This is a genomic window from Compostibacillus humi, from assembly GCF_014637175.1.
In the GTDB taxonomy this organism is placed as follows: Bacteria; Bacillota; Bacilli; order Bacillales; family Amphibacillaceae; genus Oceanobacillus; species Oceanobacillus humi.
On the sequence record NZ_BMEV01000016.1, the window covers coordinates 1 to 53,095 of the forward strand.

At 41.5% G+C, this 53,095-nt stretch carries 47 protein-coding genes, 3 pseudogenes and 1 riboswitch; of the genes and pseudogenes, 41 read left to right on the forward strand and 9 right to left on the reverse strand.

The features are described from left to right. Positions 1-109 precede the first annotated feature (109 nt). The 31 genes from IEV18_RS05795 to IEV18_RS05945 all read left to right on the forward strand — a co-directional run bounded on the left by IEV18_RS05795 (position 110) and on the right by IEV18_RS05945 (position 33,573). Positions 110-619: a DUF2179 domain-containing protein gene (locus IEV18_RS05795; protein ID WP_268235412.1), complete on the forward strand. Its 510-nt coding sequence runs from the start codon at positions 110-112 to the stop codon at positions 617-619. Between the two features lie 132 nt (positions 620-751). Continuing rightward, positions 752-997 (forward strand): hypothetical protein, encoded by a 246-nt coding sequence (locus tag IEV18_RS05800; protein WP_188391441.1) that lies wholly within the window; start codon positions 752-754, stop codon positions 995-997. Positions 998-1,044: 47 nt separating this feature from the next. After that, positions 1,045-2,235, forward strand: a complete 1,191-nt coding sequence (locus tag IEV18_RS05805; protein ID WP_188391442.1) for a winged helix-turn-helix domain-containing protein — start codon at positions 1,045-1,047, stop codon at positions 2,233-2,235. Then, on the forward strand, positions 2,219-2,587 hold the full coding sequence (locus IEV18_RS05810; protein WP_308421546.1) for a class I adenylate-forming enzyme family protein: 369 nt from the start codon (positions 2,219-2,221) through the stop codon (positions 2,585-2,587). The genes IEV18_RS05805 and IEV18_RS05810 overlap by 17 nt, the downstream gene beginning before the upstream one ends. A gap of 95 nt (positions 2,588-2,682) precedes the next feature. Continuing rightward, positions 2,683-2,780, forward strand: a riboswitch (purine riboswitch). 157 nt (positions 2,781-2,937) lie between these two features. After that, positions 2,938-3,429 (forward strand): 5-(carboxyamino)imidazole ribonucleotide mutase, encoded by a 492-nt coding sequence (purE, locus tag IEV18_RS05815; RefSeq protein WP_188391443.1) that lies wholly within the window; start codon positions 2,938-2,940, stop codon positions 3,427-3,429. Beyond that, positions 3,416-4,549 carry a 5-(carboxyamino)imidazole ribonucleotide synthase gene (gene purK / locus IEV18_RS05820; protein WP_188391444.1) on the forward strand — a complete coding sequence of 378 codons (1,134 nt, stop codon included), beginning with the start codon at positions 3,416-3,418 and terminating at the stop codon, positions 4,547-4,549. The genes purE and purK overlap by 14 nt, the downstream gene beginning before the upstream one ends. Then, a complete protein-coding gene (gene purB, locus IEV18_RS05825) occupies positions 4,542-5,846 on the forward strand; it encodes an adenylosuccinate lyase (protein ID WP_188391445.1) in 1,305 nt (434 codons plus the stop codon). The genes purK and purB overlap by 8 nt, the downstream gene beginning before the upstream one ends. Before the next feature lies 1 nt (position 5,847). Further along, positions 5,848-6,558 carry a phosphoribosylaminoimidazolesuccinocarboxamide synthase gene (gene purC, locus IEV18_RS05830; protein WP_188391446.1) on the forward strand — a complete coding sequence of 237 codons (711 nt, stop codon included), beginning with the start codon at positions 5,848-5,850 and terminating at the stop codon, positions 6,556-6,558. Then, positions 6,555-6,809: a phosphoribosylformylglycinamidine synthase subunit PurS gene (gene purS, locus IEV18_RS05835; RefSeq protein ID WP_188391447.1), complete on the forward strand. Its 255-nt coding sequence runs from the start codon at positions 6,555-6,557 to the stop codon at positions 6,807-6,809. The genes purC and purS overlap by 4 nt, the downstream gene beginning before the upstream one ends. Beyond that, on the forward strand, positions 6,806-7,489 hold the full coding sequence (gene purQ, locus IEV18_RS05840; RefSeq protein ID WP_188391448.1) for a phosphoribosylformylglycinamidine synthase subunit PurQ: 684 nt from the start codon (positions 6,806-6,808) through the stop codon (positions 7,487-7,489). Before purS ends, purQ begins: the two co-directional genes overlap by 4 nt. Beyond that, complete coding sequence (gene purL, locus IEV18_RS05845; protein WP_188391449.1) at positions 7,476-9,701, forward strand: phosphoribosylformylglycinamidine synthase subunit PurL; 2,226 nt, start codon at positions 7,476-7,478, stop codon at positions 9,699-9,701. The genes purQ and purL overlap by 14 nt, the downstream gene beginning before the upstream one ends. Then, the gene (gene purF, locus IEV18_RS05850) at positions 9,677-11,119 is read left to right on the forward strand and encodes an amidophosphoribosyltransferase (RefSeq protein WP_188391450.1); all 1,443 of its coding nucleotides are present in this window, start codon (positions 9,677-9,679) and stop codon (positions 11,117-11,119) included. The genes purL and purF overlap by 25 nt, the downstream gene beginning before the upstream one ends. Beyond that, positions 11,112-12,128 carry a phosphoribosylformylglycinamidine cyclo-ligase gene (purM, locus tag IEV18_RS05855; protein WP_188391484.1) on the forward strand — a complete coding sequence of 339 codons (1,017 nt, stop codon included), beginning with the start codon at positions 11,112-11,114 and terminating at the stop codon, positions 12,126-12,128. Before purF ends, purM begins: the two co-directional genes overlap by 8 nt. Further along, positions 12,128-12,703: a phosphoribosylglycinamide formyltransferase gene (gene purN, locus IEV18_RS05860; protein WP_188391451.1), complete on the forward strand. Its 576-nt coding sequence runs from the start codon at positions 12,128-12,130 to the stop codon at positions 12,701-12,703. The genes purM and purN overlap by 1 nt, the downstream gene beginning before the upstream one ends. Before the next feature lie 2 nt (positions 12,704-12,705). After that, complete coding sequence (gene purH / locus IEV18_RS05865; protein WP_188391452.1) at positions 12,706-14,238, forward strand: bifunctional phosphoribosylaminoimidazolecarboxamide formyltransferase/IMP cyclohydrolase; 1,533 nt, start codon at positions 12,706-12,708, stop codon at positions 14,236-14,238. 37 nt (positions 14,239-14,275) lie between these two features. Beyond that, positions 14,276-15,523 carry a phosphoribosylamine--glycine ligase gene (gene purD / locus IEV18_RS05870; RefSeq protein ID WP_188391453.1) on the forward strand — a complete coding sequence of 416 codons (1,248 nt, stop codon included), beginning with the start codon at positions 14,276-14,278 and terminating at the stop codon, positions 15,521-15,523. Positions 15,524-15,758: 235 nt separating this feature from the next. Further along, positions 15,759-17,501 carry an adenine deaminase C-terminal domain-containing protein gene (locus IEV18_RS05875; protein WP_188391454.1) on the forward strand — a complete coding sequence of 581 codons (1,743 nt, stop codon included), beginning with the start codon at positions 15,759-15,761 and terminating at the stop codon, positions 17,499-17,501. Positions 17,502-17,577: 76 nt separating this feature from the next. Next, positions 17,578-18,630, forward strand: coding sequence for a DUF3048 domain-containing protein (locus tag IEV18_RS05880; RefSeq protein ID WP_188391455.1), 1,053 nt, complete (start codon positions 17,578-17,580; stop codon positions 18,628-18,630). 25 nt (positions 18,631-18,655) lie between these two features. Further along, positions 18,656-18,952, forward strand: a complete 297-nt coding sequence (locus IEV18_RS05885) for a YerC/YecD family TrpR-related protein (protein ID WP_188391456.1) — start codon at positions 18,656-18,658, stop codon at positions 18,950-18,952. 167 nt (positions 18,953-19,119) lie between these two features. Then, positions 19,120-19,497, forward strand: coding sequence for a DUF2512 family protein (locus IEV18_RS05890; protein WP_188391457.1), 378 nt, complete (start codon positions 19,120-19,122; stop codon positions 19,495-19,497). Between the two features lie 122 nt (positions 19,498-19,619). Then, positions 19,620-20,267, forward strand: a complete 648-nt coding sequence (locus IEV18_RS05895; RefSeq protein WP_188391485.1) for a M15 family metallopeptidase — start codon at positions 19,620-19,622, stop codon at positions 20,265-20,267. Between the two features lie 57 nt (positions 20,268-20,324). After that, the gene (locus IEV18_RS05900; protein WP_188391458.1) at positions 20,325-21,662 is read left to right on the forward strand and encodes a helix-turn-helix domain-containing protein; all 1,338 of its coding nucleotides are present in this window, start codon (positions 20,325-20,327) and stop codon (positions 21,660-21,662) included. A gap of 40 nt (positions 21,663-21,702) precedes the next feature. Beyond that, a complete protein-coding gene (locus tag IEV18_RS05905) occupies positions 21,703-22,920 on the forward strand; it encodes a DUF819 family protein (protein WP_188391459.1) in 1,218 nt (405 codons plus the stop codon). A gap of 167 nt (positions 22,921-23,087) precedes the next feature. Then, on the forward strand, positions 23,088-23,780 hold the full coding sequence (gene pcrB, locus IEV18_RS05910) for a heptaprenylglyceryl phosphate synthase (protein ID WP_188391486.1): 693 nt from the start codon (positions 23,088-23,090) through the stop codon (positions 23,778-23,780). A gap of 2 nt (positions 23,781-23,782) precedes the next feature. Further along, positions 23,783-25,999, forward strand: a complete 2,217-nt coding sequence (gene pcrA / locus IEV18_RS05915; protein ID WP_188391460.1) for a DNA helicase PcrA — start codon at positions 23,783-23,785, stop codon at positions 25,997-25,999. Positions 26,000-26,013: 14 nt separating this feature from the next. After that, positions 26,014-28,017 (forward strand): NAD-dependent DNA ligase LigA, encoded by a 2,004-nt coding sequence (ligA, locus tag IEV18_RS05920; protein WP_188391461.1) that lies wholly within the window; start codon positions 26,014-26,016, stop codon positions 28,015-28,017. Positions 28,018-28,030: 13 nt separating this feature from the next. After that, on the forward strand, positions 28,031-29,161 hold the full coding sequence (locus IEV18_RS05925; RefSeq protein ID WP_188391462.1) for a CamS family sex pheromone protein: 1,131 nt from the start codon (positions 28,031-28,033) through the stop codon (positions 29,159-29,161). A gap of 167 nt (positions 29,162-29,328) precedes the next feature. Beyond that, entirely contained in the window at positions 29,329-29,619 is a 291-nt protein-coding gene (gatC, locus tag IEV18_RS05930) for an Asp-tRNA(Asn)/Glu-tRNA(Gln) amidotransferase subunit GatC (protein WP_188391463.1), read from the forward strand. A gap of 12 nt (positions 29,620-29,631) precedes the next feature. Further along, positions 29,632-31,101, forward strand: coding sequence for an Asp-tRNA(Asn)/Glu-tRNA(Gln) amidotransferase subunit GatA (gatA, locus tag IEV18_RS05935; RefSeq protein ID WP_188391464.1), 1,470 nt, complete (start codon positions 29,632-29,634; stop codon positions 31,099-31,101). Further along, complete coding sequence (gene gatB / locus IEV18_RS05940) at positions 31,098-32,531, forward strand: Asp-tRNA(Asn)/Glu-tRNA(Gln) amidotransferase subunit GatB (RefSeq protein WP_188391465.1); 1,434 nt, start codon at positions 31,098-31,100, stop codon at positions 32,529-32,531. Before gatA ends, gatB begins: the two co-directional genes overlap by 4 nt. A 136-nt stretch (positions 32,532-32,667) precedes the next feature. Continuing rightward, positions 32,668-33,573, forward strand: a complete 906-nt coding sequence (locus tag IEV18_RS05945; protein WP_188391466.1) for a diacylglycerol kinase — start codon at positions 32,668-32,670, stop codon at positions 33,571-33,573. Between the two features lie 246 nt (positions 33,574-33,819). On the opposite strand, the gene IEV18_RS05950 is transcribed toward IEV18_RS05945, so the two are convergent. The 7 genes from IEV18_RS05950 to IEV18_RS05980 form a co-directional block, all read right to left on the reverse strand. Continuing rightward, a complete protein-coding gene (locus tag IEV18_RS05950; protein WP_188391467.1) occupies positions 33,820-34,452 on the reverse strand; it encodes a cupin domain-containing protein in 633 nt (210 codons plus the stop codon). 128 nt (positions 34,453-34,580) lie between these two features. Next, complete coding sequence (locus IEV18_RS05955; RefSeq protein WP_188391468.1) at positions 34,581-37,169, reverse strand: ABC transporter permease; 2,589 nt, start codon at positions 37,167-37,169, stop codon at positions 34,581-34,583. After that, positions 37,166-37,849 (reverse strand): ABC transporter ATP-binding protein, encoded by a 684-nt coding sequence (locus IEV18_RS05960; protein WP_188391469.1) that lies wholly within the window; start codon positions 37,847-37,849, stop codon positions 37,166-37,168. Before IEV18_RS05960 ends, IEV18_RS05955 begins: the two co-directional genes overlap by 4 nt. Before the next feature lie 169 nt (positions 37,850-38,018). Beyond that, positions 38,019-39,023, reverse strand: a complete 1,005-nt coding sequence (locus tag IEV18_RS05965; protein WP_188391487.1) for a sensor histidine kinase — start codon at positions 39,021-39,023, stop codon at positions 38,019-38,021. A 1-nt stretch (position 39,024) separates the two neighbouring features. Next, positions 39,025-39,708 (reverse strand): response regulator transcription factor, encoded by a 684-nt coding sequence (locus IEV18_RS05970; protein ID WP_188391470.1) that lies wholly within the window; start codon positions 39,706-39,708, stop codon positions 39,025-39,027. Positions 39,709-39,875: 167 nt separating this feature from the next. After that, complete coding sequence (locus tag IEV18_RS05975; RefSeq protein ID WP_188391471.1) at positions 39,876-40,190, reverse strand: DMT family transporter; 315 nt, start codon at positions 40,188-40,190, stop codon at positions 39,876-39,878. Between the two features lie 4 nt (positions 40,191-40,194). Continuing rightward, a complete protein-coding gene (locus IEV18_RS05980) occupies positions 40,195-40,539 on the reverse strand; it encodes a DMT family transporter (protein WP_188391472.1) in 345 nt (114 codons plus the stop codon). Between the two features lie 219 nt (positions 40,540-40,758). Between IEV18_RS05980 and rlmD the strand changes: the two genes are divergently transcribed. The 7 genes from rlmD to IEV18_RS06015 all read left to right on the forward strand — a co-directional run bounded on the left by rlmD (position 40,759) and on the right by IEV18_RS06015 (position 49,431). Beyond that, positions 40,759-42,144, forward strand: coding sequence for a 23S rRNA (uracil(1939)-C(5))-methyltransferase RlmD (rlmD, locus tag IEV18_RS05985; RefSeq protein WP_188391473.1), 1,386 nt, complete (start codon positions 40,759-40,761; stop codon positions 42,142-42,144). A 330-nt stretch (positions 42,145-42,474) separates the two neighbouring features. Continuing rightward, positions 42,475-43,311, forward strand: a complete 837-nt coding sequence (locus IEV18_RS05990) for a C40 family peptidase (RefSeq protein WP_188391474.1) — start codon at positions 42,475-42,477, stop codon at positions 43,309-43,311. Positions 43,312-43,826: 515 nt separating this feature from the next. After that, the gene (locus IEV18_RS05995) at positions 43,827-44,933 is read left to right on the forward strand and encodes a phosphate/phosphite/phosphonate ABC transporter substrate-binding protein (protein WP_188391475.1); all 1,107 of its coding nucleotides are present in this window, start codon (positions 43,827-43,829) and stop codon (positions 44,931-44,933) included. Positions 44,934-45,014: 81 nt separating this feature from the next. Continuing rightward, on the forward strand, positions 45,015-45,803 hold the full coding sequence (phnC, locus tag IEV18_RS06000; RefSeq protein WP_188391476.1) for a phosphonate ABC transporter ATP-binding protein: 789 nt from the start codon (positions 45,015-45,017) through the stop codon (positions 45,801-45,803). After that, entirely contained in the window at positions 45,778-46,593 is an 816-nt protein-coding gene (gene phnE, locus IEV18_RS06005; RefSeq protein WP_188391477.1) for a phosphonate ABC transporter, permease protein PhnE, read from the forward strand. Before phnC ends, phnE (IEV18_RS06005) begins: the two co-directional genes overlap by 26 nt. An 11-nt stretch (positions 46,594-46,604) precedes the next feature. Beyond that, positions 46,605-47,408, forward strand: coding sequence for a phosphonate ABC transporter, permease protein PhnE (gene phnE / locus IEV18_RS06010; RefSeq protein ID WP_188391478.1), 804 nt, complete (start codon positions 46,605-46,607; stop codon positions 47,406-47,408). A 73-nt stretch (positions 47,409-47,481) separates the two neighbouring features. Continuing rightward, positions 47,482-49,431 carry a motility-associated ABC transporter substrate-binding family protein gene (locus IEV18_RS06015; protein WP_188391479.1) on the forward strand — a complete coding sequence of 650 codons (1,950 nt, stop codon included), beginning with the start codon at positions 47,482-47,484 and terminating at the stop codon, positions 49,429-49,431. A 149-nt stretch (positions 49,432-49,580) separates the two neighbouring features. Here the strand turns inward: IEV18_RS06015 and IEV18_RS06020 are convergent. Then, positions 49,581-49,736 (reverse strand): annotated as a pseudogene (locus tag IEV18_RS06020) (sortase domain-containing protein); the annotation flags it as partial. 1,719 nt (positions 49,737-51,455) lie between these two features. Between IEV18_RS06020 and IEV18_RS06025 the strand changes: the two are divergent. From IEV18_RS06025 to IEV18_RS17660, 3 genes and pseudogenes are all read left to right on the forward strand, one after another. Continuing rightward, the gene (locus IEV18_RS06025) at positions 51,456-52,085 is read left to right on the forward strand and encodes a TetR/AcrR family transcriptional regulator (protein WP_188391480.1); all 630 of its coding nucleotides are present in this window, start codon (positions 51,456-51,458) and stop codon (positions 52,083-52,085) included. Positions 52,086-52,089: 4 nt separating this feature from the next. Further along, positions 52,090-52,632: a GNAT family N-acetyltransferase gene (locus IEV18_RS06030; protein ID WP_188391481.1), complete on the forward strand. Its 543-nt coding sequence runs from the start codon at positions 52,090-52,092 to the stop codon at positions 52,630-52,632. Between the two features lie 4 nt (positions 52,633-52,636). Continuing rightward, positions 52,637-52,774, forward strand: a pseudogene (locus IEV18_RS17660) (MBL fold metallo-hydrolase); the annotation flags it as partial. A gap of 151 nt (positions 52,775-52,925) precedes the next feature. Here IEV18_RS17660 and IEV18_RS17220 read toward each other — a convergent pair. After that, positions 52,926-53,095, reverse strand: a pseudogene (locus IEV18_RS17220) (IS4 family transposase); the annotation flags it as partial.

The following is a 53,095-nucleotide window of genomic DNA, read 5'->3' on the forward strand; positions in this document are numbered from 1 at the left end:
AACAGAAATGGATTCTTTTTTCATTTATTTGATGCATGATCAAGTCAGATGAAACGCTTGATAAATAAGCATTCAAAAGTAATCAAAAGTTTTCTATGAATAATTCAGGATTAATATTGTTTACGTGACGTTATTTACCGTTCGCATGATTCTTACTTTAAAAGGATTGCGTTACGTTGCAGCTTTCGTCAGTATGATTGAAGTAATAATTTATGTCGTCGGATTGGGCCTTGTCTTGGATAATTTAAATGAGATCCAAAACCTTATTGCTTATGCTATAGGATATGGGATCGGGGTAGTAGCCGGGTCCTTGATCGAAGAAAAACTAGCTTTGGGATATATCACTGTTCATGTCGTATCTACAAATCCGGATCTTGCGTTTACAAGAAAAATACGGGAGAAAGGATATGGAGTTACGAGCTGGTCTTCCTATGGAATGGATGGTGACCGGTTATCGATGGAAATACTAACTCCAAGAAAGTACGAATTGCGTCTGTACGAACTGATCCAGGAAATAGACCCGAAAGCATTTATCATTTCCTATGAGCCGAAGCGGATTCATGGCGGCTTTTGGGTGAAACAAGTCCGTAAAGGAAAATTAATGAAAAATAAAGATTGATCATCTGCATACGGTTGGAGACAGCGCTTCAAAACATATCCTTCCTGTCCCTTCATAAAATATAATAAGGTTCAAAACTTTTTAAAAATTATGGTAAAATAAAACTGATTAATTGGAAGGAGGGAGTAATGGATGAAAAGTAGTTTTCCGATTATCCAAAGTCAATTTGCTCCACCGCCAATTAGACAAAAGTTCATTCAGCGAAGCCATGTAAATAAAAAGTTGACAACGGTAACCGAATACCCTTTGACGATCGTTTATGCCGGGGCCGGGTATGGCAAAAGTACGGTCTTATCATTGTTTTTTCAACGTGCAAAGACAGCAGTCTCTTGGTATACAATTGCCAAAAATGATGATGATATTACCCTTTCATCCTGAAATTGATATATGCGCTGAAAACAGCGTATCCATCCTTTGGCGAAGTGTTGCTCGGAAATATAAAAAACGCTTCCCAATATTTCTCTCTTGAGCAAATTTCCCACATAGCAGCATCGTTTATTAACGAAATGATGGATTTTCGTGAGGAAACGATTATTGTTTTAGATGACTACCATCATGTCGCCCACTCCATTGAAATTGAACACTTCCTGTTATTTTTAATCGAACATATGCCAACAAATCTCCATATTGTCCTTTCCACCCGCAGGAAACCAAAATGGGAAAGTTTGTCTAAATTGCGGGTTCAAGGGGACGTTTTGGAAATTTCCCAATACGACTTAGTATTTTCTCCAGATGAAATGACGTACATTTTAGAAGAAATATACCAAATTCCTCCGACGAAACAGGAAATTTCAAAGATATACCAAATAACCGAAGGCTGGGCGATTGCCTTTCACCTGATTGCCCAGCAAATAAAAGCCGGAAATTCCCTCCACGTCGTTTTGAACAACCAAAAAAAATCATTGAAAGATCTATTTGACTATTTGGCAACGGAAGTTTTATCCCGGCAGTCTTTTATCATCCAGCAATTTCTAATTCAGTCGAGCATTTTAGACTATTTGTCTCCTGAATTATGTGATGAAATACTTGAAATTAACGCATCAAATGAAATTATAAAAGGCTTAATTGACCAAAATCTGTTTATCGTTGAAGGAGACAATGAATATTACCGTTATCATGCCCTTTTTAAAAGATTTTTAGTAAATATGTTAAAAAGGGATGAAGCTGAATATGTAAAACTTCATCGGCGAGTTGCTTTTTACTATGAACGGAAGGGAAATACGGAGCAGGCAATTTACCATTTTATGAAAATCGAAGACTTTGGCAAGGCATCGGTCCTGCTTTCAAAATTTGGCAAGGAAATGTTAGAGTCCGGGAGATTGCAGACATTATATGATTTGCTGCAGAACATCCCGATACGATATAAACAGGAATTCCCCATTCTTTTTTACTATCAGGGGGAGGTTGAGCGGTATCGGTCCCGGTATGAAAATGCAAAGGAAAATTACGAAAAAGCATTCGAACGGACGGAGGATTCCTACCTTGCCAGTGTAGCTCTGGAGGGGATAGCAAGAATTTATTTAGATACAATTCAGCCGGATCAACCGGCAGGAAGAAACAGCGGATACGCTGAAGAACGGCTGGGTTTATACGGGAGATTTGGCGAAACAGGATGAGGACGGTTACGTCTATATTGTCGGCAGGAAAAAGGAAATGATCATTACCGGAGGGGAAAACGTCTATCCTCAGGAAATTGAATTTTGGCTATCGGAACATGAGGCAATTGAAGAAGCAGCGGTTATTGGATTGCCGGATGATTTATGGGGTGAAGCGGTGACAGCGTTTATCGTCGCAAAGGGAATATTGGAACAAGACGAATTAAAAGAATATTGCCGGAAGAAGCTCGCTTCCTATAAAATTCCGAAGCATTTTATTTACCTCGAAGAGCTTCCCAAAACAGAAGTTGGAAAAATTAATAAAAAGGAATTGGCAGCCACTGGCATAAAACAATTAAAGATAAAATCGTAATATTTCCGTTAAATCCGAACAATAAATTTGGTAACGAATTAAATGTTCGTTTTTAATTGACATACAACGATGCAATTGTTATGCTAAAATCAACAATAGCATATAGCCTTTTACCTCATATAATTCTGGAATATGGCCAGAAGTTTCTACCTAGCACCGTAAATGCTGGACTATGAGGGAAGATGATTTCCTGTTCTAACCTTCCTAGTGTGTGAGACGGAAGGGTATGTCGATGTTGTTTCGTGTTTTCTATTGTCTATCGAATCTATTCATCTTTCCTCATTTTGGAAAGGGGAATAGATTTTTATTTTGGGAAAAATATAGATAAATCTTATGGAAAGAGGGATTGAATGGCTCAAGTAGGCGTCATTATGGGAAGTATTTCAGATTGGGAAACGATGCAGCATACATGTTCGGTTCTGGAAGAATTAGGCATACCGTATGAAAAAAACGTGATTTCTGCGCATCGCACCCCTGACGACATGTTTCAATATGCAAAAACTGCCCGCGAGCGGGGTTTAAAAGTAATTGTTGCTGGAGCGGGTGGAGCTGCCCACTTGCCGGGAATGGTAGCATCACAAACAACATTGCCCGTCATTGGGGTACCAGTCCAGTCGAAAGCGTTAAACGGGTTAGACTCCCTGCTGTCCATTGTACAAATGCCGGGCGGGGTTCCAACAGCAACTGTAGCGATTGGCGCTGCCGGGGCGAAAAATGCCGGAATTCTCGCGGCACAAATTATCGGGACATTTGATGCTCAAACAGCTGAAAGACTGGAAAACTACCGTGCAGCAATGCGGGAAATGGTGGAAGAAATGAGGGAAGAACTTGGGAAAAAATAAGGCAGTGCTGCCTCCGCAAACGATCGGAATTATCGGCGGAGGTCAATTGGGCAGGATGATGGCATTCGCTGCAAGAGAGATGGGTTATCGCATCGTCGTCTTAGATCCGACTCCAAATTGTCCGACAGCTCAAGTTGCCGATGAACAAATTGTTGCTCCTTATGATGACGAGTACGGCATTCAGCGGCTGACGGAATTAAGCGATGTTGTCACGTATGAATTTGAAAACGTCGATTTAGAAATGGCTTCCTTTATTGAGAAGCAGGGGAAACTTCCGCAAGGCGCTTTTCCGCTGGAAATTACGCAAAACCGGGAAAAAGAGAAACGTCTGTTAGAAGAATTGCAGCTTCCTATTCCAATGTTTGCCATCGTACATAATGGCGAGGAACTGGAAAAGGCACTGGCGGATTTCTCCTATCCTGTCGTCGTTAAAACATGCCGCGGCGGTTACGACGGAAAAGGACAGTTGAAATTAGATTCGGAAGACGATATCCCGGCCGTGAAGCAATTTGTTGATGAAGCGGAACATTGCATTGTTGAGGAATGGATCCCTTTTGAGAAAGAAGTATCTGTTGTTTTTACAAGGTCTCAAGCGGGAGAAATTACGTTTTTTCCATTGGCGGAAAATATTCATAAAGATCATATTTTGTTTCAAACAATTGCCCCCGCGCGGGTTAGTACTGACGTTCAAAAGAAAGCGTATGAGGCAGCCCGGTTAATTGCTGAGAAAATCGGTGTGGTCGGCACTTTTGCAGTGGAGATGTTTGTGAAAGAAGGAGATATTTTTATTAATGAAATGGCTCCTAGACCCCATAATTCCGGACATTACACGATCGAAGCATGCAATGTATCCCAGTTTAAGCAGCATATTCGTGCTATTTGCCAGCTGCCGCTAATGGAAATTGACATGGTTAAGCCGGCGGTGATGCAAAATATTCTCGGGGAAGATATGCCCTTCGTTTTAGAAAAGATGATTCATGAAAAGGATGGAATTGTTCATCTGTACGGCAAAGAAGAAATAAAAGAAAAAAGAAAAATGGGACATATTACTATTGTAGGAACTTCATTGGAAAAGATTATGGAACAGGCAGATTCATGGAGGAGGCAGGATTATGATTGAACGATATACAAGGGAAGAAATGGGGAAAATTTGGACTGAAGAAAATAAATTTAAAGCGTGGCTGGAAGTAGAAATTTTAGCTTGCGAAGCTTGGAGCGAGCTTGGAGTAATTCCGAAAGAAGACGTCCGGACTTTACGGGAGCGGGCATCTTTCCAAATTGATCGGATTTATGAAATCGAAAAAGAAACCCGCCACGATGTCGTTGCATTTACCCGCGCCGTTTCCGAAACGTTAGGAGAGGAAAAGAAATGGGTCCATTACGGCCTGACATCAACGGACGTCGTTGATACTGCCCTTTCCTATTTGCTGAAACAGGCAAATGAAATTATTCGCAAGGACTTGCATCGATTTATTGAGATTTTAAAAAACAAAGCAATTGAACATAAACATACGGTTATGATGGGCCGTACCCATGGGGTTCATGCAGAGCCGACAACGTTTGGTCTGAAACTAGCCCTTTGGTATGAAGAAATGAAAAGAAATTTAGAGCGATTCGAATTAGCAGCAAAATATGTCGAATATGGAAAAATATCTGGAGCGGTAGGAACCTATGCCAATATCGACCCGTTCGTGGAAAAATATGTTTGCGAAAAATTAGGCCTTACTCCTGCTCCTGTTTCTACCCAAACGCTGCAGCGGGACCGTCATGCTGCCTATTTATCAGCGCTAGCACTGATTGCTACTTCTATTGAAAAATTTGCTACTGAAATTCGCGGGCTGCAAAAAACGGAAACCCGGGAAGTGGAAGAGCAGTTTGCAAAGGGACAAAAAGGTTCGTCTGCCATGCCTCATAAGCGGAATCCAATCGGTTCGGAAAACATGACAGGAATGGCCCGGGTCGTCCGCGGCTATATGATGACCGCTTATGAAAATGTTTCCCTTTGGCATGAACGGGATATTTCCCATTCTTCTGCGGAACGAATCATATTGCCAGATGCAACGATTGCCATCAATTATATGTTAAACCGTTTCGGCAATATCGTGAAAAACTTGACTGTTTTCCCGGAAAATATGAAACGGAATATCGATAAAACTCACGGTGTGATATTCTCTCAGCGGGTCTTGCTGAAATTAATTGACAAAGGCTTATCCCGGGAAAAGGCCTATGATATCGTTCAGCCGAAAGCGATGGAAGCCTGGGAAACGGAATCATCGTTTAAACAGTTAGTAGCACAGGATGAAACAATCAGCAAATGGCTATCGAAAGAAGAAATCGAGGATTGTTTTGATTATACGTACCATTTGAAAAATGTGGATTACATTTTTGACCGAATCGGTTTAGCGGAAGGTGAATAATTTGAAATCAACCTTATTGTATGAAGGCAAGGCGAAAAAGGTCTATTTTGTCGAAGGGGATTCAGAAAAGCTGATTTTGTCTTACAAAGATGATGCTACCGCATTTAACGGCAAAAAAAAATCAGTTTTTCCGGGAAAAGGGAAGTTAAATAATGAAATATCAGCAGCAATATTTGAATATTTGCAGGATCAAGGCATTTCCAGCCATTTTGTCCAAAAGCTGAATGAAACAGAACAGCTTGTCTATCAAACTGAAATTATTCCGCTGGAAGTCGTAGTGCGCAATATTGCAGCTGGAAGCATTACGAGACGGCTTCCAATCGAAGAAAAGACCGTTTTTCCTAAGCCGTTAGTAGAATTTTATTATAAAAGTGATATATGGGATGATCCTCTTATTAACGATGACCATGCCTGCATTTTAACAGGACTTTCCCTCCATGAACTGAAAGAGATAAAGGATAATGCTCTAAAGATTAATGATCAGCTGCGCAAGCTTTTTGCGGGAATAAATCTTACACTCGTAGATTTCAAGCTGGAATTTGGGAAACGGAAAAATACGATTATACTTGCAGACGAAATCTCCCCAGATACATGCCGGTTATGGGATAAGGATACGATGGAACCGCTGGATAAAGATGTGTTTCGCAAAGGTACTGGGAATTTATTGGAAGTGTATCAAGAACTATTAAACAGGTTGGAGGCAATTCGATGAAAAAGAAAGTGAAAGTATATGTATCTTTAAAACAAGGTGTGCTGGATCCGCAAGGCAAAACGATTGAGTCTTCTCTTCATTCTTTAGGTTTTAAGGAAGCGGCAAATGTGAGAGTGGGTAAAGTCATTGAATTTGAGATTGCTGAAAGTGCAGATTTGGAGAATCAGATTCATGATATGTGCAAGAAATTGCTGGCAAATCCGGTAATGGAAGACTACCGGTTTGAAGTGGAGGAGGTTGTACGCCCGTGAAGTTTGCTGTCATCGTTTTTCCCGGCTCCAACTGTGACCGGGATATGCACTATGCTGTAAAAGATGTTCTAGGGGCAGAAGCAGAATTTGTCTGGTACGAAGATGAGTGCGATTTAGAGAAATATGACGGGATTCTTATTCCTGGCGGCTTTTCCTATGGAGATTATTTGCGGTCCGGGGCTATCGCAGCAACGGCGGAGATTATGGAGCAAGTAAAGGAACAGGCGGAAAAAGGAAAACCGGTGTTGGGCGTTTGCAACGGATTCCAAATTTTGACCGAGGCGGGACTGCTGCCGGGAGCGCTGATGCGGAATAAAGATTTATCATTTATTTGCCGAAATCAGCGTCTCGTAGTTGAAAATAATGAAACGATGTTTACATCCCAGTACGGAAAAGGACAAATTGTGCAGTTTCCGATTGCTCATGGAGAGGGAAATTACTTCTGTGATGAAGATACATTAGCAGAATTAAAAAGAAATAATCAAATCGTCTTTACTTACGAATCAAATCCGAATGGTTCAGTGGAAAACATCGCTGGGATTGTGAATAAAGAAGGCAATGTTCTCGGCATGATGCCCCATCCGGAACGAGCTGTTGATAAATGGCTTGGCAGCGAGGATGGCATTCGTTTATTTCAATCGATACTGGAAAATTGGAGGAAGACCTATGTTGCAAACTGAGATTAGTCCGGAACAAATTGAAGAGCGGAAAGTGTACCGGGAAATGGGGCTTTCCGATGAGGAATATGAAAATGTGAAGAAAATTTTAGGAAGACGTCCTAATTTTACGGAAACAGGGATTTTCTCGGTTATGTGGTCGGAACATTGCAGCTATAAAACGTCCAAACCGTTATTGAAAAAATTTCCGACAAAAGGTCCCCATGTGCTGCAGGGTCCGGGAGAAGGTGCTGGAGTTGTTGATATTGGCGACAATGAAGCCGTTGTTTTCAAAATCGAGAGTCACAACCATCCGTCGGCAGTAGAGCCATATCAAGGGGCAGCCACCGGCGTTGGAGGGATATTGCGGGATATTTTTTCCATGGGTGCCCGCCCAATCGCTTCATTAAACTCTTTGCGATTTGGCAATTTAAATACAGAAAGAACGAAATATTTATTTTCCGAAGTAGTGAGCGGCATTGCCGGATATGGGAACTGTGTCGGAGTTCCGACGGTAGGCGGCGAAGTTCAGTTTGATGATTGCTACGAAGAAAACCCGCTTGTAAATGCCATGTCCGTTGGTCTGATTCGCCACGACGAAATTCAAAAAGGTCAGGCAAAAGGGGTAGGGAATACGGTAATCTATGCCGGACCGCCTACTGGAAGGGACGGAATCCACGGTGCCACTTTTGCATCCGATGATCTAGCAGAAGATGCAGATAAAGATCGTCCTTCTGTACAAGTCGGGGATCCTTTCATGGGCAAACTGCAAATCGAAGCTTGCTTAGAAGTGATAAAATCTGATGCCCTTGTCGGAATACAAGATATGGGTGCAGCCGGCCTTACTTCTTCCGCCAGTGAAATGGCCAGCAAAGCAGGTACCGGAATTGAGATGAATTTAGATTTAGTCCCTCAACGGGAAGAAAATATGACTGCCTATGAAATGATGCTTTCCGAGTCCCAAGAGCGGATGCTCCTCGTTGTGAAAAAGGGAAGAGAGCAGGAAATTATCGATGTGTTTACGAAATACGGACTAAAGGCAGTTGCAATTGGAGAAGTTATCGAGGAAAAAGTTTTCCGCATTAAACATCATGGAGAAGTGGTGGCAGACATCCCGGTAGATGCGTTAGCAGAAGATGCACCTGTTTATTACTTGCCGTCAGAAGAGCCTGCCTATTTCCGGGAGTTTCAGAAGATGGAAAATGCAATTCCGGAAGTCGAGAATCACGAGAAAATGCTTAGGACTTTGCTTCAGCAGCCGACGATTGCAAGCAAAGAATGGGTTTACGAAAAGTATGATTCGATGGTTCAAACCAATACGGTTGCAGGTCCAGGTTCCGATGCAGCGGTCGTTCGGATAAAAGGCAGAGATAAAGCGATTGCCATTACGACCGACGGGAATTCACGATACATCTATTTAGACCCGGAGACAGGCGGGAAAATTGCCGTAGCAGAAGCAGCCCGGAATATCGTTTGTTCGGGAGCAACCCCGCTCGCAATTACGGACGGACTAAACTTTGGCAATCCGACAAATCCGGAAATTTACTGGCAAATGGAAAAGACGGTTGATGGAATGAGTGCGGCTTGTGAGAAGCTGCAAACTCCGGTCATTGGCGGCAATGTCTCCCTTTATAACCAGTCGAAAGGGAAAGCAATTTTCCCTACGCCTATTGTCGGTATGGTCGGGCTAATTGAATCCCTCGAACATGTCACGCCGAGCTTTTTCCAAGAGGCAGGGGATTTGATTTACGTAATCGGAGATGCAGAAGCAGAATTTGGCGGCAGTGAATTACAGAACGTTGTCAATGGAAAATATGAGGGCAAAGCACCTGCCCTTGATTTAGATAAAGAAGCAAAAAGGCAATCCCAATTATTAAAGGCGATCAGGTCTGGTATCGTTGTGTCTGCCCATGATATTGCAGAAGGCGGTCTGGCTGTTGCACTTGCTGAGAAGCTTTTTTCCGGCAAGAATTTAGGAGCGGAAGTCGAACTTGCCGGAAATCCTACGGTTGAACTGTTTAGTGAAACCCAATCCCGTTTCATTGTATCGGTTAAACCGGAAAATAAAGATGCCTTTGAAGCAATCGTTGATGATGCAAAACAAATTGGTACGGTGACTGCAAGCGGCGAGCTTGTCATTCACGTGGACGGAGAAGAGGTAGTGAACCAATCTGCAGAACAGTTGCAAGCATTGTGGAAGGGAGCCATCCCATGCAGGCTGAAATCAAAGGAATAAATGAAGAATGCGGCATTTTTGGTATTTGGGGTCATGAAAAGGCTGCAGAACTGACATATTACGGATTACACGCCATGCAGCATCGGGGCCAGGAAGGAGCGGGCGTCGTTGTCAATGACGGCAAGCGTCTGAAAGGCCATAAAGGGCTCGGCTTAGTGAACGATGTATTTAAACAGATGGATTTTTGTGATTTTCCTGGGGAAGTCGCTATTGGCCATGTCCGTTATTCCACCCAAGGCGGAAAAGTAATCGAAAATGTCCAGCCGCTGCTTTTTCATTCGCAAAAAGGCGGGATGGCCCTTGCCCAAAACGGAAGCATCATGAATGCCTACCAGCTACGGGGTGAGCTGGAAGAGCAGGGAAGTATTATGCAAACCTCTTCGGATACAGAAGTGTTAGCCCATTTAATTAAAAAGGGCGGAAGAGAAGTGTCTGCGTCGTCCATTGCCGATGCATTAAATAAAATCGAAGGTGCCTACACCTTCCTTATTCTGACGGAGAAGAAAATGTATGCTGCCCTTGACCCGTCAGGGATACATCCGTTATCCATCGGCAGACTGAAGGATGCGTACGTCGTTGCATCGGAAACGTGCGCTTTTGACCAAATCGGCGCCGCTTTTTTAAGGGAAGTACTTCCTGGAGAATTAGTGACGATCAGCGATGAAGGAATTCAAACAGAAAGATTTGCCTTCCGTAAGCAGCGGAAACTGTGTGCCATGGAATATGTATATTTATCGCGGCCGGACAGTAATTTGAATCACGTTAATGTTCATACTTCCCGCAAAGAAATGGGAAAAGAATTGGCTAGAGAAGCTCCTGCCGACGCCGACATAGTCATTGGCGTGCCAGACTCGAGCATATCCGCTGCCATCGGGTATGCAGAAGAGATTGGACTTCCCTATGAAATGGGAATAATTAAAAACCGATACGTCGGGAGAACTTTTATTAAACCATCGCAGCAGCTGCGGGAACAAGGGGTAAAAATGAAATTATCCCCGGTCCGCGGAATTATTGAAGGGAAACGGGTTGTAATGATCGATGATTCCATTGTCCGCGGAACGACGAGCAAGCGGATTGTAAACTTATTAAAAGATGCCGGGGCGGAAGAAGTGCATGTGCGAATTGCCTCCCCGCCAATTCTTTACCCTTGTTTTTACGGAATTGATATGTCTACAAGAAAGGAATTAATTGCTGCCAACCATACTTTAGATGAAATATGCGACATCATCGGGGCAGACAGTGTAGCCTATCTTTCAGAAGAAGGATTGGAAAAAGCAATTGTAAAAAGCAAAACGATTCACCAAGGAATATGCACGGCTTGTATGACCGGAGAATACCCGGTGCCTCTCCCTGATGACGCATTTGATAAAGTGCGGGAGGAGACAAGTGCCAGCGGAAGGAGTGAAGGCAATGTCTGACGTCTATAAACAAGCAGGAGTAGATGTGGAAAAAGGGTATCAAGCAGTTGAACGGATGAAAAAGCATGTAAAAAAGACGCTGCGCCCGGAAGTAATGGGGGGCATCGGCTCTTTTGCCGGCCTGTTTGACTTAAGTTCCCACACTTTAAAAGAGCCGGTACTTGTCAGCGGTACGGACGGAGTCGGAACAAAATTAAAGCTCGCATTCCAGCTGAACAAACATGATACAGTAGGAATTGATCTCGTTGCCATGTGCGTCAATGATATTGTCGCCCAAGGGGCAGAACCGTTATTTTTCCTCGATTACATTGCCTGCGGAAAAAATGATCCGGAAAAAATTGAACAAATCGTTTCCGGTGTTGCGCAAGGCTGTGTCCATGCCAATACTGCATTAATTGGCGGGGAAACGGCAGAAATGCCGGGTATGTACGATGATGAAGAATACGATTTGGCAGGTTTTGCTGTCGGGATTGCCGATAAGTCAAAACTGATTACCGGAGAACATATTGAATATGGCGATATTGTCATTGGTATTGCATCGAGCGGGATTCATTCCAACGGCTATTCCCTCGTCAGAAAATTAGTCGAAGGCTTGGATCTTACGAAAACATATGAACCATTAGATGCACCGTTAGGGGAAGAATTACTAAAACCGACACGGATTTATGCGAAAGCTGTAAAACGAGTCGTCCAAAAATTCGAAATTAAAGGTATTTCTCACATTACTGGCGGAGGTTTCTACGAAAATTTTCCTCGAATGATGCCTGAAGGAATGGGTGTGCAAATTAAAAAAGGAAGCTGGCAAATTCCGGCAATTTTCTCCTTTTTGCAGAAGAAAGGAAATATTGCTGACGGAGAAATGTATGGGGTATTTAATATGGGGATTGGCATGGCGCTTGTTGTTTCGCCACAGGATGCAGACGGTGTTCTCCAGCTCCTAAAAGATGCAGGGGAAGCCGCTTACGAGATCGGGACGATTGTTCCAAAAGAAGGAGTGCATTTCATCTGATGACAAAGCCGAATATAGCAATATTTGCGTCCGGCACAGGGAGCAATTTTCAGGCCATTGCCGCTCATAGAAATGACTTGGCTGCAGAAATTGTTCTCCTTGTTTGCGATAACCCGGAAGCCCCGGTCATCGCAAAAGCGGAAAAGTTAGGAATTCCCGCCTTCGTTTTTCAGCCGAAATCTTACGCTAATAAAGAAGAATATGAATCTGAAATTCTCCGGGAATTGAAGAAAAAGAATGTTTCCTGGATTTTCCTTGCAGGTTACATGCGCATCGTCGGTCCAACTTTATTAAATCCTTATCGGGGGAAAATCGTCAATATCCATCCGTCCTTATTGCCGAGTTTTCCTGGGAAAGATGCGGTGGGCCAAGCGCTGGAAGCAGGCGTAAAATGGACGGGAGTAACTGTACATTACATTGATGAAGGGGTGGATACCGGTCCGATTATTGCCCAGGAACCGGTTCCGGTATTAGAAGAAGATACAAAAGAGATTTTGCAGCATCGTATTCAGGAATCAGAGCACCAATTGTATCCGAGAGTGATAAATCAATTGTTGTTACAAAGTGAGGGGTAACGATGAAAAAAAGAGCATTAATCAGCGTTTCCAATAAAGAAAAAATAGTAGATTTTGCGAAAGGCATTGCCGAATTTGGCTATGAGATTGTCTCTACCGGCGGAACATTAAAAGTTTTGCAGGAAGCTGGAATTCCGGCTATCTCTGTTGATGAAGTAACCGGATTTCCCGAAATGTTGGATGGGCGTGTAAAAACATTGCATCCGTTCATTCACGGCGGACTATTAGGAAGGCGTTCCAATCCGGATCATGTCAAACAGATGGAAGAACATCACATTGCTCCGATTGATATGGTTGTAGTTAATCTGTACCCTTTTAAAGAAACGCTGGAAAAAGCAAATGTTACAAAAGAAGAAATTATTGAAAATATCGATATCGGCGGACCGACGATGCTCCGGTCGGCAGCGAAAAACTTTGCTGACGTAACTGTTGTAGTGGACCCGAAGGATTATGACAGTGTTCTTGCTGCAATAGAAGAAAATCGCTTAGATGTAGCTTTTCGTGAAAAATTAGCGGCAAAGGTTTTCCGTCATACCGCTCATTATGATGCATTAATCGCCCAGTATTTCATGGAAGAAACGAAGGAAACTTTTCCGGAAACGTATACCGTTACTTACGAAAAAGTCCAAAATCTGCGGTACGGAGAAAACCCTCACCAGCAGGCGGCATTTTACAAAGACCCGGTTGTGAGCGGGATGAGCATTGCCAGAGCGAAGCAGCTGCACGGAAAAGAACTATCCTACAATAACATTCAAGATGCGAATGCTGCGCTAGAAATATTGGCCGAATATGAAGAGCCGGCAGCGGTAGCGGTCAAACATATGAATCCGTGCGGAATTGGCGTGGCGGAGACGATTGAGGACGCTTTTCAGCGGGCTTATAATGCGGACCCGGTGTCCATTTTTGGTGGAATCGTTGCCCTGAACCGGGAAGTCAATCAAGAGACGGCAGAAAAATTAAGCAAAATCTTTTTAGAAATTGTCATCGCCCCGAATTTTACCGAAGAAGCACTGGAAATATTGACTCAGAAGAAAAATATCCGGCTTCTTCAGCTGGCATTCTCGAAAGCAGAAAAGGAAAGTTTAAAACTTACGGCTGTCAATGGCGGTGTTCTTGTCCAAACAAAGGATCAGACGATCACACTCCCGGAAGACTGGATAGTGGCAACGGACCGGAAACCATCGGAACAGGAGATTGCTGATTTATTGTTTGCCTGGAAAGCAGTGAAACACGTCAAATCCAATGCGATCGTCCTGGCAAAGGATAATATGACGATTGGTATTGGAGCGGGACAGATGAACCGGGTAGGATCCGCAAAGATTGCCATTGAACAGGCAGGAGACAAGGCGAATGGCGCGGTCATGGCTTCGGATGCCTTTTTCCCGATGCCGGATACGGTTGAGGAAGCAGCAAAGGCCGGAATAAAAGCGATTATTCAGCCTGGCGGTTCCAAGCGGGACCAGGATTCCATCGATGTTTGCAACAAGCATGGCATTTGCATGGTTTATACAGGAATTCGTCATTTTAAACATTAGAATTAGCGGAATGATACTAAATTAGAGGGGTATTTCGATGAATATTTTAGTTGTTGGTCGTGGCGGAAGAGAACATAGCATTGTGAAGAAACTGCTGGAAAGCAAACGATTAGCAAAACTTTACGTTGCTCCAGGAAATGGGGGCATTGCAAAAGATGCCGAATGTGTACCCATTGACGAAATGAACATCGACGAGCTTGTCCGTTTTGCGAAGGAAGCGGCAATCGATTTAACGATTGTAGGGCCGGAAGCTCCGCTAAATGCAGGAATCGCTGATGCTTTTTCTGCGGAAGGATTGCGGATATTTGCTCCGAGAAAGAATGCAGCAATCATCGAAGGAAGTAAAAGTTTCGCTAAACAATTTATGAAAAAATATGAGATTCCGACTGCCGAATATGAAACTTTCACCGAAGTGGAAAAGGCAAAGGCATATATCGAAGAAAAGGGTGCTCCAATTGTCATAAAAGCAGATGGGTTAGCAGCGGGAAAAGGAGTCGTTGTGGCGCAAACGAAGAGTGAAGCAATCAAAGCGGCAGAAGATATGTTAGTTGGGAAAGCCTTTTCCGATGCCTGTTCTTCCATTGTCATTGAAGAATTTTTGGAAGGTGAGGAATTCTCCCTCATGGCTTTTGTCCATGAAAATAAAGTATATCCAATGATACCTGCCCGGGATCACAAGCGGGTTTTTGACGGGGATGAAGGGCCAAACACCGGCGGGATGGGTGCCTTCGCTCCAGCGGAAATTTCTAAGGAACATATCGACTTTTCCGTACAGGAAATATTGCAGAAGACTGCCGACGGGATGATGATAGAAAACCGTACCTTTACCGGCATATTGTACGGCGGTCTGATTCTTACTGCCGAAGGTCCGAAAGTAATTGAATTTAATGCCCGATTTGGTGATCCGGAAACCGAAGTTGTCTTACCGCTGTTAAAGAACGACTTAGTGCAGGTAATTACAGATATTTTAGATGGCCAAAACCCTCAACTGCAATGGGAAGACCAGCATTGTTTAGGAACGGTCGTCGCTAGCCGCGGTTATCCGAATGCCTATGAAAAAGGCCATCCAATTCCCGCCCTTCCGCTGCAAAATGACGCCTTTCTCATTTATGCGGGAGTACAGTTACAGGAGAAGAATTTTGTGTCGGACGGCGGCCGCGTTCTTCTCGTAGGAGCAAAAGCAGACACTTTAAAAGCTGCAAGGGCCAAAGTTTATGAAACGCTGGCGCCTTTGAAAAATTCCCGGAATTTCTTTTTCCGCAAAGACATCGGCGTAAATTCGTAATAAAAATGAAGCGGAGGTTTTCCTCCGTTTCATTTTGTTTTGGCAAGACTATTGCCGACGTAAAGGGTCATATTTAATAGCAAAAATACCGGCTCTTAAAGAGCTGAAAAAAATTGCTTCTAACAAATAACTTTACAACATTAAAGCGCGAAAATATGATACTATGTGTATAAAGTTATGAATCTGTGTTGAAACGAGCGGAGAAGAAAATTATATAAGTGGAGAGTTGAGTAAAATGCATTTACAAGGAAGCAGTTGGAGAAACCGGGAGATTAGGCAGCATGTCAGAGTGATTGACGGCATTGAACAACCAACACTGATTTTAACGAATGCAACGTACTTGAATGTCTTTACGAAAGAATGGCTGCAGGCAAACATCTGGATTTATAAGGACCGGGTTGTTTATGTCGGTGAGAATTTGCCGATACGTACAGACGGGACGCAAATTTATGACTGCAAGGGCAAATATATTGTTCCTGGATACGTTGAACCCCATTCCCATCCTTTTCTAATAGCAAATCCTGAAGTGCTCGCATCCCATGCAGCTCGCTTTGGAACAACGGCATTGATTAATGATAATTTAATGTGGCATTTTTTATTGGATAAAAAGAAAGCGTTTTCTTTAATTGAAGAATTTCACCGCCATCCTGTTTCCATGTATTGGTGGGCGCGTTACGACTCCCAAACTGCTTTAGCAGACGAAGAACAATTTTTTAATTCTGAGGATGTGCTGGAATGGATTGAACATCCATCGGTTGTTCAAGGGGGAGAATTAACCGGATGGCCAAGTTTGTTAGAAGGAAACGATAGATTGCTATATTGGATTCAGGAAACGAAACGGCAACGAAAGCCGGTGGAAGGGCATCTTCCGGGGGCATCGGAAAAAACGCTGACAAAACTAAAATTATTAGGCATCAGTGCGGATCATGAGCCGATAACTGGTGAGGAAGTAATGCGCCGGCTCAGACTGGGGTATCATGTAAGTTTAAGATATTCTTCGATTCGCCCAGACTTGCCGCAACTTGTTGAAGATTTGTTGGAACAAAAGGTGAAAAATTTTGACCACCTCTCCTTCACAACAGATGGCGCAACTCCACACTTTTTGGAAAAGGGAATGATTAATCAATGCATTGCCATTGCAATACAAAAAGGAGTCCCGCTGGAAGACGCATATTGCATGGGCAGCTTGAATGCGGCAAGACACTTCCACCTGGACGAACATCTGGGGAGTATTGCACCTGGAAGAATTGCCCATATAAACATTCTTGATGAAAAGGATAATCCGAATCCAGCAAGTGTTATAGCAAAAGGGGAATGGGTGAAAAAAGAAGGGGAAAATCAAGAGATTTCCTTTACTATAGATTGGGAAAAATACGGGATTAAGCCGATTCCTTTTGATTGGGAACTGAAGGAAGATGACTTGCAATTCTCCATGCCAATCGGACTGGATATGGTAAATAACGTTATCGTCAAACCATATACTTGTGACCTTGATGTTACGGCAGAACACTTATCCAATGAAAATAAAGAAGCCTATCTCGTATTAATGGACCGGAAAGGAAAATGGCGTGTAAATACGACGATTCGTGGTTTTACGAAAGAATTAGGTGCGATTGCCAGTTCTTTCTCCTCTTCCGGTGACATCATCTTTATCGGCAAAAGCAAAAAGGATATGCTTTTAGCATGGAAACGGCTGAAAGAGATAGGCGGTGGCATTGTGCTCGTTCATCGCGGCGACATATTGCTGGAAATTCCGCTGGAATTAGGGGGGATCATGTCGAAAAGCAGCATGAGCGAAGTCATTGCAAAGGAAAAGCAGCTTATCGCTTCTTTGCAGAAATTCGGCTATCCGTATGGAGATCCGATTTATACTTTATTATTTTTATCCGCCACTCATTTACCTTACATCCGGATTACTCAGCAGGGGATCATTGATATTATGAAAAAGGAAATCCTCTTCCCGGCAACGATGTGTTAGAATATAATGAATTAGAAAAGGCTGGTGTTTTTTGAACGGAAACATCGTCTGAATCTTAGATAAAGGTGTTGGAAATATGAAAAAATTAACCGTTCTTATCGTTTTTCTGTTTATGTTCTTGGCTGCTTGTTCCAATAATGAGACAAATAAAGCCGAGGAAAATAAAGAGAGAGAATCGGAGATAGAAGAAAAGCCGAAGGTGGAAGAGAAGTATGAAAACGTATATCCACTAACCGGTATTAAAACGAATGATCCCGTCGACCAGCGGATTATCGGTGTAATGGTGAACAACCATGCAAAGGCACGGCCGCAGACAGGATTGTCACAGGCAGACATCGTTTTTGAAATTTTGGCAGAAGGACCGATTACAAGATTTCTAGCTTTATTCCAAAGTGAATTGCCAGAAGAAATCGGGCCAGTCCGCAGTGCAAGGGAATATTACTTTGAATTGGCAGAAGATTACGGTGCTCTATATATTTACCACGGTGCGGCCCAGATGATCAATGACATGATTTACAGCCGGGGCATAGAACATTTGGATGGATATTACCATGATAATGATGGTAAATTATTTAGAAGAGATTTATCCAGGAAAGCGCCTCACAATTCCTATTTGCTCGTCAGCGGGGTAAATGATGAGGCGACGGAAAAAGGCTATGAAATGAAAACAGATTATGAACCATTGCCATTTCTTAAAGAAGAGGAAGTAGAACAGCTTTCCGGGGAAATGACAGACCGGGTGGAGATTGTATATGCCAACAATCCAAAAGTCACCGTAGAATACGAATATAATGAGGATACGGAGAAGTATTCAAGATGGAATGACGGCGAACAGACCGTGGAATTAAATACAGAGGCTCCAATTCAGCTTGATAACATTTTTATTGTAGAAGCAGAGCATCAAATAATTGACGATGCAGGGAGAAGGGCTGTAGACTTGGAGTCCGGAGGTGCTGCTCTTTTATTGCAAAAGGGAAAAGTGAAGCAAATAGAGTGGAAGAATGAGAACGGCAGAATCCTACCTGTAGAAAACGGAGAAATTATTGGTTTTGTACCTGGTAAGACATGGGTTAATGTTGTTCCGACAGATCCGGGATTAGAGCAATCTGTCACGTTACACAACAATTAGGATATTTACGGCAGGAGGGATAATAGTGCAAATTGATAAACTAAGAGGAAAACAATTAGATCAATTGTTTGATGCCATACTTTCCTTGCAAAACCGGGAGGAATGCTACCGTTTTTTCGATGATTTAGCAACAATGTCCGAAGTGCATGCATTATCTCAACGATTGCAAGTTGCAAAAATGTTAATGGAAGGCCATACGTACAATAACATTGAAAAAGAGACAAACGCTTCCACCGCGACGATTTCCCGCGTGAGAAGATGTATTAATTTTGGCAGCGACGGGTACAAAATGGTGCTGGAACGGATTAAAGACAAAGAATAATTTTGAAAATGATAAAATCCTTGAGCAATGGAGATTGTTCAAGGATTTTTTTATTATTTTTTATTTTAGGTCTATTTAAGGACATTGACGTTAATTAACTGCTAGTCTATTCTAATAATTGTAAAAACAAACATTTAAAGGGGGATAAAGTCAGGGAGGTTTAAATTTTGACACTCCTTTCCTTCTTCGGGGATGTTTACATCCTTCCGCGGATAGGTACGATTCTCGGTGGTATCAACGATTTAGCTCTTGCCCTGTTATTAATCTGGATGATTGGTGCCTATTTTTTCACAGACAGCATAAATTGGTCCATGGCAGCACTTAGTTCAGCAATTGTTATCGCGTTGGCAGAAATTTTCTTTCATCGGATGATGGCTGAAAAGTCCGGCGCAAAGCTTATCCAAACCCGTCCACTCGCCTGCAGACAGAATCAAGGAAGGAGTTCGACTTTTCTAAAAGCAAAAAAGAAGAATAAAATTATTATTTTATTATTTCAAATATTACTTCATTCTCCTTTATCAGTTTATTTTTGTAGAAATGGTTAGAATATTTGGTGTCAGTATAATTTACTTATGTGCAATGCAAAATGTAAAATAGTCGCCGCTATCAAGAGTACTCATCAAGAAGGGAGCAAACAACAATTATTGTAACAAAAGAAAAAATACCCATTAGGGAAAATGAGGAAAAGTTAGTTTCCCTCAAAGGAATTTCCGAGAAAATTATAGTGGATCCATATTATTACAAAAAGAATATCCCTGGTTCGATTGATGATTGTTATTTAAGAGAAAGTGCTGCTGAACTTCTATTGCAAGCGGCAAAATTATTAAAAGATAACCATTATTTTATTGTTTATGATGCTTGGAGGCCTTATAAAGTACAGCTGGCATTGTATCAACAATTCGAACAGGAACTAAAGAAAAAAGGAATCCCGGAGCACCAGTTAAAAAAGGTATTGAGGAATTATGTCGATGTGCCTTCTAAGGATCCGATGAAGCCTGCGAATCATTTAACGGGAGGGGCTATTGATTTGACGATTGCCTGTTCCGGGGAAGGAATCCTAAATATGGGTACCGGATTTGATGATTTCTCGGAAAAATCTGCCACCGACTATTATGAAAAATTATCCAATCTTACAAAAGAAGAACAAACGATTCGAGATAATCGCAGATACTTAAAAGAAGTGATGGAAAAGGCCGGGTTTACAAACTATCCGGAAGAATGGTGGCATTTTGATTATGGAAATCAAAATTGGGGGAAAGCAACTGGCAACATTGCCATCTACGGAGGAATATTGGAAATAGAGCACGATAAATAATTTACGCCCATCTGTCTCTTAGAACTTGAGGGGATTATTCAATTGGTGGTGTACTAATTGCAGATTCGTATACTTGCTATCGGTCCAAGTGACATGGAAGGCATTATACTGGAAGTTGGAAAGGAATATCCCGAATTCGATATTCGGTATGACACATACCATAACGAGGAAGAAGTTGTACACATCGTTACCCGGCTGCATTCTGATTATGAGCTAATTTTATTTGCAGGTTCTTTGCCTTATCATATGGTGAAAAACCAAGTACAGTTGAATAAGCCAATGTTTTATATCGCTTTTGAAGGTACTGCCCTTTATCGCGTTCTCTTTCAATTAGCGATGGATAGGGAATTTCATTTGTTAGATCGTCCCATTAATGTCAGCATTGATAATCTGCAAAAATATGAAGCAGAGGAATGCTTTGAGGAACTGAATATCGATGTACAAAATCTTTATTTTTATGAAAATGACATCGATTATGATATCGAGAATACAGTACAATTCCACTATAATCTATGGAAAAACAACCGAATCGACATCGCTATTACATGTGTCGGGTTAGTATATGAAAAATTAACAGAATTGGGGGTTCACGCCTCCAGAATTATTCCGACCCGATCCGCGGTGCGAAATACTCTAGAGCATATGCTGCTCGCAGGGCAGAAGAAACGGCAGCAAGATGCTCAAATTGCTGTAGGGATTATTGATTTAAGAAGTCTGAGAGATGATAACCAATTGACAGAATATCAAATACAGCGAAGAATATTAGCTTTACAGCATATTTTAATCGATTATGGCGAAAAGTCTCAGTCAATCATCAAATGGTCAGATCGAGAACTAAAATTTATAACCACTCGTGGAGCACTGCATCTAGATAATGGAAAGACGGCAGAAAATAAATTATTGCATGAAATCTATTATAAAACGGAGCTCCGGCCAAATCTTGGAATCGGTCTGGGACATACCGCAAGCGAGGCTGAAAATCGGGCAAGGGAAGCGTTAAAAAAAGCCGAATTGAATAACTCGGGCTGGTTTATATTGGATGCCGATGGAACAGTTTATGGACCGATAGGTAATTCGGTACCGTTAAGCTATTCCATCCGAAATCAAAATCAGGAATTGCTGGAATTGGCAAAACAAGCTCGCTTAAGCAGCTCTACGATTAACCGCTTGCTTTCGTTTTTTAAAGTACATGGGAAAGATACGATAACTACCAATGAACTTGCCAATGGGTTAGGTATAACACCGAGAAGTGCAAGGAGAATTATTAATAAACTGGAAAAGGTAAATTTGGTAGCGATTACAGGGGAAGAGCAACCGGTCCATAGGGGAAGGCCGCGTCAAGTCTTTGCCATTCAATTTGATAGACTGTTCAATCTGACTAACGAGGGAAAATGAAAACGATTACTTATTATTTATATTACAAGGGGGATGAACGATGATCTATTCGATTATACAACTGGATGATACATGGATTTTATGGGCGTTTTTGGCTGGATGGGCAGCAGTAAGTATTTATTTAGAGCAGAAGTACAAGTGGGCATCTAAAATTTCTGGGGCAATCATTGCGCTTGTCGGTGCAATGCTTCTAGCAAACTTTAATATTATACCGACCGAATCTCCGGTATACGACACAGTCTGGTCTTATGTCGTTCCGTTGTCTATCCCGCTGCTATTATTCCGTTCCAATATTTTAAAGATATGGAATGAAAGCGGGCGGCTCTTGCTTATTTTCTTGTTAAGTTCTATCGGTACCGTGACAGGCGCCATTGTTGGATTCTTCCTGCTGAGGGATCATATTCCGGTATTGGATAAAATTGCAGCAATGATGACAGGTTCTTATATCGGCGGAGGTGTCAATTTTGCTGCTATGTCTGCAAAATTTGAAACACCTGGAGAAATTGTTTCTGCAACGGTCGTAGCAGATAATATGTTAATGGCTATCTATTTCCTTGTATTAATTCTCATTCCAACCCTTTCTTTCTTTAGAAAAAAATATAAAACTCCTTACATCGACGAACTGGAAAAAAACACCACTAGCAATGACAATTTAGCTTCCTCCTATTGGAAGAAAAAGGAGATGGCTTTAAAAGATATCGGTCTTGCCGTTGGTACAGCCTTTGTCATTGTAGCAGTTTCCTTTAAAATTGCCGGATTTTTCGACGGCCTTATTCCTTCCGGGGAAGATGTTAATTTCTTCCTGAACCTATTAAATGGCATATTAGGCGATAACTATTTAATGTTAACTACTTTAACGATGGCAGCAGTAACGATCTTTCCGCGTTACTTTGAAAGCATTAATGGTGCGCAGGAAATTGGTACTTACTTAATTTACATTTTCTTCGTCGTTATCGGGGTACCTGCATCCTTGCCGCTAATCTTACAAAATGCGCCGCTAATATTTATCTTTGTAACGATTATGGTTCTAATTAACATGTTTGCGTCCTTTCTATTTGGCAAACTGTTCAAATTCTCCCTGGAAGAAATTATTCTTTCCAGTAATGCAAACATTGGCGGACCGACAACTGCTGCGGCAATGGCAATTTCAAAGGGATGGACAAAACTGGTTGGTCCAATCTTGCTCGTCGGTACATTAGGATACGTTATTGGAAACTATGCCGGAACAGCAATAGGTGTCTGGCTAAGCAATTTTTAATATCGGTAAGAGGCTGACATTTGGTCAGCCTTTTTCTATTTATTGAAAAAGGCAGCCTGGTAAAAGGGATAGAAAAATCCCCGCCATTATCCTCAATCCTAACTTTGATTTTTGGTATAATGAATGCATGACTTAGGGAGAAAAGTTTGGGGGATGCACTATTGGATATGAAAATTGAGGACTGGAAACATATTTTTAAACTAGATCCGGCAAAATCCATTTCAGACGAGCACCTTGATTTAATTTGCACTTCTGGAACTGATGCGCTAGTTGTCGGAGGCACCGATAATATTACTTTATCCGGTGTAGAAGATTTATTGGGGCGAATTAAAGGGAAACATCCTATTCCTTGTGTGCTGGAAGTTTCGACGATGGATTCCATTATTCCGGGATTTGACGGTTACTTTGTTCCGATGGTGTTAAATTCCCGAGATAAAAAATGGATGATGGATGTGCAGCATCAAGGAATTAAACAATTTCAGTCATTGATAAAATATGTGGAGATTCTTTTTGAAGGTTATTGTATATTAAATAAGGATGCGAAGGCATTTCAACATACAAATTGTGTGATGCCCGATGAAGAAGATGTTCTTGCCTATGCATATATGGCAGAACATGTTTTTCATCTGCCGGTGTTTTATATGGAATATAGCGGGAAATATGGAGATAAGGAACTGGTAAAACGGGTAAAAGAGGAACTGACTGATACGAAATTGTTTTACGGCGGCGGAATTGAAACGCTTGAACAGGCAAAAGAAATGAAACAATATGCAGATTGCATTATCGTCGGCAACAGTATATATACCTGTTTTGAACAAGCATTGGAAACTGCAAAGATAAATGAAGAAAGGACGGTGTGATAATGAGTCAGACGATGGATGACTTATTAAAAGGGTTAAACGAGAAACAGCGGGAAGCCGTTCGCCATACGGAAGGGCCGCTATTAATTATGGCGGGGGCAGGAAGCGGAAAAACGAGGGTACTCACCCATCGCATTGCCTATTTAATTAAGGAAAAAGGCGTCTCCCCGAGAAATATTTTGGCGATCACGTTTACGAATAAGGCGGCAAGGGAAATGAAAGAGCGGGTCGAGGCTCTCGTCGGGAAAGAAAGCGAAGATATGTGGGTTTCCACGTTTCATTCCATGTGTGTCCGTATTTTGCGCCGTGACGTGGACCGGATAGGTTACAATCGCAACTTTACGATTTTAGATAGCGGTGACCAGCTATCCGTTGTGAAACAAGTATTGAAAAATTTAAATATGGATCCGAAAAGGTTTGAACCACGGGGAATGCTCGCCCAAATCAGTTCCCTAAAAAATGAGCTTGTCACACCGGAGGAATTTCAAAAAAAGGCGGGCAATTTTTTTGAACAGCAATTGGCGAAGGTGTATGAGAACTACCAAAATATGCTGCGGAAAAATCAGTCGATGGATTTTGATGATCTAATCATGCAGACGATTCATTTATTCAAACGGGTACCGGAAGTGCTGGAATATTATCAGTACCGGTTCCAATACATTCATGTCGATGAATACCAGGATACGAACCATGCCCAGTACTTTCTTGTGCAGCAGTTGGCGAAGAAATATAAAAATCTATGTGTTGTCGGGGATTCGGACCAATCGATTTATGCATGGCGAGGGGCGGACATAACGAATATTCTTTCCTTTGAACAGGATTATCCGGATGCGAAGACCGTACTGTTGGAGCAAAACTACCGTTCTACAAAATCCATCCTCGCTGCCGCAAACCATGTCATCCAGCATAATACGAGCCGAAAGCCGAAAAATCTTTGGACGGAAAACCCGGAAGGGAAAAAAATCCATTTTTTCCAAGGAGCCACAGAGCAAGAGGAAGCACTGTTTGTGACGGAAAAAATATTGGAATTAACGACAACAAAGGATTATAAACGAAGCGATATCGCCGTTTTATATCGGACAAACGCCCAGTCCCGTGCCGTGGAGGATAAGCTTGTTAAAGCGGGGATTGCATACCAGATGGTCGGCGGCATGAAGTTCTATGAACGGAAAGAAATTAAAGACATGCTTTCCTACTTGCGCTTAATTACGAATCCGGATGATGATATAAGCTTTGAGCGGGTCGTGAATGAGCCGAAGCGGGGAATCGGCAAAACGACACTGGAAAAACTGCGGGCCTACAGTGTTGACCACGATATTTCATTATTCCAGGCAGCGGCAGAAGCAGAATTGATTGGAGTTTCCAAGAAGGCAGCGAATGCGTTGAAAGAATTTGTCCTCCTGATTGAAACGCTGGCAAAGCAGCAAGAATATTTAACAGCAACCGATATGGTTGAACAAGTGATGGAACGGACAGGCTATGAACAAATGCTGAAAAACGAAAATACGCTCGAATCTCAATCCCGTCTGGAAAACTTGGAAGAATTCTTGACCGTTACGAAAAACTTTGAAGAAACGAGTGAGGATAAGACTCTCGTTGCCTTTTTAACCGATTTGGCATTGATTGCGGATATTGACCGGGTAGATGATGGAGCGGAACAAGGCGATAAAATTACCCTCATGACGCTTCACTCAGCGAAAGGGCTGGAATTTCCGGTCGTCTTTCTCATCGGGATGGAGGAAAATGTCTTTCCCCATAGCCGGGCTATGTTTGATGAGAACGAAATGGAAGAAGAACGCCGCTTAGCCTATGTCGGAATTACCCGGGCAGAAGAGGAATTGTATTTGACGAATGCAAGAATGCGGACGCTTTATGGCCGGACGAATTTTAACCCGATTAGCCGTTTCATTCAGGAAATTCCGGAAGAGTTAATTGAAGGGGCCGAACAAATGCGCAATAACAAATTCGGCTTCTCCTTCGATTCTGCTGGGGATGATCCGTTCCCGCCGAAACGGAGAGCTGCTCAAAAACGGAAATCCCTAGGAGCAGAAAAGGAAGAATGGAAGCCGGGCGATAAAGCAGAGCATAAAAAATGGGGCATGGGTACCGTTGTCAAAGTCCAAGGAGAAGGGGACAACATGGAACTAGATGTGGCTTTTCCGGCTCCCGTTGGCGTGAAACGGCTGCTTGCCAAATTTGCTCCCATTACAAGGAAATAGGAGGTGTCCATTGGATGAATAGAGAACAGGCACAGAAAAAAATCGAAAAACTAAAGAATTTGCTTAATCAATATAGCTATGAATATTATGTTCTCGATCAGCCGACAATTCCAGACTCCGAATACGACCAATTATACCGGGAATTAGAACAATTGGAAGAGCAATATCCTGAATTTATTGCCGATGATTCCCCGACCCAGCGTGTTGGGGATAAACCGCTCGACTTTTTTCAAAAAGTAGAGCATAAAGTGCCGATGCTCAGCTTGAGCAACGCGTTTAATGAACAGGAGCTTAAGGATTTTCACCGCCGGGTAACCCAAGGTTTAAATGAAGAAGTAAGTTATGTTTGTGAACTGAAAATTGACGGATTGGCGGTTTCTTTAACTTATGAAAACGGGAAGTTTGTGCGAGGTGCAACTAGGGGAGATGGAAACGTCGGTGAAGACATTACGATGAATCTACGGACTATCCGCAGCATTCCCCTTACGATTAAAGATAAGGAAACACTGGAAGTCCGCGGAGAAGCATTTATGCCCCATTCCTCCTTTTTAAAATTAAACGAAGAACGGGTAAAAAATGGGGAAGAGCCTTTTGCAAACCCGAGAAACGCGGCAGCCGGCTCGCTTCGCCAATTAGATCCGAAAATTGCTGCAGAACGCCACTTGGATATTTTCCTCTATGCGGTGGGCGAATGGGAAAATAGCCAGCTTACGAGCCATAGTGCCCGTCTGGAAAAATTGAAAGAACTCGGATTTAAAACGAATCCGGAATGGCGAAAATGTTCTACGATTGAGGAAGTCATCGATTTCGTTGAATATTGGTCAAAGGAACGGCCAAATCTCCCATATGAAATTGATGGAATAGTCATCAAGGTTGATGATTTGCGCCAGCAGGAGAAATTAGGCTTTACAGCGAAAAGCCCCCGTTGGGCCATCGCTTATAAATTCCCTGCCGAAGAGGCGATGACCGTCCTGAAAGATATTGAGCTTAGTGTCGGCCGAACGGGTGTCGTTACCCCGACGGCGATACTGGAACCCGTCCGCATTGCGGGAACGACGGTACAGCGGGCATCTTTGCATAATGAAGATTTAATACAGGAACTGGATATTCGCATTGGCGATACAGTCGTCATTAAAAAAGCAGGAGATATTATTCCGAAAGTGGTGCGTGTCGTTTACGATAAACGGACAGGAAATGAGAAGCCTTTCCAGATGCCAAAAGAGTGTCCGACATGCGGCAATGAGCTGGTCCGGATCGAGGGAGAAGTAGCGCTCCGCTGCATTAATCCGAATTGCCCTGCCCAATTGACAGAAGGGCTAATTCACTTTGTTTCGCGGAATGCGATGAACATTGAAGGGCTAGGGGAAAAAGTTATTCAGCAACTATTTAAAGCCGACCTTATTCGTACTATAGCCGATTTATATCGTCTGGAAAGAAAAGAGTTGCTGAAGCTGGAACGGATGGGAGAAAAATCCGTCGATAATTTGCTTACAGCCATCGAAAAATCAAAAAATAATTCTCTAGAACGGTTATTATTTGGGCTCGGCATTCGCTTTATCGGCGCGAAAGCTGCTCAAATTTTAGCAATGGAATTTGAAACAATGGACCGTCTCGAGCATGCGACGAAGGAAGAGCTGCTGGCAATAGACGAAATTGGAGAAAAAATGGCAGATTCAATCGTCCATTATTTTTCTGAAGAAAAGGTAAAGCAGCTGCTGCGGGAACTGAAAGACCTCGGGCTAAATATGGAATATACAGGGCCAAGGAAGCATGACCAGGATACGGACAGTGTTTTTGCCGGGAAAACGATTGTATTAACCGGTAAATTGGAAAGCTTCTCCCGAAATGAATTAAAACAGCTCATTGAATCCATGGGCGGCAAAGTAACAGGCAGTGTAAGCAAAAAAACAGATTTAGTCATTGCAGGGGAAGATGCTGGTTCAAAATATGACAAAGCCACTCAGCTGGGGATTACGATTTGGGATGAAAACAAATTAACGGAAGCGCTAAATAATTAAGGAGTGGGTAACCGTGAAGAAAATAAGCATTGTTTTGCTCTGTACACTCCTGTTGCTGACGAGCTGCATACCGAACCGAAATGATGATGAAGTATTGCAAAATGATGAAACAGAGACGAAGACATCGATTGTTCCAAGTCATCGATTGTCTGAGGAAGAGTATCGAATTGTCCTTCCTTACGAAACGAGCAAGGCAAGAGGAGTTATTGTCAATCAAGTAGCTAACCGGGTCGATATTTATGAAATGGAAGAAGGATTAAGACGCCACTCCAAGGAAGTGTTTAATCCGGATGAACTATACTTCCAAGAAGGACAATATTTAACCGAAGATATGGTCTTTGATATGATTACGGAAATGAACCCGAAAATCGATCGGGATAAGACCGAAGATATGGATCTGGAGGAAGCGGCAGATGTATTCCGGGATAACCCGCGCTACCTCTCCCATATTTTGGAACAAAATTATTTAAAGCCAGGGGAAGATAATGTAGTGGAATTGGCCGGAGTTTCCATTGGCATCGCCTTAAAGTCGGTTTATCGTTTTCAGCCGCAAATCGGCAGTCCATATTTTGAAGAGGAGATTCCCTTCCAGGAAATGATGGAGCAAGGAAAGGAAATCGCCCAGAAAGTATTGGAGCAATTGCGGAGTATTGAAGGACTGACAAACGTTCCCCTCTTTATCGCTCTATACCGGGAAGAAAGCCAGGCGTCTCCGGTGCCAGGCAATTACGTTGCAAAAACACTCGTGCCTGCCGGCGATTTTTCCATTAAAGATTGGGAATCGATTAACGAGGAATATGTTTTATTTCCATCAGACGAAGGAAAAGAAAAGTATTTAGAGGACCATGAAATTATTACAAGTTTTGGCAGTGAAATTGCTTCCTTTTTTCCGAATTACGTTGGAGTTGTCGGAGAAGGATTCTACATTGACGAAGAACTGCAAACTTTAACCATCGAAATACCGATTGAATTTAATGGGAGTGCGGAGATTGTCGGATTTACGCAATATGTTTATGGTCTCATTCAAGATATGTTCCCCAATTATTATGATTTAGAGGTAAGAGTGACATCCAGCGAAAAAATCGAAAGTCTTCTTACGAGAGATGCCGGGGAAGACGAAGTGAATGTGCATATTTTGCATTAGTACATCGGAAATTTGCCATCTTCAAAAAATAGGATGGCAAATTTCCTGTTTCCCTTTCATTGCGACAGTTGCGCTTGGGGATTTAACTTTGCTATTATCGATATTGGTAGTTGACAAATATTTTTTTGTTATAATATAGGAAAAATTGAAGTTTGGAGGGTAAACCATTGGCAAATATAACGATCGAGCAAGTAAAACATGTGGCCCATCTTGCCCGTCTCGCTTTAACAGATGAAGAAGCAGAACAGCTGACGAAGGATTTAGCGGCGATTATCCAATATGCAGAGCAATTAAATGAATTGGATACAGAGAATATCGAGCCTACGACCCATGTAATCGACATGAAAAACGTCATGCGCAAAGACGAGCCAAAAGAGTGGATTACACAAGAAGAAGCATTAAAAAATGCTCCGGATCATAAAGACGGTCTGTTCCGTGTACCAGCTATTCTAGAATAGGGAGGAAAATCGATGCCTTTATTTGACCACACAATCAAGGAATTAGAAGAAAAGATACATAATAAAGAAATCTCCGTTCAAGATTTAGTGGATGCATCCTTTAATCGTATCCGAGAAGTTGATGGGGAAATCCATGCTTTTCTTACATTAAATGAAGAAAATGCCCGCCAAAAGGCAAAAGAATTAGATGAATCGGAAGAAAAATCCGGCAAACTATTCGGCATGCCTTTAGGCTTGAAAGATAACATTGTAACGAAAGGGTTAAGAACGACGTGTGCCAGCCAAATTTTAGACAATTTTCATGACCCGCTATATGACGCGACAGTAGTCCAAAAATTGCAGAATGAAAATGGGATTACAATTGGAAAACTAAATATGGATGAATTTGCCATGGGCTCCACCAACGAAAACTCCAGCTATACCCCGGTCCGTAATCCTTGGAATACGGATCATGTTCCTGGAGGTTCCAGCGGGGGTTCTGCAGCTGCAGTAGCAGCAGGAGAAGTGTTATTTTCCCTAGGTTCTGATACAGGCGGTTCCATTCGCCAGCCGGCAGCATTTTGTGGCGTCGTAGGAATGAAACCGACCTATGGCCGAGTGTCCCGTTTTGGTCTTGTAGCCTTTGCTTCTTCATTAGATCAAATCGGACCAATTACTCGTACCGTAGAGGACAATGCCCGAGTGCTGGAAGTGATCTCCGGCTTGGATCCGATGGATGCGACAAGTGTTAACTTGGACGTGCCTAAATTTACCGATGCATTAACCGGGGATGTGAAAGGACTAAAAATTGGGGTTCCGAAGGAGTATCTCGGTGAAGGGGTAGACCCGGAAGTGAAGGAATCCGTAATGCAGGCATTGAAAGTATACGAATCTTTAGGTGCCACGTGGGAAGAAGTTTCCATTCCGCACGCAAAGTATGCGGTAGCAGCTTATTATCTGCTCTCCTCCTCGGAAGCTTCAGCGAACCTTGCCCGATTTGACGGGGTGCGCTACGGAGTCCGAACGAAGAATGCGGATAATATGATTGACATGTTTAAGAAATCCCGCAGCGAAGGTTTCGGAGAAGAAGTAAAACGCCGCATTATGCTCGGAACTTTTGCTCTAAGCTCCGGCTACTATGATGCTTATTATAAAAAAGCGCAAAAGGTGCGTACATTAATTAAGAATGATTTTGAAAAAATCTTTGAAAACTATGATGTTATTATCGGCCCGACAACTCCGACAACAGCTTACAAAGTTGGAGAGAAAATTAATGATCCATTGTTGATGTATGTCAACGATATTACGACCATTCCGGTTAACTTGGCTGGTGCTCCTGCCATTACCGTACCATGCGGATTTTCCGAGAACGGTCTTCCAATCGGCTTGCAGATCATCGGCAAACATTTTGACGAGAGCACGGTTTACCGTACTGCCCATGCTTTTGAACAAGCGACGGACTATCATACGAAACGTCCTCAATTAGGGGGTGCCAACAAATGAACTTTGAAACAGTAATCGGTCTCGAAGTACACGTAGAATTAAAAACAAAATCAAAAATCTTCAGCCCAAGTGTCAACGCCTTTGGTTCCGAACCGAACACGAACGTGAACCCGATTGACCTTGGCTACCCGGGAACCCTTCCGATTTTGAATGAAGAAGCGGTGAACTTTGCCATGAAAGCGGCTATGGCACTGAATTGTGAGATTGCCACCTATACGAAGTTTGACCGGAAAAACTATTTTTATCCTGATAACCCGAAAGCCTATCAAATTTCCCAGGATGAGCAGCCGCTTGGCAAGAATGGCTGGATTGAAATTGAGGTAAACGGACAGAAAAAACGGATCGGCATAAACCGGGTCCATTTAGAAGAAGATGCAGGAAAACTGACCCATGGGGATGATGGATATTCTTACGTTGATTTTAACCGTCAAGGTACTCCGTTAATTGAAATTGTGTCAGAACCTGATATGCGTTCCCCTGAGGAAGCCTATGCCTATTTGGAGAAACTAAAAAATATTATCCAATACACTGGTGTTTCCGATGTGAAAATGCAAGAAGGTTCCTTAAGATGTGATGCGAATATTTCATTGCGTCCAATCGGACAGAAGGAATTTGGTACTAAGACAGAATTAAAAAACTTAAACTCTTTTAACTTTGTCCAAAAAGGATTAGAGTTTGAAGAAAAACGTCAGGAAAAAATCCTTCTCTCCGGCGGTGTTATCCAGCAAGAAACCCGCCGATATGACGAAAAAACAAAGGAAACCATTCTTATGCGGGTAAAAGAAGGGTCTGAAGATTACCGTTACTTCCCGGAACCGGATTTAGTACCTTTATATATTGACGAGGAGTGGAAAGAGCGGATCCGCAAAGAAATTCCGGAGCTTCCGGATGCCCGGAGAAAACGGTATGTGGAAGAATTGGGACTTTCCGAATATGATGCCGGTGTCCTGACGAGTTCTAAAGAAATGTCCGACTTCTTTGAAGAGACAATAAGTCACGGTGCAGATGTTAAACAAGCAGCCAACTGGCTCATGGGTGAAGTTTCCGCCTACATGAACAAGCACTTAAAAGAGCTGCCTGAATTAGCGATTACACCGGAAGCGCTGGCAAAGATGATCAAGCTCCTTGAAGCTGGAACGATTTCTTCAAAAATTGCGAAGAAGGTTTTTGCCGAGTTAGTTGAAAAGGGCGGCGATCCGGAGAAAATCGTTAAAGAAAAAGGACTTGTACAAATTTCCGATCCAGAAAAACTGAAGGAAATTGTGAACCAAGTATTGGATGAAAATGAACAGTCTATCATTGATTATAAAAATGGAAAAGGCAGAGCTTTAGGCTACTTAGTCGGACAAATTATGAAAGCAACGAAAGGGCAGGCAAACCCGCCGCTAGTAAATAAGATTTTGAAAGAGGAAATTGAAAAGCGGCCATAAACACTTTCCATTGCTTAAACTTTAGACTACTATCGTTTGCTGCGATAGTAGTCTAAGCTTTTCAAAATACTTTTTTCGGCATATGATAGGTGAAGACAAAGGAAATAGGAACCATGTTAACACGGGGAGGATATAAATGAAAAGGGCACGTATAATTTATAACCCGACGTCCGGAAGAGAAGCATTTAAAAAGGAGCTCCCAAACGTCCTGCAAAAATTAGAAGATGCTGGCTATGAAGCGTCTGCCCATGCAACGAAAGGCGAAGGAGATGCAACAGAAGCGGCGAAAATTGCCGTTGAACGGAAGTACGACTTGCTCGTTGCTGCGGGAGGGGATGGAACAATCAATGAAGTCATTCATGGATTGGCAGAAAAGGAATATCGGCCAAAGCTTGCCATCATTCCGACGGGTACGACAAATGACTTTGCCCGGGCGCTGCAAATTCCTCGGGATATTTCAAAGGCAGTGGATATTATAACTGAGGGCGATTCCATGTCTCTAGATATCGGGAAGGTAAACGAACATTATTTTATCAATATTGCCGGCGGCGGCAAGCTGACTGAGTTAACCTATGATGTTCCGATAAAATTAAAAACGATGATCGGGCAACTGGCCTATTACGTAAAAGGAATTGAAATGCTTCCATCTTTGAAACCGGCACGGGTAAAAATTGAATATGACGGAAACATCATCGATGAAGATATTATGATTTTTCTCGTCTCGAACTCCAATTCGGTAGGCGGATTTGAAAAATTGGCTCCAAATGCCAAATTAGACGACGGATATTTTGACCTGTTAATTTTGCGAAAAACAAACTTAGCGGAGTTTATCCGGATTGTCACTTTAGCGTTGCGGGGGGCCCACTTGGAAGATGATAAAGTAATCCATGTGCAGGCAAAGCATATTAAAGTAACGCCGGTGGAACAAATGCAGTTAAACATTGATGGCGAATACGGCGGACAGCTTCCTGGAGAATTTATCAATCTGAAACAGCATATCGAATTTATCGTGCCAAAGTCATTTAAAGAAAAGGAAAATTGAAAGAAACAGCAAATCAAATTATTTTAAATTGATTTGCTGTTTCTGATTTTTGTGCTCATTCCAGGCACCTTGTGCTGACACTGGGCTGAATAGTCATACGCGAAACAGTACAATAGAATTGATTTTGCTTGGTGAGACCGATGAGTAATTTTTTTGATAAAGGACGGTCATTTACATTAATCTGCAGGGAACGAATATAGCTGGACGAAATAACATTGGAATTTTTACCATTTTGCCAGAAATGTATTAACCCCAATACGTCGGATACGGGTACGTATATGGAGTTTGCGGATGGTATCCGGTATAGGTCGATTGCTGATTTTGCGAAGATAAATCTTGCTTCCATCTGTCACAGTCTTTCGGCGGACCGATATTTGTGGAAGGTTTTACGGGAGCAATTGCCTGTTTCCATTGATTTTCATCCATGCAATAGGTGTGGGCCATGATGTTTGCAGGAGTTAGCTTCAAAATATCCGACCCTAAAATGATATCTGGGGTAGGGGCATTAAAGATTGCCAGAAGATGGGTGTTATCTTCTAACGCCACTTCATAATGCCACCATCCTTGCGGAACGTTTGCCACTTTACCAGGAGTGAGCGTGTAATTTAGCATTTTCTTAGTAAAAGGATTGAGTATAGATACGACTGCAGAACCGGATATACAGTATACAAGTTCTGCTGCATTTTGGTGGTAATGCGGTTCTACTACATTGTCTTTGCTTAAGAAAATATCCAAAAGTGATAAATTGTCTAACGTATTAAGTTGCTGGATACTCAATATGTTAATGAAATTTTGATTATCTTTTTTAAACACCGGACTTTTATTTAAATCAAAAGAAAATTGAGCCGCTGGAGATGTAAAATCTATATCAGAAGCCATGAAATTCCTTCCCTTCGCAAAAAAATATAGGCATTGTATTATATACCCGATTATTGCGGAAGGTGAATTTTGTCATAGCTTTGCTGGATAATAAAATGCGTTTAGCCGTATGACTAAACGCATTTATGTTAAATATTTTCCTGCCTTAATGCATCGACAATATTTTCGTTTTTAATTTTTGCGATGGAATACAGCATGGCAGTTCCTACGATAAAGAAAATCATAACAATAACGGTTAGGATACTTAACCATGGAAGTTGAAACTGGTATTCAAACGTATGGCCAATGGCGCGATAAATGAGAAACATAACTAAGATGCTAATAGGGAGTCCATAGGCCAAAGCCTTTATTCCGTAAAAAAGACTTTCATAACGAATCATTTTATGAAAACCTTTTGGTGTCATACCGACAGAACGCAGCATGGCAAATTCCCGTTTTCGCAATGAAATGCTTGTCGAGATTGTGTTAAAGATGTTGGCAATCGAAATTAAGGTAATAAGTGTAATAAACCCATAGGCAAATACGGACATGAGCATAATCATTTGCTCTCCCCGCTGACGATGCTGTTCCACATTATAAATGTGAAGGCTCGGCTCTTGCCATTTTTCGATTGCTGCTTGAGTAGCCATCGGGTCTGTACTATTGAGATACAAATAAGTGTTTACGTATTCTTGTTCAATAGGAAGCTGGGCAAATATGGTGTCTGGAACAATTAGATTCACACCGCCGAGGGATGCTGAATAAACCCCTGGCGGAACTTGATCTGTAAGTGCACCGACGTGAAGGCTCGTCACAAATTGTCGATGCGCCTCCTCACTTTCTGCATCTTCGTAAAATATGGCATATAAGTCTAGTTTATTGCCAACTTCCGTTTCAATTGCTTTCGTTTCAATAATTTTGCCGGAATCGTAATCTTTATAAGATATTTGGTCGATAACGATGGCAGCCGGATTTCCTGATTGCATAAAATCTTCAGGATTTACACCGATTTGTTTGGCAAAGGAGCGGAAACTTTCCTGATCCAAACTATGAAGTGAAACATAATAAGGATATTTTCCATCCTGAAGTGGAATATTGTTTTCTGTAATTTGCTGCTTCAATAAATCAGGCAGTGCTTCCATTTCGATAAGTGCTTCTAATTGTATTTCCTCTATCAATGTAGAAGATGTAACGTGATCAAGGTTCGCAAATTTATTTAATTCATTCTTATTTAATTCATTACTGTAAATTTGCAAGTCGTATTGAATGTTATCTTGAGACAGAATCAGTGATTTTTTCAGATTTTCAGTGAAAAAGGAAACGGACAAAAATAAAACAATACTAATCACTAACGAAAACAAGGTGGCCAAGTATCTCTTTTTATTTCTTTTTACATTTTTTAGTCCGATTTCTGCTTCCATCCCAAAGACTTTTCGAACGAATTTAGACGTTTTTACCTTTTTTCCGGATAGTTTAATATCGTGGGTCTGCCGAATGGCATCAATTGCTGAAATTTTAGATGCCCGTTGTGCCGGTACATAGGTTGAAATAAAAATCGTTACGATTGAGATTCCAATAGCCAAGAGAATGGAAGCTGGTGTGACAACTAATTCCAATTTCTCCGTAACCCCAAGTGCTCCATGCAAAAATTGATTTATATAAGCAAAAGTAATTCCAATCCCGGCGATGCCTGCCAAAATACCAATAGGTATGCTTATGAAACCAACTACAGCCCCTTCAAAAAAGACGGAGTTTCGTTTTTGCTTTTTAGTTGCTCCTACACTTGACAACATTCCTAAGTGTCGTGCTCGTTCAGATACACTTATTGCAAAAGCATTATATATTAAAGCTACGGAGCCGATGATGATTACTGCCATAATAATGCTTGCCAAAGAATAAAGAGTGGACCGTAGATTATCATTTGCTGTGATGCCATAATAACGAAGCAATTCACTATTAAAGTTAATCTTTTCAATACCAAGGGCGTCAGCTAAATTTTTCGCATCGTCAAACAGAGAACCATTTAAATCATTTAATACAACCATTGCGTCGGTTGGAACTGCATTGCTTAGATTCTGTTCGTCTACGTAGCCAATGACGGTATATCCAGGAGACCAGGCTGGTTCCCATTCCGGACGTTCCACAATTCCAACAACAGTTAACGTTCTAGTCTCAGCAACTTGGATTTCTTCATTGATGATATTTTCATCCCAAACGATTGGGTCTGTTTGGTTTAGGACAGTTCCATCCGTCATGTTTATTCGTTTTCCGACAGGAATGGAAATTCGCTCTCCGATGTTGAAATTCGTTTTTGCATTGCTTATCATCGGCTCGGAAATTGCAATTTCATCAGACCGTTCCGGCATTCTTCCTTCAATGACTTCAATCGGAAAATTTTCCAGTCCTTCTTTATTATAATTTTGAAAGTACAAATAAGGTTTATAGTCATTTTCTGATTCTTCAAGAACTGCATAACTGCTGCTGGAAAGCATTAATGTTTTTGTATTATCATCTTGTTTTATTGCAGTGATTTGTTCCAGTGACACATCTTTATATTCGACGTGCCACTCTCCGTTATTTGCGATATGCTGCCGAATGACTAAATCTAGAAAAGAAACACTAATGGTCGAAACAGCAGTAATCATTGCAACAGAAATAATGACTCCGATGATCGTTACAAGTGTCCTGCGTTTGTTTTCTTTTAAAAGCCGAAGAGTGACTTTATGGACAATATTCATGGACGAATCACCTCATCTTTGGCAATTTTGCCGTCTTTAATGGAGATGATTCGGTCTGCTTGTAAGGCGATACGTTCATCATGGGTGATAACGATCAATGTCTGATTATAAATTTTGTTGAACATTTTCAGCAGTTCCATAATTTCTGCACTATTTTTGCTGTCAAGATTCCCAGTCGGCTCATCTGCAAGAATAATTGCCGGATTGGTGATCAATGCCCGTCCGATGGAAACCCGCTGCTGCTGGCCGCCAGAAAGCTGATTAGGCAAGTGGGATAGGCGATCTTTTAATCCTAGACTTTCAACAATTTTATTAAACTGGCTGCCGTCTACTTCGTGTTCATCGAGAAGCATTGGCAATGTAATGTTTTCCTCGACGGTTAAGATTGGAATCAAATTATAAAATTGGTAAATCAGGCCGATTTGTCTTCTTCGAAAAATGGCTAATTGTGTTTCATTCAAGTTATAAATATCTGTTTCATCGATGAAGACTTTTCCGCTTGATGGCCGATCCACTCCTCCAAGCAAATGAAGCAATGTGGACTTTCCTGAACCGGATGGTCCGATAATACATACAAACTCTCCTTTTTTTACCGAGAAGGAAATATTATCGAGTGCGGTAACGGCAGTTTCTCCCTTGCCGTACACTTTGGACAGATTTTTAACTTCTAGTATATTCATGTGAATCAACCTCCAAATTTAGCAGAATTCTGTTCTGCGAAAGTAGAACCCGGACATTGATGCCGCAAGTTCATCTTGAGGTCAGTTTAATTCATCAGTATGACTTTAACGTGACTCGTAAGTGACAATTTATTCACTTTGGAAAAAGAAAAAACAAGCAAGGCAGTTTTCATACGACCTGCTTGTAAAATTTAATGTGAAAGATTGTTCCTGCTCCAGTCTGGCTTTTTACCTCGATATCGCCATTCTGGCTTGTAATAATGCTATGTGCCATTGCCAGCCCAATACCAACACTTTCTTCACTGGCATTTTTCCCTTTGTAAAACCGTTTAAAAATATATGGGAGGTCCTCTTTTGCAATTCCTTTCCCGTTATCTGAAATAATAATCTCCGTGTAGAGGGCATTTTCCGAAAATTGAACGCTAATTTTGCCGCCTTCTCCTGTATGCTCTACACAGTTTTTTAATATGTTGACGAGGGCTTCCGTTGTCCAATGGTAGTCCCCTAAAAATACTGCATCAGGATTGCCTGTCACATCTAATTGCTGCATTTTTATATCCATTGGAACGAGAAGCGGTTCTACTGCATTTTGGATGAGGGAACGGACCAGCACTTTTTCTTTTTTAAAAACAATGGTTCCGGCATCGATTTTCGACAGTTTAAGCAAGGAAGATACGAGCCATTCCATTCGTTTCAGCTGAATTTGAATGTTACGGGTGAATTCCAATCGTTTATTTTCATCCAGATGTTTATCTCTTAACAGGTCAGCCATCACCATCATGGAAGTGAGTGGGGTTTTTAGCTGGTGGGAAATATCGGAAATGGCATTTGTTAATTTTGCTTTATCTTCTTGTAAAACATCACTATGTGATGAAAGCATTTTCGTCACTTTATAGATGTTATTTTTTAAAATACTTAACTCGCCTTCATTGTTATCTCGTACATCTAAGTGGAAGTCTCCGCTCGCAATTTGCTGTAAGTATCCTGAAAGTTTTTCGATTTCCTTGTATCGCCATTTCGTAAAAATAAGGGTACAGCTAATCAGCAGAAAAGATACCGTGAAAACAATTCCGGCTGCAAGAAAAGAAATGAAGATAGCGGATATGGCAATTCCAATAATGCTTATGAAGAAAAGAAACATCAAAAGTATTTGTACTTCCCGATTGCGCAGCAACTTACTCACCAACCTTATATCCCATGCCCCGAATCGTTTTGATTAGCTTTGGCCGCCGCGGATCATCTTCTAATTTTTCCCGAAGCCTCTTAATATAAACGGTTAAGGTATTATCATTGACAAAATCACCGCCCGCATCCCAAATTCGATCCAAGAGCTGTTCCCGTGTCAAAACTTGTCCGATATGATTGGCAAAGATAAGAAACAGACGGTATTCCAATGCCGTTAATAAAATTTCCTTGCCGTCTTTATATACTTTTCCCTCTAAGGTGTTTATTTTTATATTTTTGATTTCGATAATATTGGCTGGTTTCGAATGGCGGTGATAGCGGCGAAGCACTGACTTTATACGGGAGATAAGTTCGCGGATGCGAAAAGGTTTCGTAATATAGTCATCTGCTCCTAAATCGAGTCCCATGACAACATTCACTTCGTCATCATAAGCAGTTAAAAAAATTACTGGGATATCGTGATGGCTTTTAACTAGCTTACATAAGTCATAGCCGCTCCCATCAGGCAAATTCAGGTCAAATATGCATAAATCAATGTCTTTCACAGAATTATTGATGACTGTTGTTGCAGAGGCTGCGTCATAACAAAGAATCGTATCAAAGTTTTCCTGTTTTAACGAATATTCCAATCCGGATGCAATCGTCCGGTCATCTTCGACCAATAATATATTCATCCTTGATTCACCCTAACATTACATTTTCTTTCTTTTTATCTTATTGAATGGAGCGGAGGACGTCAAAAATGATGTTATAAATATTTAGAATTGTTTTCCCGGAAAAGAGATCAAATTGTCTCCAAAAATAAAAAACAGGCCTATTTCTTAAGAAACAAGCCTGAAAATTACTCCAATATTTTTAGGCCGACAGCGCCTGTAATAATGCAAAGCAAGAAAAGGATTCGTTTCCAGCTGGCCGGTTCCCTAAAAAAAAGGATACCCATAATGACGGCTCCGGCAGCTCCTAATCCGGTCCAGACGGCATAAGCAGTACCGAGGGGAATGTCCGCCATCGCCAATCTCAAGAAAACAAAGCCAAGCCCGAAGGTGACAACAACTAACAGCAAACGCGGCAATGATTTTTTTTGAATATAAAAATTAATGCTCATGACGCCAAATATTTCCCCAAAGCTGGCAATTACAAGATAAACCCATGCCATTCCATCAGCCCCTTGCTTCCGTTTTTTCCTTTGTCTCCGATTCATCTGTTACTAGCTTAATGCCGACAACGCCGAGAATAATTAGTGCGATAAAGAAAAATTGAATAGGCGAAAAATCGGCATGAAAGAAAAAATAATCTATGAGTACGATGGCAGCGGCACCGGATCCGGTAAACACCGCATAAACCGTTCCGGATGGCAGTACTTCACAAGCTTTAATAATGAAATAGAAGCTGAAAACAATCGCAATAATGGTGCCAAGCCATTCAATCGGGGAATTAGAAAAACGCAAGCCTAAAACCCAAACTACTTCCACAATAGCTGCGAAGAAAACGTATAGCCAGCCCATGTCTATCTCCTTTCCGTAAACTGCACAATCAACATAAAGTATAGCATAAGCAAATATTTGTTGCTCTGTTTGCGATTTGGCATCGTCCTAATGCTCAAATTTTCGACCTGGTTTTTAAATAAAGGAAGATGAAATAAGTTTGAAATGAGGGTTTTTGCACGGGATATGGATTATGGTAAGATGAGAATCGATAACTATGTACGCAAAAGGAAGAGACATATGAAAAAACAACAAGCACCGGTTAAAAAGAATGAAACCGTTACGTTAACCTTTGAAGATTTAACCCATGAAGGAAATGGAGTCGGAAAAATTAACGGCTATCCGCTGTTTGTCCCTTATGGTTTGCCCGGAGAAGAAGCAATAGTTAAAGTCATCAAAGTGAATAAAAACTTTGGTTACGGAAAGCTTTTGGAAGTGAAAAAGAAAAGCAAAGACAGAGTGGAGCCTCCTTGCAATGTATTTTACAAATGCGGCGGCTGCCAAATTCAGCATATGAGCTATGATTTGCAGCTCCAGATGAAACACAACCAAGTAAGAAATGTGATGAAAAAAATTGCCCATCTAGAACACGTTCCGGTTCATCCCGTACTCGGAATGAAGGATCCGTGGCGTTATCGAAATAAAGTGCAAATTCCCGTCGGCGAAAAGGATGGGGAATTAATAACCGGTTTTTACCGGATGCGGAGCCATGACATTATTGATGATATGGAAACCTGTGTTGTTCAGGATGAATTGAATGACCGGGCGGTTCATGCGGTCCGCCGGATTGCCAATCGACTTGGCATCGAGGCCTATGATGAAGAGAACCATCGCGGAGTGTTGCGCCATATTATGGTGCGCACCGGGCAGGAGACGGGGGACACGATGATTGTTCTCGTCACACGCACAGAACATCTGCCCCATGAGGAAGAACTTGTCCGGGAACTGACAGAGACCTTTCCTCATGTCAAATCGATTGTACATAATATTAATGACCGGCGCACGAATGTTATTTTAGGACGGAAATCAAAGGTAATTTGGGGAGAAGAGCATATTTACGATACAATCGGCGATATTCGTTTTGCCATTAGTGCCCATTCGTTTTACCAGGTTAATCCGCCGCAAACGAAAGTGCTTTATGAAAAAGCATTGGAGTTTGCAAATATAGATAAAGATGATGTAGTTATTGATGCCTATTGCGGGATTGGAACGATATCATTATTTTTGGCCCGGAAGGCAAAGAAGGTTTATGGTGTGGAAGTAGTTCCAGAGGCTATCCGTGATGCCAAAAACAATGCAGCATTAAACGGTATTGAGAATGTGGAGTTTGTTGTCGGAGAAGCGGAAAAGGTAATGCCGGAATGGAAAGAGCAAGGGCTTGATCCGGATGTCATCGTCGTTGACCCGCCGCGGAAAGGCTGTGATCCAGCTTTCCTGCAGGCAATGATTGAGATGGAACCGAAGCGGATTGTCTATGTATCCTGCAATCCTTCCACTATGGCAAGAGATTTGCGCATTTTGGAAGATGGCGGGTATGAAACAAAGGAAGTCCAGCCGGTAGATATGTTCCCGCAAAGCATGCACGTTGAAGCTGTGGTGAAATTAGAGTTACAGGTGTCTAACTAAAATAAAGTCTTACTAATCAAAATAAACTTTTTCCACCACCTACACCATTTCAGTTAAAATAAACCTTTGCTTTTTTCCAAACAGATTCAATCAAATCTCGGGTTTTCCTCATCAGGAGCCCGAGTTTTTTCATGTCTTTTTCAATATCTTTTCAATACTGTTATGTTCCTAACCCATTGATATTACTGGGTTTGTCCAATATCTCACTCAATACCAATTCAATAAAAAATCAATAATCATCCAATACTTTTATCTTATTTCTTTATCTCTTTTCTCTCTTATTTACTTCCCTCTGTTCTAGCAGAACTTTATCCCAACTGCGAAAAAACCATGAAAAAACAGCCGAAAAAGGCCCGGAAAACGACCGATTTTAAGGATGATAAACTCTGGCTTGTTGGCGAACTGCAAACCCAAGCGCTGTATGGACATGAGGTTACGATTCTCGAAGAACAGGGAGATTGGGTAAAAGTAGCGGTGCATGAACAGCCGACTCCTAAACACGACATCGGCTATCCAGCCTGGATGCCCAAAAAACAATTGGCAAATGAAGCGAGTTTTGCCAGTTTGAAAGAAAACAAGCCTTTCGTACTTGTAACCAAACCTACCGTCTGGCTCTATGAAGACAAACATCAGCGAAAACCATTTATGGAGATCAGTTTTAATACCAGATTGCCGCTAATTGCCGATACGGGAGATGAATTATTAGTAGCAACCCCAAGCGACGGGAAAAAGTGGATATCCGCTGACGATGTTGACATCTACGAATCCGAGGATAGGATCCCAGCTCCTACGGCAGATGATTTAATAGAAACCGGTAAGAAGTTTTTGGATTTGCCTTATCTATGGGCGGGAACTTCGGGCTTTGGATTTGATTGTTCCGGCTTTACGTATACCATTTTTAAGGCTCACGGCATCACCATTCCCCGCGATTCTTCTGTTCAAGCAACACATGGAGAGCCGGTGGAGAAGGAAAACCTTCAAAAAGGAGATCTGCTATTCTTTGCGTATGAAGAAGGAAAAGGAGCCGTCCATCATGTAGGGATGTACATGGGAGACGGAAAAATGATTCATTCCCCAAATTCCAGTAAAACCGTAGAGATTATTGATGTTTTTGAATCTGACTACTATTCATCCGAGTATGCAGGTGCAAGAAGGTATATCGAGTAGAATAATGAAGGAGGGGGCTCCCGCTTAACTGTGGGAGCCCTATTTATTGATTGGATACTGCGACGCAGTGTGTTTTTGCTGGCAGTCTAGGCCCTATTTAAAGGATTGATTCCTGTTGCATGATTAATGATTTTATTTACCCTGTTATTGGTCATTTTTCCAGAAATTGTTACTTTCTTACCGAATTTATCCATGGGGTAATTTTGAAATGAAATAAAAAAAGGAATCTATATGTTTAAAAACCTGATCAAGTTCTAGTTCTTACCGAAGAATTATAGACTTGTTCGGGTTTTTTAAATTGGTTGTTCCGTGCAGCCGAGGGAAAAGAGGCGATCGTGTCAACTAGTAAAAAAGCAAATAATAAAAAACAGGGGTAGTGGGGTTCATTCTTTTGTGGTCTGATTTCAATACCCCATTACATTTTTTACATAAATTTACATATTTTTACACTACCTTTACAGAAAATTAACGCTATTGTGCTAATATGTCTGTATAAAATGAAGGGGGAGAGCTACATGAAAAAAGTGATGCTTTTTGCAGCAGCGATTTTCTTTTGTCTATTTTTAGCTGCTTGCGGAAACGAAGAATCAGAGAGTGCTTCAACGGAGGGCTCGGATACGAATGAAGCAGCGGACAGCAGTTCAGAGAGCGCGGACTCCGGTGATGCAACAGAAAATAAGTCGATTGAGAAATTATCCATTGGATTTGTTCCATCTCGTGAGCCGGAAGAGATTATTACGGCTACAGAACCATTAAAAGATTTGCTGAAAGAGGAATTAGCAGAGTTAGGCTATGATGTAGGAGAAATTGATATTACAGTAGGTACGAATTATGAAGCAGTCGGGGAAGCTTTATCAGCAGGAACGACGGATGTCGGGTTTATTCCTGGTGGTACATATGTATTGTATGACGACGGAGCGGAAGTCATTTTAACAGCAACTCGTGCAGGTTTAAGCACGGATTCAGATGATCCGGCAGAATGGAATAAAAATGAGCCGATTGAAGCAGCGGATGAACAAACGACGTCTTACCGTGCATTAATCATTGCCGGTCCTTCTGAAAAAGGACAAGAGCTGGCAGAGAAAGTGAATAATGGCGAAGAATTGACATTTGAAGATTTAGACAGTGCGACTTGGAATGTGATGTCATCCTCTTCTCCGGCAGGATATATTTATCCGGCTTTATGGTTAAAAGAGAATTATGATAAAACGATTACGGACTTATCCCAAGCAGTCCAAACGGATTCATACGGAAGTGCGTTTGCCCGTTTAGCTTCCGGACAAACAGATGTATTAGTTACGTATGCCGATGCACGCCGTGATTTTGAAGATACGTGGACGTCAGAATACGGCCGTGAAGCGGACATTTGGGAAGAAACAGATGTAATTGGTGTAACACCGCCTATTTATAACGATACGATCAGTGTCAGCAAAAACTCTGAAATTATGGATGAAGGTTTAAAAGAAGCGTTACAACAAGCGTTCATTAATATTGGAGAATCGGAAGAAGGAAAAGAAGTCATTTCCATCTACAACCATGATGGATATCAGGAAGCAACAGATTCCGATTATGATAATGAACGAAAAGCACAAGAGTTAGTTCAGGAAATCGGTGGAAATTAAGAGCATATTTTTTACTAGACTAATAGAAAAATGAGACCGCACAAACGGCTCTCATTTTTCTTGCTAGATTGGAGTATTGGCATGATTGAGTTTAAACAAGTTCAAAAAAAATATCCGAATGGATTACTGGCATTAAAAGATATCGACCTGGAAATCAAACAGGGAGAATTTGTCGCCGTTATTGGGCGTTCTGGTGCAGGGAAGTCCACCTTATTGCGCTGCATCAACCGCATGCATAATATTACAAGCGGTTCGTTGACAGTAGACGGGGTAGAAATAAGCACGTTAAAAGGGAAAGAGATTCGCAAACTGCGCCGCAATATCGGGATGATTTTCCAGTCGTTTAACTTGGTGACACGCATTTCGGTGTTGAAAAACGTACTGGTCGGATTTGTACCCGATATGCCTGTCTGGAGAAAGATCCTCGGTGTGTTTACGGAAGAAGAAAAAAAGCAGGCATTGATGGCTATTGATCAAGTTGGCATTTTAGACAAAGCATACACAAGGGTGGATCAATTGTCCGGCGGGCAGCAGCAGCGGGTGGCTTTAGCAAGAACGCTGGCACAACATCCGAAAATTATTTTAGCGGATGAACCCGTAGCGTCACTTGACCCGGTGACCGCAAAACAAGTGATGGACGATTTCCGGCGCATTAATCAGGAACTCGGGATGACGGTTGTGATGAATATTCACCATGTGGAAATGGCGCTTGCATACGCACACCGGGTGATTGGACTGCGTGACGGGGAGATCGTGTTTGACGGGAAGTCGGAAGATGTTACAGATGCTGTTTTACATCGGATTTATAAAGGATCCCCGGAACAGCAAGGGGGAAGTGAAGCACATGTTATCGAAGCTGCTACCAACTAAAAAACTAACGCTCCCAAATGGAAAAATCGTTGTTGAAAAACGGTCGCTGACCCCCTTGATCGTGCTGCTTTTGCTTGGATTTAGTTATATTTCCATTCAAGTGACCGGGTTTGATTTCGGCATGTTCATCAACCGGATCCGTGAGTTTTTTGTCATCATTCAAGAAATGATCCCGCCGACATGGGAATATTTGCCGCAGATTTGGCAGCCTTTGATAGATACGATTAAAATGTCAATTCTCGGCTCTTGGTTAGGAGCTGTTTGTGCATTGCCGATCGCGATGCTTGCAGCAAATAATATTACGAAAATAAAGTGGATTTCCTCAGCAGTTAAGTTTTTGCTGAGTTTGCTCCGGACCCTGCCGACTTTGATTGTCGCTCTGATTGCCACGTATGTGTTTGGCTTGGGGACGTTGGCAGGTACGGTAGCCATTTTCTTATTTACGATTGCCTATGTTGGAAAACTATTATACGAACAAATGGAGAATGTCGATATGAAGGCGTATGAAGCGATGCATTCCATGGGCTTAACAACGATTCAATCGTTTCGTTATGCGATCATGCCGCAAATCTTGCCAAACTACTTATCAACATCCCTCTTTTGTTTTGAGGGAAATGTGCGGTATGCGGCAATTTTAGGCTATGTCGGAGCCGGCGGCATTGGCTTGTTGCTGAATGAAAACCTTGGCTGGCGAAATTATGCCAATGTCGGTATGATTTTGCTTCTATTAGTCATTACCGTTTATGTCATTGAAACGATTAGTGAATATTACCGAAAGAAATTAAAGTAGGAGATTTTCGAATGAATGATATTGTAAAACAATTGGAGCTTGAGCCATCTTATCGCCTTTCCAGAATCATTACCGTCTTCGTCGTCCTCCTCTTTTTTGGCTGGTCGATTTCGGCCATTCAGTTGGACGAAGTGGAGTCGAATGGCTGGACGGTTGCTAAAAATATTTTATTAGGTCTCGTTCAACCGGATACCGAATTGCTGTTTAATGTGACAAATGGCGTACCCTATTTACTCCTGGAAACCATCGCCATTGCCTTTTTAGGTACCATTGTCGGCGCAATACTCGCTATTCCACTAGCCTTTTTGTCTGCTTCGAATATTGTGCCGAAGCCGATTGCTTGGCTCGTGCGCCTTTTGCTGATTTTTATCCGAACCATCCCGGCAATTGTGTACGGGCTGATGTTTATCCGTGTAACAGGTCCGGGAGCCTTCGCAGGTGTGCTGACGATGGCACTGACAAGTATTGGCATGCTGTCTAAATTGTATGTTGACGTCATCGAGGACTTGGACACATCGATTTTGGAGACGATGGAATCGATTGGAAGCAACGTGATGGAAAAAATACGCTTTTGCATCATGCCCCAGCTGTCGGCTTTATTTTTATCGATTGTCATTTATCGATTTGATATGAACCTGCGTGATGCTGCCGTACTGGGATTGGTTGGCGCAGGCGGGATCGGCGCTCCGCTCATTTTTGCAATGAATTCCTATCGTTGGTCGGAAGTAGGTTCCATTTTAATTGGGCTTGTTATCCTGATTTTAGTCGTCGAATACTTTTCCAATAAAATACGGACGAAATTGGTGAGGGGATAAGCTATTCCTTTTGTTTGTGCTATTATGCTGACTGTTTGATCAAAAAATATGTAATAAATAACGGAGGGTCGTCATGAAAAAAATCCAAGTTATTTTATTATCTATTTTATGTCTGTTCATGGTTACATTTATGACGGATGAAGCAGCCTTTGCTGAGAATGCACAAGATCCGGCACCGATATTAATTCCGGAACAATCAAACGAAAAAAGCGTATTATTTGATAACAGCCATGGTCAAACATCAGGACAGTCCGATTGGGTTATTGATGGAGCATTTTCCGACTTTGCGGATGCTCTTGTGGAAGAAGGGTATACAGTCAAAGAATTTCGCAGCGACGACCCGCTAACCATTCAAGATATCAAAGATTATGATGTGTTTGTTATTCCGGAAGCAAATATTCCATTTACTGTATCCGAACAAGAAGCCATTGCAACTTATGCTGAGCAAGGCGGTGCCGTATTTTTCATCGCAGACCATTATAATGCGGACCGCAATTTAAACCGCTGGGATTCCAATGAAATTATGAATGGCTGGCGTCGGGGAGCCTTTGAGGATCCGACCAAAGGAATGTCAGCTGATGAAGCAAAAGCACTTCAAGGTGTTGAAAATTCGACGTGGCTAAGCGATGAATTTGGTGTGGAGTTCCGCTATAACGCCATAGATCGTACGGTTGCGAATCAAGTGGTATCCCCGGACGAATCATTTGGTATTACAGAAGGTGTAAATGAAGTTTCCATTCATGCTGGTTCAACTTTAGCAATTACGGATCCGGAGATCGCGAAAGGAATTGTCTATTTACCGGACGGGTTGACCGAATCAGCAAATAAATGGGCGCATGCTGTTGACCAAGGTGTCTATGCAGGCGGTGGTGTAGAAGAAGGTCCATTTGTCGCGATTGGCAAAAAGGGATTGGGTAAATCTGCGTTTATCGGGGACTCCTCTCCGGTTGAAGATGCTACACCTAAATATCTTAACGAAGAAACCGGTAGACCGAAAACAACGTATGATGGATTTATTGCACACGACAATGCTAGATTGCTGGTGAATATTGTTCATTGGCTGGCGGAAGACGAAAATTATGATTCCTTCGATGAAACGTCGATTACACTGGATGACCCAACTCCACGATTGGAGATGGAAGATCCGCTGCAATCTACGGAACCACAAGAAGAACCTTGGCGTGAACCGAGGGAAGGATATGTATGGTACGATACATCTACTTTTGCGGATGGGGCGTACGGTTCAGATGTGGATCCTCCGGCACCATTGATTCACTCCATCATTACACCAGATGTTTTACCGAACAATGGGGAACCTTTTGAGGTGACGGTTCGTGTAGAAGGACTAGCCCCAAACAGTACTGTCGATGGTTATCGGATTCAAGTGTATGTAGAAGGCGGTAGATCGATATCACAAGTACAAAACAGTGATGGTTCATGGCCAAATCATTATGGTTATTTTGACATTGGTTCCTTCACGGCGAACAGTGAGGGGATTGCTGAAAAAACAGTAACCATGCGATTAAATCGTTCAACGACTGCAACAGAAGGATTTATTCGCGTGAAAAACAGCAGCGGGGATAATGTCATCACCGAATCGGTAGTCATTGGGGAAGGTTCTGAAACGGAGGACCCTCCTTCTGAAGAAGAACCACCAGCTGATGGCGAAACGCAAGTCATTGAAAACGGCAATTACAAACTAATCTTGCCAAAGACCTTGCCGGAGAACGGGGAAGCCTTTCCGGTTCAAGTAGAAATTACAGGATTAGAGCCAGGAACGACGATAAATAATGCCCAAATACATGGCGGAAAAAGCATCTCGCAAATACAAAATGCCGATGGCACATGGCCATCCCGGTATGGTTATGGTCATGTAGGCACAGTAACAGCCAACAATGACGGCATTGCAACAGGAGAAGTAATGATGCGAATCGATCCTTCAACGACAGCCAAAGAAGCGAATATTCGCTTGCGTTTAGGTTCGGGAAATAATGTATTAACGTCAAAAATTCAATTACCATGATAGTATACTGTTAACTTTTGCCCCATTCTCCGCTCGAAAAGGATGGGGCTTTTTAGTATGTAACTAAATAATTGGCTGTGAAAAGATAATGAAAAAATTCTCACCCCGGGAACTGTCCCCTCTATAGATCCCCGGAAAATCGCATATACTTATTCCACTAGAGTAGCTTGAACAATATAACGATCTGGTGCATACCCGATATAGTCAAATGGGTAACAGGTTGTCAGTGTCAATGTAGGTTCGTCTTTTTGGACAATTACCGTCCGATCATCCGCATCGGTAATCCATGTATCGTTGATTTCATATATTCCATTCCCAAAACTTTATTCCAACTTCGAAAAAACCATGAAAAAACAGCCGAAAAAGGCCCGAAAAACGATCATTTTTGAACCGAAAAACCTTCAAAATAGGGGTTCCGTAGCAAATCTTTATTATGACTGAAACGGTGGAATGCGGGTTGGAGGGGCAGAAAAAAGCAGGGGTTTATTATGGTTGTACAGAAAGTGTCTAACTAATTTAAACATCTCTCAGTAAAAATAAACATTACCGATTCAGATCCGGTTTTCGTGAAAATAAACATTTCCGATTTCCGGATCTTTTTCATGCCCATCCCTTGTTCTGTCTCGGTTTCCTCGTGTTTCCCTCACTCAACATTCTCGGAGAACTTTATTTTAAAACAGAAAAAAAGGTGAAAAAACAGGCATAATAGAGGGAAGAAAGTGCGTGTTTTTGAAAGAAAAAACATCAAAAATGGGGGTTCTGTCGGTAATCTTTATTTTAACTCGAACGGTGGAATGTGGGTTTGAGGTGGGTGTTTTCGGTGATGTTAATTTTTAGGGCACAGTAATTGTCTAACTAAAATAAAGTCTTACTAATCATGTAAATATCCACTTTATTTCAGATTGTGAATTTCAAATTATTTCAGATGTATAATCTGTATAAGGTACGTGACACGGCTTGATATGGAGAGGCGGGTAGCTAGCCTGCCTGGCAAGCCAAAGTCTTTAGACAGCTGGCTTCTTGGCTTGAAACGCATGGCCGCAGAGGCTCCATGTCAAGCCATTCAGGGTATATTTATACACTTAATACGAGCTTTATACATATATACTTTGTGAAAAATCTGGACTAATTTGAACAAAATGTGCTGCTTTTGGCTGGAATAATGTGCATCTTTACACTAATCAAAATAAACTTTTTCCACCACCAACACCATTTCAGTTAAAATAAACCTTTGCTTTTTTCCAAACAGATTCAATCAAATCTCGGGTTTTCCTCATTTGGATCCCGAGTTTTTTCATACCTTTTTCAATATCCATTTAGTAGAGTTATGTTCCTAATTTATTGATATCACTGGGTTGATCCCATCTTCCAACTGATATTAATTCAATAATAAATCAATACTAATCCAATACTTTTATCTCATTTTCTCATCTCTTCTATCTCAGATACTTGACCTGTGATGTGGCAAAACTTTATTATAAATATGAAAAAACATGAAAAAACAGCCGAAAAAGGCCCGAAAATCGGTGTTTTTGTAACCGAAAATCCTTAAAAATCAGGGTTCTGTAGCAAAACTTTATTTTTACTCAAACGGTGGAATGCGGGTTTGAGAGTGGAGAAAAAGCAGAAGTTTATTTTGGATTCACAACAGGTGTAATCTTAAAAATAAATTTATCGTTTTAAAAAATAAATTTTTATTTTGGCCCGGAATTGTTAAGAACCAATTTTATCATTCCAGGGTCTTTTCTTGATCAATTCCTTAATAAATTAACATTTATATGATTTATTTATAAATTCCATTAAATTCTCAGGTTTTTCTCATCAGGAGCCTGAGTTTTTTCTTGTCTATTTATTCATAGATTCCATTGTATCTTCATTGCGGCTGTATGTTATAAATTTTCAAATAAGATTTGTTAATGTTTCACTCAGGAAAACTCAAACTATACAACAGTGTCGTTATAATGTATAATAAAAACGACAACTGTGTATAGTTTGATGTTAGGTTTTTTGGGGAGATGATTTTTATGGCACCGATTGTTAGTGAAGAGTATAAAAGGAAGAAAAAAAGAGAATTGATTCAGGCAGCTAGGAAGGTATTCATTGAGCGAGGATTTGTCCGTACCTCGATGCAAGATATTATGGATGAAGCTGGAGTATCAAGAGGAACTTTATATAGTTATTTCGATAATATTGACCATGTTTTTATTGAAGTTCTAAAATATGAAGATCAAAAAAACATAGATGATTTTTTACCATCTGGTGAAGGAACTTTATGGGCACAATTAAAGAATTGGATTGAAGAATGGCAAATCTATATTGAGCAAATTAATCAAACATTGGTCCATGCGAATACGGAATTCTTCTTGACCTCTGATTATGTAAAATCTATAGATAATTCCTCATATCTTTTTGAACGTTATGCTCGAACAACAGAAGCGATAGAACAGTTAATTGATGAAGGTACTCGTACTAGAGAATTCAAACCTCAGCAATCTTCTCGGTCCATTGCAATGTTTATCTTGTCATTTTTGAATGGACTAATGTTAGACACTTATCAGTTGGGGCATGAACAAACCAAAGTAAAAGATCAACTATCCGTTCTACTTTATTCTTTAGAAAAATTATTAAATCCAACATCCGTAAATAAGGAGTGATTTGATGTTGTTTGAATCAACGAGATTGAAATTAAGAAAGATGACACTGGAAGATGCGGAACTATATCATAAATGGAGAAATGACTTGGAAGTGATGTATTCCACTAATCCTATTTTAGATGTTTATCCGGTGGAAACGACAAAGGAATTTGTTGAGCAAGTCATTTTGGGTTCAAATAATGCGAAGAGCTACATCATTGTTGAAAAAGAAAACGAACGATCAATTGGAGTTGTATCATTAACGAATATTGATTTTAAGAATAGAAATGCCGAGTGTATTATCGACATTGGAGAAAAGGAATATTGGGGAAATGGCTTTGGTTCAGAGGCACTCAGATTATTGCTGGATTATGCCTTTTACGAAATGAACCTCCATCGAGTTTCTCTTCGAGTATTTTCGTTTAATGATAGGGCAATTCGTATGTATACAAAGCTCGGTTTCAGACAGGAAGGAAACAGTAGACAAGGTTTATTTAGAGATGGCAAGTGGCATGATGTCTTGCATATGGGCATTTTACAAAATGAATACTTTGAGAAGCGGGTATAATGCAATGGAGATTATAGAACTTCCAATCGAGTTTGAATTTAATGGGCAGAAACAAAAAAATTATCCCAGCCTAATTGTTACATATATCGATTTAACATTAGTAGATACTGGTTATCCCAATTTTTTACCTCTAATTGAAAATCACTAGCATTGCATAAATATAGTTGGAATATTCAGTAAATAATTTTCTCATAAATTAAGCCAAAAAGTCAAAGTCCAACTAAAGGTGGCTTTATCCATTTTTTGAAAATTATATACAGTTCATCCAAAAGGGACAACGACATTTGCCTTTGTTATGGAACGGCTTTTTTCTCAAACCTTCGCAGCCAAATGTAAGCTGGCTTCCATAGTGCTGCCTTTAACCAGCGGCTAATTCGAAGCAGCGACTTTTTACTTTTTGTTTCTAATTGAATCAGTACATGTAAACAGTAGGTGATGAGTGCGATGTAAATTTGATTTTGTA

Bases quoted from the DNA above. Each gene is read 5' to 3' on its own strand.
- IEV18_RS05800 (WP_188391441.1), top strand. From the start codon at position 752: ATGAAAAGTAGTTTTCCGATTATCCAAAGTCAATTTGCTCCACCGCCA.
- purE (WP_188391443.1), top strand. From the start codon at position 2,938: ATGGCTCAAGTAGGCGTCATTATGGGAAGTATTTCAGATTGGGAAACG.
- purB (WP_188391445.1), top strand. From the start codon at position 4,542: ATGATTGAACGATATACAAGGGAAGAAATGGGGAAAATTTGGACTGAA.
- purS (WP_188391447.1), top strand. From the start codon at position 6,555: ATGAAAAAGAAAGTGAAAGTATATGTATCTTTAAAACAAGGTGTGCTG.
- purL (WP_188391449.1), top strand. From the start codon at position 7,476: ATGTTGCAAACTGAGATTAGTCCGGAACAAATTGAAGAGCGGAAAGTG.
- purF (WP_188391450.1), top strand. From the start codon at position 9,677: ATGCAGGCTGAAATCAAAGGAATAAATGAAGAATGCGGCATTTTTGGT.
- purM (WP_188391484.1), top strand. From the start codon at position 11,112: ATGTCTGACGTCTATAAACAAGCAGGAGTAGATGTGGAAAAAGGGTAT.
- purN (WP_188391451.1), top strand. From the start codon at position 12,128: ATGACAAAGCCGAATATAGCAATATTTGCGTCCGGCACAGGGAGCAAT.
- purH (WP_188391452.1), top strand. From the start codon at position 12,706: ATGAAAAAAAGAGCATTAATCAGCGTTTCCAATAAAGAAAAAATAGTA.
- purD (WP_188391453.1), top strand. From the start codon at position 14,276: ATGAATATTTTAGTTGTTGGTCGTGGCGGAAGAGAACATAGCATTGTG.
- IEV18_RS05875 (WP_188391454.1), top strand. From the start codon at position 15,759: ATGCATTTACAAGGAAGCAGTTGGAGAAACCGGGAGATTAGGCAGCAT.
- IEV18_RS05880 (WP_188391455.1), top strand. From the start codon at position 17,578: ATGAAAAAATTAACCGTTCTTATCGTTTTTCTGTTTATGTTCTTGGCT.
- IEV18_RS05905 (WP_188391459.1), top strand. From the start codon at position 21,703: ATGATCTATTCGATTATACAACTGGATGATACATGGATTTTATGGGCG.
- pcrB (WP_188391486.1), top strand. From the start codon at position 23,088: ATGAAAATTGAGGACTGGAAACATATTTTTAAACTAGATCCGGCAAAA.
- pcrA (WP_188391460.1), top strand. From the start codon at position 23,783: ATGAGTCAGACGATGGATGACTTATTAAAAGGGTTAAACGAGAAACAG.
- ligA (WP_188391461.1), top strand. From the start codon at position 26,014: ATGAATAGAGAACAGGCACAGAAAAAAATCGAAAAACTAAAGAATTTG.
- gatA (WP_188391464.1), top strand. From the start codon at position 29,632: ATGCCTTTATTTGACCACACAATCAAGGAATTAGAAGAAAAGATACAT.
- gatB (WP_188391465.1), top strand. From the start codon at position 31,098: ATGAACTTTGAAACAGTAATCGGTCTCGAAGTACACGTAGAATTAAAA.
- IEV18_RS05945 (WP_188391466.1), top strand. From the start codon at position 32,668: ATGAAAAGGGCACGTATAATTTATAACCCGACGTCCGGAAGAGAAGCA.
- IEV18_RS05950 (WP_188391467.1), bottom strand. From the start codon at position 34,452: ATGGCTTCTGATATAGATTTTACATCTCCAGCGGCTCAATTTTCTTTT.
- IEV18_RS05955 (WP_188391468.1), bottom strand. From the start codon at position 37,169: ATGAATATTGTCCATAAAGTCACTCTTCGGCTTTTAAAAGAAAACAAA.
- IEV18_RS05960 (WP_188391469.1), bottom strand. From the start codon at position 37,849: ATGAATATACTAGAAGTTAAAAATCTGTCCAAAGTGTACGGCAAGGGA.
- IEV18_RS05970 (WP_188391470.1), bottom strand. From the start codon at position 39,708: ATGAATATATTATTGGTCGAAGATGACCGGACGATTGCATCCGGATTG.
- IEV18_RS05975 (WP_188391471.1), bottom strand. From the start codon at position 40,190: ATGGCATGGGTTTATCTTGTAATTGCCAGCTTTGGGGAAATATTTGGC.
- IEV18_RS05980 (WP_188391472.1), bottom strand. From the start codon at position 40,539: ATGGGCTGGCTATACGTTTTCTTCGCAGCTATTGTGGAAGTAGTTTGG.
- rlmD (WP_188391473.1), top strand. From the start codon at position 40,759: ATGAAAAAACAACAAGCACCGGTTAAAAAGAATGAAACCGTTACGTTA.
- IEV18_RS05990 (WP_188391474.1), top strand. From the start codon at position 42,475: ATGAAAAAACAGCCGAAAAAGGCCCGGAAAACGACCGATTTTAAGGAT.
- IEV18_RS05995 (WP_188391475.1), top strand. From the start codon at position 43,827: ATGAAAAAAGTGATGCTTTTTGCAGCAGCGATTTTCTTTTGTCTATTT.
- phnC (WP_188391476.1), top strand. From the start codon at position 45,015: ATGATTGAGTTTAAACAAGTTCAAAAAAAATATCCGAATGGATTACTG.
- phnE (WP_188391477.1), top strand. From the start codon at position 45,778: ATGTTATCGAAGCTGCTACCAACTAAAAAACTAACGCTCCCAAATGGA.
- phnE (WP_188391478.1), top strand. From the start codon at position 46,605: ATGAATGATATTGTAAAACAATTGGAGCTTGAGCCATCTTATCGCCTT.
- IEV18_RS06015 (WP_188391479.1), top strand. From the start codon at position 47,482: ATGAAAAAAATCCAAGTTATTTTATTATCTATTTTATGTCTGTTCATG.
- IEV18_RS06025 (WP_188391480.1), top strand. From the start codon at position 51,456: ATGGCACCGATTGTTAGTGAAGAGTATAAAAGGAAGAAAAAAAGAGAA.
- IEV18_RS06030 (WP_188391481.1), top strand. From the start codon at position 52,090: ATGTTGTTTGAATCAACGAGATTGAAATTAAGAAAGATGACACTGGAA.